The organism is Nonomuraea sp. MTCD27, from assembly GCF_041950495.1.
Classification (GTDB): domain Bacteria; phylum Actinomycetota; class Actinomycetes; order Streptosporangiales; family Streptosporangiaceae; genus Nonomuraea.
On record NZ_JBGNUW010000023.1, the window covers coordinates 1 to 55,943 of the forward strand.

Annotated in this window: 55 protein-coding genes and 1 pseudogene (1 of these 56 running past the window's edge); 38 read left to right on the forward strand and 18 right to left on the reverse strand. The window is 70.9% G+C overall.

The features are described 5' to 3' along the window. A partial coding sequence (locus ACBJ59_RS48080; RefSeq protein WP_375116729.1) for a tetratricopeptide repeat protein occupies positions 1-2,558 on the reverse strand: 2,558 nt, incomplete at its 3' end. Between the two features lie 607 nt (positions 2,559-3,165). Here ACBJ59_RS48080 and ACBJ59_RS48085 point away from each other — a divergent pair. The 7 genes and pseudogenes from ACBJ59_RS48085 to ACBJ59_RS48115 all read left to right on the forward strand — a co-directional run. Then, a pseudogene (locus ACBJ59_RS48085) lies at positions 3,166-3,411 on the forward strand (serine hydrolase domain-containing protein); the annotation flags it as partial. Positions 3,412-3,445: 34 nt separating this feature from the next. Continuing rightward, positions 3,446-3,553 carry a BTAD domain-containing putative transcriptional regulator gene (locus ACBJ59_RS48090; protein WP_375116896.1) on the forward strand — a complete coding sequence of 36 codons (108 nt, stop codon included), beginning with the start codon at positions 3,446-3,448 and terminating at the stop codon, positions 3,551-3,553. Between the two features lie 1,018 nt (positions 3,554-4,571). Next, complete coding sequence (locus ACBJ59_RS48095; RefSeq protein ID WP_375116730.1) at positions 4,572-6,488, forward strand: serine hydrolase domain-containing protein; 1,917 nt, start codon at positions 4,572-4,574, stop codon at positions 6,486-6,488. A 20-nt stretch (positions 6,489-6,508) separates the two neighbouring features. After that, entirely contained in the window at positions 6,509-7,180 is a 672-nt protein-coding gene (locus tag ACBJ59_RS48100) for a response regulator transcription factor (protein ID WP_375116731.1), read from the forward strand. Next, the gene (locus tag ACBJ59_RS48105; protein ID WP_375116732.1) at positions 7,177-8,235 is read left to right on the forward strand and encodes an ATP-binding protein; all 1,059 of its coding nucleotides are present in this window, start codon (positions 7,177-7,179) and stop codon (positions 8,233-8,235) included. The genes ACBJ59_RS48100 and ACBJ59_RS48105 overlap by 4 nt, the downstream gene beginning before the upstream one ends. A gap of 17 nt (positions 8,236-8,252) precedes the next feature. Further along, positions 8,253-8,663, forward strand: a complete 411-nt coding sequence (locus ACBJ59_RS48110; RefSeq protein WP_375116733.1) for a nuclear transport factor 2 family protein — start codon at positions 8,253-8,255, stop codon at positions 8,661-8,663. Positions 8,664-8,773: 110 nt separating this feature from the next. After that, positions 8,774-9,022: a hypothetical protein gene (locus ACBJ59_RS48115; RefSeq protein ID WP_375116734.1), complete on the forward strand. Its 249-nt coding sequence runs from the start codon at positions 8,774-8,776 to the stop codon at positions 9,020-9,022. A gap of 111 nt (positions 9,023-9,133) precedes the next feature. On the opposite strand, the gene ACBJ59_RS48120 is transcribed toward ACBJ59_RS48115, so the two are convergent. Together ACBJ59_RS48120 and ACBJ59_RS48125 are read right to left on the reverse strand one after the other, a co-directional pair. Continuing rightward, entirely contained in the window at positions 9,134-9,589 is a 456-nt protein-coding gene (locus ACBJ59_RS48120) for a lamin tail domain-containing protein (RefSeq protein ID WP_375116735.1), read from the reverse strand. A 191-nt stretch (positions 9,590-9,780) separates the two neighbouring features. Next, on the reverse strand, positions 9,781-11,028 hold the full coding sequence (locus tag ACBJ59_RS48125) for an esterase/lipase family protein (protein ID WP_375116736.1): 1,248 nt from the start codon (positions 11,026-11,028) through the stop codon (positions 9,781-9,783). Between the two features lie 450 nt (positions 11,029-11,478). Between ACBJ59_RS48125 and ACBJ59_RS48130 the strand changes: the two genes are divergently transcribed. Together ACBJ59_RS48130 and ACBJ59_RS48135 are read left to right on the forward strand one after the other, a co-directional pair. Next, the gene (locus ACBJ59_RS48130; protein ID WP_375116737.1) at positions 11,479-12,219 is read left to right on the forward strand and encodes a VOC family protein; all 741 of its coding nucleotides are present in this window, start codon (positions 11,479-11,481) and stop codon (positions 12,217-12,219) included. Between the two features lie 190 nt (positions 12,220-12,409). Beyond that, on the forward strand, positions 12,410-14,089 hold the full coding sequence (locus ACBJ59_RS48135; protein WP_375116738.1) for a serine/threonine-protein kinase: 1,680 nt from the start codon (positions 12,410-12,412) through the stop codon (positions 14,087-14,089). Between the two features lie 140 nt (positions 14,090-14,229). On the opposite strand, the gene ACBJ59_RS48140 is transcribed toward ACBJ59_RS48135, so the two are convergent. After that, positions 14,230-14,433: a hypothetical protein gene (locus ACBJ59_RS48140; protein WP_375116739.1), complete on the reverse strand. Its 204-nt coding sequence runs from the start codon at positions 14,431-14,433 to the stop codon at positions 14,230-14,232. A gap of 191 nt (positions 14,434-14,624) precedes the next feature. On the opposite strand from ACBJ59_RS48140, the gene ACBJ59_RS48145 reads away from it, so the two are divergent. The 7 genes from ACBJ59_RS48145 (at position 14,625) to ACBJ59_RS48175 (ending at position 20,830) form a co-directional block, all read left to right on the forward strand. After that, entirely contained in the window at positions 14,625-15,785 is a 1,161-nt protein-coding gene (locus ACBJ59_RS48145; protein ID WP_375116740.1) for an RNA ligase RtcB family protein, read from the forward strand. Further along, positions 15,782-16,447, forward strand: coding sequence for a peptide chain release factor H (gene prfH / locus ACBJ59_RS48150; protein WP_375116741.1), 666 nt, complete (start codon positions 15,782-15,784; stop codon positions 16,445-16,447). Before ACBJ59_RS48145 ends, prfH begins: the two co-directional genes overlap by 4 nt. Positions 16,448-16,619: 172 nt before the next feature. Continuing rightward, on the forward strand, positions 16,620-17,639 hold the full coding sequence (locus ACBJ59_RS48155; protein WP_375116742.1) for a MerR family transcriptional regulator: 1,020 nt from the start codon (positions 16,620-16,622) through the stop codon (positions 17,637-17,639). 168 nt (positions 17,640-17,807) lie between these two features. Continuing rightward, positions 17,808-18,212, forward strand: coding sequence for a hypothetical protein (locus tag ACBJ59_RS48160; protein ID WP_375116743.1), 405 nt, complete (start codon positions 17,808-17,810; stop codon positions 18,210-18,212). A 137-nt stretch (positions 18,213-18,349) separates the two neighbouring features. Then, positions 18,350-19,141 carry an SDR family NAD(P)-dependent oxidoreductase gene (locus ACBJ59_RS48165; protein ID WP_375116744.1) on the forward strand — a complete coding sequence of 264 codons (792 nt, stop codon included), beginning with the start codon at positions 18,350-18,352 and terminating at the stop codon, positions 19,139-19,141. A gap of 142 nt (positions 19,142-19,283) precedes the next feature. Beyond that, on the forward strand, positions 19,284-19,661 hold the full coding sequence (locus ACBJ59_RS48170; RefSeq protein ID WP_375116745.1) for a VOC family protein: 378 nt from the start codon (positions 19,284-19,286) through the stop codon (positions 19,659-19,661). Between the two features lie 134 nt (positions 19,662-19,795). Then, positions 19,796-20,830, forward strand: a complete 1,035-nt coding sequence (locus ACBJ59_RS48175; protein WP_375116897.1) for a sigma-70 family RNA polymerase sigma factor — start codon at positions 19,796-19,798, stop codon at positions 20,828-20,830. A gap of 80 nt (positions 20,831-20,910) precedes the next feature. Here the strand turns inward: ACBJ59_RS48175 and ACBJ59_RS48180 are convergent, their stop codons facing one another. Next, the gene (locus ACBJ59_RS48180) at positions 20,911-21,870 is read right to left on the reverse strand and encodes an ERCC4 domain-containing protein (protein ID WP_375116746.1); all 960 of its coding nucleotides are present in this window, start codon (positions 21,868-21,870) and stop codon (positions 20,911-20,913) included. 220 nt (positions 21,871-22,090) lie between these two features. On the opposite strand from ACBJ59_RS48180, the gene ACBJ59_RS48185 reads away from it, so the two are divergent. After that, a complete protein-coding gene (locus ACBJ59_RS48185; protein WP_375116747.1) occupies positions 22,091-22,585 on the forward strand; it encodes a hypothetical protein in 495 nt (164 codons plus the stop codon). Positions 22,586-22,591: 6 nt separating this feature from the next. Here the strand turns inward: ACBJ59_RS48185 and ACBJ59_RS48190 are convergent, their stop codons facing one another. The 3 genes from ACBJ59_RS48190 to ACBJ59_RS48200 form a co-directional block, all read right to left on the reverse strand. Continuing rightward, the gene (locus ACBJ59_RS48190; RefSeq protein ID WP_375116748.1) at positions 22,592-22,885 is read right to left on the reverse strand and encodes a hypothetical protein; all 294 of its coding nucleotides are present in this window, start codon (positions 22,883-22,885) and stop codon (positions 22,592-22,594) included. Positions 22,886-22,887: 2 nt separating this feature from the next. Further along, the gene (locus ACBJ59_RS48195; RefSeq protein ID WP_375116749.1) at positions 22,888-24,696 is read right to left on the reverse strand and encodes a hypothetical protein; all 1,809 of its coding nucleotides are present in this window, start codon (positions 24,694-24,696) and stop codon (positions 22,888-22,890) included. Between the two features lie 292 nt (positions 24,697-24,988). Beyond that, positions 24,989-25,936: a helix-turn-helix domain-containing protein gene (locus ACBJ59_RS48200; protein WP_375116750.1), complete on the reverse strand. Its 948-nt coding sequence runs from the start codon at positions 25,934-25,936 to the stop codon at positions 24,989-24,991. A gap of 103 nt (positions 25,937-26,039) precedes the next feature. Between ACBJ59_RS48200 and ACBJ59_RS48205 the strand changes: the two genes are divergently transcribed. Further along, a complete protein-coding gene (locus ACBJ59_RS48205; RefSeq protein ID WP_375116751.1) occupies positions 26,040-27,083 on the forward strand; it encodes a saccharopine dehydrogenase family protein in 1,044 nt (347 codons plus the stop codon). An 85-nt stretch (positions 27,084-27,168) separates the two neighbouring features. Here ACBJ59_RS48205 and ACBJ59_RS48210 read toward each other — a convergent pair whose 3' ends face one another. The 6 genes from ACBJ59_RS48210 to ACBJ59_RS48235 form a co-directional block, all read right to left on the reverse strand. Further along, entirely contained in the window at positions 27,169-28,233 is a 1,065-nt protein-coding gene (locus ACBJ59_RS48210; protein ID WP_375116752.1) for a VWA domain-containing protein, read from the reverse strand. Next, positions 28,234-29,184: a VWA domain-containing protein gene (locus tag ACBJ59_RS48215; RefSeq protein ID WP_375116753.1), complete on the reverse strand. Its 951-nt coding sequence runs from the start codon at positions 29,182-29,184 to the stop codon at positions 28,234-28,236. Positions 29,185-29,203: 19 nt separating this feature from the next. Next, complete coding sequence (locus tag ACBJ59_RS48220) at positions 29,204-30,088, reverse strand: DUF58 domain-containing protein (protein ID WP_375116754.1); 885 nt, start codon at positions 30,086-30,088, stop codon at positions 29,204-29,206. Positions 30,089-30,093: 5 nt separating this feature from the next. After that, positions 30,094-31,089: an AAA family ATPase gene (locus tag ACBJ59_RS48225; protein ID WP_375116755.1), complete on the reverse strand. Its 996-nt coding sequence runs from the start codon at positions 31,087-31,089 to the stop codon at positions 30,094-30,096. 20 nt (positions 31,090-31,109) lie between these two features. Continuing rightward, positions 31,110-31,907, reverse strand: coding sequence for a S1C family serine protease (locus ACBJ59_RS48230; protein WP_375116756.1), 798 nt, complete (start codon positions 31,905-31,907; stop codon positions 31,110-31,112). A 141-nt stretch (positions 31,908-32,048) separates the two neighbouring features. Continuing rightward, a complete protein-coding gene (locus ACBJ59_RS48235) occupies positions 32,049-32,954 on the reverse strand; it encodes a LysR family transcriptional regulator (protein ID WP_375116757.1) in 906 nt (301 codons plus the stop codon). Positions 32,955-33,069: 115 nt separating this feature from the next. Between ACBJ59_RS48235 and ACBJ59_RS48240 the strand changes: the two genes are divergently transcribed. Next, positions 33,070-33,918: an oxidoreductase gene (locus ACBJ59_RS48240; RefSeq protein WP_375116758.1), complete on the forward strand. Its 849-nt coding sequence runs from the start codon at positions 33,070-33,072 to the stop codon at positions 33,916-33,918. A gap of 109 nt (positions 33,919-34,027) precedes the next feature. Next, positions 34,028-34,441: an RNA-binding S4 domain-containing protein gene (locus tag ACBJ59_RS48245; RefSeq protein WP_375116759.1), complete on the forward strand. Its 414-nt coding sequence runs from the start codon at positions 34,028-34,030 to the stop codon at positions 34,439-34,441. Positions 34,442-34,472: 31 nt separating this feature from the next. Here the strand turns inward: ACBJ59_RS48245 and ACBJ59_RS48250 are convergent, their stop codons facing one another. Then, a complete protein-coding gene (locus ACBJ59_RS48250; protein WP_375116760.1) occupies positions 34,473-35,258 on the reverse strand; it encodes an SDR family NAD(P)-dependent oxidoreductase in 786 nt (261 codons plus the stop codon). Positions 35,259-35,395: 137 nt separating this feature from the next. Continuing rightward, complete coding sequence (locus ACBJ59_RS48255) at positions 35,396-35,800, reverse strand: hypothetical protein (RefSeq protein WP_375116761.1); 405 nt, start codon at positions 35,798-35,800, stop codon at positions 35,396-35,398. A gap of 219 nt (positions 35,801-36,019) precedes the next feature. Here ACBJ59_RS48255 and ACBJ59_RS48260 point away from each other — a divergent pair, with 219 nt between their 5' ends. From ACBJ59_RS48260 to ACBJ59_RS48340, 17 genes are all read left to right on the forward strand, one after another. Continuing rightward, positions 36,020-37,354 carry an MBL fold metallo-hydrolase gene (locus ACBJ59_RS48260; RefSeq protein ID WP_375116762.1) on the forward strand — a complete coding sequence of 445 codons (1,335 nt, stop codon included), beginning with the start codon at positions 36,020-36,022 and terminating at the stop codon, positions 37,352-37,354. A gap of 201 nt (positions 37,355-37,555) precedes the next feature. After that, positions 37,556-38,413: a fumarylacetoacetate hydrolase family protein gene (locus ACBJ59_RS48265; RefSeq protein ID WP_375116763.1), complete on the forward strand. Its 858-nt coding sequence runs from the start codon at positions 37,556-37,558 to the stop codon at positions 38,411-38,413. Between the two features lie 2 nt (positions 38,414-38,415). Further along, positions 38,416-39,327 carry a VOC family protein gene (locus ACBJ59_RS48270; RefSeq protein ID WP_375116764.1) on the forward strand — a complete coding sequence of 304 codons (912 nt, stop codon included), beginning with the start codon at positions 38,416-38,418 and terminating at the stop codon, positions 39,325-39,327. 213 nt (positions 39,328-39,540) lie between these two features. Then, positions 39,541-40,473: a TauD/TfdA family dioxygenase gene (locus tag ACBJ59_RS48275; protein ID WP_375116765.1), complete on the forward strand. Its 933-nt coding sequence runs from the start codon at positions 39,541-39,543 to the stop codon at positions 40,471-40,473. Between the two features lie 2 nt (positions 40,474-40,475). Beyond that, positions 40,476-41,525: a diaminopimelate epimerase gene (locus ACBJ59_RS48280; protein ID WP_375116766.1), complete on the forward strand. Its 1,050-nt coding sequence runs from the start codon at positions 40,476-40,478 to the stop codon at positions 41,523-41,525. 11 nt (positions 41,526-41,536) lie between these two features. Beyond that, positions 41,537-42,544 (forward strand): cupin-like domain-containing protein, encoded by a 1,008-nt coding sequence (locus ACBJ59_RS48285; protein WP_375116767.1) that lies wholly within the window; start codon positions 41,537-41,539, stop codon positions 42,542-42,544. Beyond that, positions 42,541-43,620, forward strand: coding sequence for a methyltransferase domain-containing protein (locus tag ACBJ59_RS48290; protein WP_375116768.1), 1,080 nt, complete (start codon positions 42,541-42,543; stop codon positions 43,618-43,620). Before ACBJ59_RS48285 ends, ACBJ59_RS48290 begins: the two co-directional genes overlap by 4 nt. A gap of 9 nt (positions 43,621-43,629) precedes the next feature. Further along, positions 43,630-44,787: a hypothetical protein gene (locus ACBJ59_RS48295; protein WP_375116769.1), complete on the forward strand. Its 1,158-nt coding sequence runs from the start codon at positions 43,630-43,632 to the stop codon at positions 44,785-44,787. After that, the gene (locus tag ACBJ59_RS48300) at positions 44,772-45,482 is read left to right on the forward strand and encodes a M15 family metallopeptidase (protein WP_375116770.1); all 711 of its coding nucleotides are present in this window, start codon (positions 44,772-44,774) and stop codon (positions 45,480-45,482) included. Before ACBJ59_RS48295 ends, ACBJ59_RS48300 begins: the two co-directional genes overlap by 16 nt. Then, the gene (locus ACBJ59_RS48305) at positions 45,479-46,459 is read left to right on the forward strand and encodes a GNAT family N-acetyltransferase (RefSeq protein WP_375116771.1); all 981 of its coding nucleotides are present in this window, start codon (positions 45,479-45,481) and stop codon (positions 46,457-46,459) included. The genes ACBJ59_RS48300 and ACBJ59_RS48305 overlap by 4 nt, the downstream gene beginning before the upstream one ends. Further along, on the forward strand, positions 46,459-47,718 hold the full coding sequence (locus ACBJ59_RS48310) for an MFS transporter (RefSeq protein ID WP_375116772.1): 1,260 nt from the start codon (positions 46,459-46,461) through the stop codon (positions 47,716-47,718). Before ACBJ59_RS48305 ends, ACBJ59_RS48310 begins: the two co-directional genes overlap by 1 nt. After that, positions 47,703-48,779 (forward strand): GNAT family N-acetyltransferase, encoded by a 1,077-nt coding sequence (locus ACBJ59_RS48315; RefSeq protein WP_375116773.1) that lies wholly within the window; start codon positions 47,703-47,705, stop codon positions 48,777-48,779. The genes ACBJ59_RS48310 and ACBJ59_RS48315 overlap by 16 nt, the downstream gene beginning before the upstream one ends. Then, positions 48,763-49,509 (forward strand): SDR family NAD(P)-dependent oxidoreductase, encoded by a 747-nt coding sequence (locus ACBJ59_RS48320; protein ID WP_375116774.1) that lies wholly within the window; start codon positions 48,763-48,765, stop codon positions 49,507-49,509. Before ACBJ59_RS48315 ends, ACBJ59_RS48320 begins: the two co-directional genes overlap by 17 nt. Before the next feature lie 45 nt (positions 49,510-49,554). Beyond that, positions 49,555-50,652 (forward strand): hypothetical protein, encoded by a 1,098-nt coding sequence (locus ACBJ59_RS48325; RefSeq protein WP_375116775.1) that lies wholly within the window; start codon positions 49,555-49,557, stop codon positions 50,650-50,652. After that, complete coding sequence (locus tag ACBJ59_RS48330; protein WP_375116776.1) at positions 50,649-51,674, forward strand: zinc-binding dehydrogenase; 1,026 nt, start codon at positions 50,649-50,651, stop codon at positions 51,672-51,674. Before ACBJ59_RS48325 ends, ACBJ59_RS48330 begins: the two co-directional genes overlap by 4 nt. Before the next feature lie 4 nt (positions 51,675-51,678). After that, positions 51,679-53,169, forward strand: a complete 1,491-nt coding sequence (locus ACBJ59_RS48335) for a hypothetical protein (protein ID WP_375116777.1) — start codon at positions 51,679-51,681, stop codon at positions 53,167-53,169. Next, a complete protein-coding gene (locus ACBJ59_RS48340; RefSeq protein WP_364116724.1) occupies positions 53,166-53,423 on the forward strand; it encodes a hypothetical protein in 258 nt (85 codons plus the stop codon). Before ACBJ59_RS48335 ends, ACBJ59_RS48340 begins: the two co-directional genes overlap by 4 nt. 13 nt (positions 53,424-53,436) lie before the next feature. On the opposite strand, the gene ACBJ59_RS48345 is transcribed toward ACBJ59_RS48340, so the two are convergent. Together ACBJ59_RS48345 and ACBJ59_RS48350 are read right to left on the reverse strand one after the other, a co-directional pair. Then, the gene (locus ACBJ59_RS48345) at positions 53,437-54,213 is read right to left on the reverse strand and encodes a BTAD domain-containing putative transcriptional regulator (RefSeq protein ID WP_375116778.1); all 777 of its coding nucleotides are present in this window, start codon (positions 54,211-54,213) and stop codon (positions 53,437-53,439) included. Between the two features lie 26 nt (positions 54,214-54,239). Continuing rightward, positions 54,240-55,460, reverse strand: a complete 1,221-nt coding sequence (locus ACBJ59_RS48350; RefSeq protein ID WP_375116779.1) for a hypothetical protein — start codon at positions 55,458-55,460, stop codon at positions 54,240-54,242. 198 nt (positions 55,461-55,658) lie between these two features. Here ACBJ59_RS48350 and ACBJ59_RS48355 point away from each other — a divergent pair, with 198 nt between their 5' ends. After that, positions 55,659-55,943, forward strand: partial view of a UbiA family prenyltransferase gene (locus ACBJ59_RS48355; protein ID WP_375116780.1) — the beginning only. Its footprint extends 597 nt past the window's final position; the window shows 285 of its 882 coding nt (coding positions 1-285); it begins with the start codon at positions 55,659-55,661; its stop codon lies off the right edge, out of view.

Here is a 55,943-nt window from a genome sequence, read left to right on the forward strand (position 1 = left end):
CCTCGCCTAAATACGGTCCGCCGGAGGGTCGGGGGGGCCGCCGTCGCCCGGGCCGCCGCGACGCCTGCCTGCCAATTGAGCGACCATCCCGCAGCAAGGCCCGTGCCAACGGCGATGGCGCTCCACATCAGCAGCCGACGGACGCGGATAGCCAAGATGATCAACATCGGCGATCCTATACCGTCGTGGTTGTCCAACTTTCGGAAGACGGCGTAGGCGTCGCTACAGGCAGAGATCGCATCGTCGAAGCGTCGCATCCGGTACTGGGCCGCTCCGAGCTGTGTCAGCGCCATGGCCTCGTCGTAGGGGTCACCGACCTCCTGGAAGATGGCGACGGCTTCCCGGTGGGCTGTGATGGCTTCTTCGAAACGCCGTACCTCGGCGAGAGCAGAGCCAAGAATAGCCAATGCCCTCCCTTCTTCAAGACGGTCGCCAGTTTCGCGGAAGATGGCGGCGGCGGCTTCGCAAGCGGCGATGGCCTTGCCCAACTTCCGTACCTCATACAGTGCGGACCCAAGGCTGGCCAAGCCTGCGCCTTCGTCATGACGGCTGCCGGTCTCGCGGTAGATCGCGACGGCCTCTTCGTAAACGGTTATGCCTTCGTCGACACGTCCCGCCTCTTGCAGTGCTGATCCCTGGCCGCTCAATGCGATGCCTTCACGATAGCGATCACCAGTTTCGCGGAAAATGGCGAGGGCAGCTTTGTGGGCGATGATCGCCTCGTCGAAACGCCGTGCCTCACGCAGGGAGTTGCCTAGATTGTCCAGGGCTGTTGCTTCGCCGTGGCGGTCGCCGAGGTCATGGAAAATGGCTGCGACGTCGGCGTACGCGGCGATCGCCTCGTCGGAGAGGCCCATCAGGTACAGGGTGGATGCGCGATTGCCCAGCGCCGTTGCTTCGCCGTGCCGGTCGCCAACGGCATGGAGGAGGGCGATGGCCTTGTCATGGGCGGCGAGGGCTTCGTCAAAACGCGTCATACGGCCAAGAGCCGCTCCGAGCTGACTCAGCGCGCTACCTTCGCTTTCGCGGTAGCCAAGGGCCCGGGCTGCGTGTACGGCATGGTCGGCAAGGATGACGGACTCAGCGAACGATCGGCGCAATTCCAGATACGGGGCCAGAGCCAAGGCCAGAGCGCACGCTTTGCCGACATGGAGAACATCGCCATCAGCGGCGGCGGCCTCCACGGCCGCCACCAGATTGGGAAATTCTGCATCCAGCCACGGAAGTGCCTGCTCCGGGCTGTCGAAGCCGCCATCGAGGCGGGCAGGCGACAGATGGTTGGCCGCGGCGGTCGCGGTGTCCAGGTAGTAGTCCAGCAGTACGGTGAACGCCCGTAGCCGGCCGTCGGACTCGGCAAGGATGTGGCCCTGCTGGTCGGCGAACAGACGGACGAGGTCGTGCATCCGCCAGCGGCCGTAGCTCATGCCGTGCTCGATCAGATGTGCCCTGGCCAGGGCTTCCAGTTGCCGCCGGACGTCAGGCAGATCCTGCTCGACGAGTGCGGCCGTGGCGGCGGTGGAGATGTCTCGGCCCGGGTTGACGGCCATCAGACGGAACAGCCGTGCCTGCTCAGGAGCGAGATGCCGGTATGACAGCTCAAATGTGGCGCGAACCGTCGCATCCCCGTACCGCAGCTCTGTCAGCCGCGACCCTGCGGCGGCCAGGTCGGCCGCCATATCCCTCAGCGGCCGGTGTGGATCGTCGGCGAGCAGGGCGGCCGCGATCCGCAGCGCGAGCGGCAGGCACCCGCACAGCCGGGCTACCTCCGCGGCGTCGGTCTCGTGCTCGATGACGCGCCGATCGCCGGGATGGGCGAGGTCTATCGCCCGTCCGAGAAGAGAGATCGCCTCCTGAGGTGTCAGGACGTTCAGATCCAGCAGGCGGGCGTCCAACATGCCCATGGTGTGGCGAGAGGTCACGATGGCCCGGCAGCCGGAGTCGCCCGGCAGCAGCGGTCGTACCTGTTCGAGGTCGGCGGCGTTGTCGACCACCACCAGAATCGGCCGTTCGGCCCGGGCATAGGCGGACAGCACTGAGGCGTACAGCCGTGCTCGATCCTGCGTCTCGAATGGTATGTGTTCACCCGGGATGCCTAGGGCACGCAACAGCCCATCCAGAGCATGGCCGGGGTCGAGGCGCCGGCCGGGGTCATAGCCGAAGAGATCGACGAACAGCACGCCGCCGGGAAACCAGCCTCGTGCCAGCACCGCTCGGGCCGCCTGGATCGCCAGCTCGGTCTTACCGACCCCACCCATACCGCCGACCGCCGTCACCACCACAGCCGACGCCCCGCCGATTGATGGGCCGGGCTCCAGGGCCGTCAGCAGATCACGCAGGGAGTCGGCGCGGCCGGTGAACGCCGGTGAGCCCGCGGGGAGGCCGAACAGCGCCGGAGTCACCTGTGGCGGCAGTTGTACGGTGATGTCACGTCCTTGGATCACTGCCGAGAAGAAGATTCCGCCACTGATCTGGTTGTGCATTTCGGCGGCCGTCACCTCATCCGGCGGGTCGTGATTGGGACGGTGACGCGGAAAGCCCGAGATTGATCTGGTGAACATCACGACTCTGCACGACGGGGCCGTCGAAGACACCCCCGCTGATCTCGTTGTGCACCGCTGCCGGATTATCGGGACCGGCGCACGTCCCAGGGATCGGCGCTGCCGCGTTCGCGCGGCGAGTGGTCAGCGTGTCGTATAGCGCAAGAGCCAGACCCGCCACTCCCACGAACGCGCCGACCACGCTGGCTGTCTGATCGGCCTTCGCCAATCCGACGTGGAGAAAGTACGCGCCCATTCCTACTGCGGCCACTGCGAACAAGGCGCCACCGGTCCATTTCGCAACGCGTCCTGCCATTCTTCCATCATGCCGCACCTGAAGATCGCGCGAAGATAGTTGTGAGTCATCTTGCTCTCCCATGATGCGAAGTACTCGGCAAGAGCAGCGGTCGCCACGAAAGGCCCAGCCGGCCACGTCCGACACATGCCCTGAATAAGAACGGGTCCCCTCCCAGCACACCAGGCGGCTACTGCTGGTCGAGCGCGACGGCCTGCCGGATGTAGTCGCGCAGGGCGTCGCGGTTCACCGTGTCCGGGCTTTTGAGCTTGACGTGCCTGGTGGTCTTTCCCACCCCCTCCAGCAGGCCGTGGTCGTCACGGAACCGACCCGGTGACCGGGCGGCCGGTCACCTCGGACACGCCGTTCCAGGTCACCTCGACCGGCAAGGGGGTGGCCTCCACCGTCGTGCACGTGCTCGTGGAACGGGGCGATCTCGCGTACGACACTTCCGTGGCCGAGATCTGGCCGGAATTCGGCGCGTACGGCAAGGGCCGCGCCACCTTGGGCCACGTGCTCAACCACTCGGTCGGCGTGCCGGGCCTGCCCCGGGGCACGACGCCCGAGGACCTGACCGACTGGGACAAGATGTGCGCGGCCACGCGCGCTGCACATGCTCGCCCTCTACCGGGACGGGCGGCAGGGCGAGGCCTTGAGCAGCTACGAGGAGTCCCGTGCCCACCTGGCCGAGGAGCTCGGCCTGGACCGGGGCCTACCCTGACCGGGCTGCACCTGTCGATCCTGGCCCACGATCCGGGGCTCAACGCGCCGCGCGCGCCGGCCCCGGCGACCAACCTGCCCAACGTCCTCACCGACCTGATCGGCCGCGACGGCGCGGTCGCCGAGGTGCGCGCGCTGCTGGAACACCATCGGCTGGTGACGCTCACCGGCTCGGGCAGGGTGGGCAAGACCCGGCTCTCCATGGACGTCGCCGCCCCGATGGCCGAGACCATGACCGACGGTGCCTGGCTTGTCGAGCTGGGCGCGTTGCGGCCAGACATGCCGAGGAAGCGGGAATCGCTCACCGACCTGCTGATGGCGGTCCTCGACATCCACGACGGCGGCGCCCGGCCCCAGGACGCGCCGACCGACCGGCTCGTCCGCGCCCTGCGCGCCCGGCGGCTGCTGCTGGTGCTGGACAACTGCGAGCACGTGATCGAGCCGGTCGCGGAGCTCGTCGGCCTCCTGCTGCGCGCCGTGCCAGGGCTGCGCGTTCTCGCCACCAGCCGGGAGCCGCTCGGCCTGGCGGGCGAGGTGGTGTGGCCCGTGCCGCCGCTGGAGGTGCCCGGCCTCGGCGACGCCGACCCCGCGACGCTGGAGCGCTTCAGCGCGGTACGGCTGTTCGTGGCGCGTGCCTCCGCCGCGGCGCACGGTTTCGCCCTCACCCCGGACAACGCGGAGGCCGTCGCGGTGCTGTGCCGCAGGCTCGACGACATCCCACTGGCGCTGGAACTGGCCGCCACCCGCGTGCGCACGCTGGGGACGCACGGCCTGCTCGCCAGGCTCGACGACCGGTTCCGGCTGCTGCCGACGGGACACCGGGGCGTGTCGGCAGCGTCACGATGGGCGCCCGCGCGTGATCCGCCGGCGACAACAATCGGCGCAAAGCCCACACATGGGTCTTGAGATCGGCCTTCGCCGAATGTATCGGCCGGTCCGGCTACAATGCGTCGACAAGCGCGTCCCGTGACACGGTCTTATTGGCGCTGATCAATAATATTGCGAGCAGGAGGCGCCGTTTGGCGCGACCGACAACGATTTCCTCGCCCGTGCAGGCCGTCACGGACAACGGCCCGAGTACGTGGAACCGCATCGCCACCTCCCTCATCACAATCATCCGGCAGCGCTGTCCAGAGAGGCTGCCGCATCTTCGGCATATTGGCAACCCCCAGGTCGGAAGCCATTCCGCGGGGTGCGGGGCTCGTTTACATCTCGTTCACAACCGTGCTTCTAAATTTGCCCCCATGAAGAAGCTTGTCGCCGTTCTGGCCGTAGGCATGCTCCTCAGTAGTGCCGCATGCACCGAGGATTATCCTGGGCCGGAAAGTCAATCTATTTCCGCCGGCCCGCCCCCGTTGTGCGCACGGGAAATGGACGCGGCGTTCAACTCCTGGGCGAAGGCCGGGTTCAGTGGTTCCGTCGCCATCTCGACCGGCGATGGATTCGACTGCCTGGCCGCGTACGGATCGGCGAACGACGCCACGGCCACACCCAACACGGTCGACACGGTGTTCAGCATCGGTTCGATCACCAAGGCGTTCACCGCGGCCGCGGTCTTCCACCTGGTCGACGACGGGAAGCTGGCCCTGGACGACCGCGCGGGCAAGCTCCTGCCGGAGCTCGACGGCCCCGTCGCGAACGCCACCGTCGAGCAGCTGCTGCTGCATACGAGCGGCCTGAACGGCACCCACGCGAATGACACCGAGCCGATGGGCCGGGAAGCCGCCCTGAAGGCGATCGACGGGCTGGAACTCGCCGCCAGGCCCGGTTCCCGCTACCTGTACTCGAACGCCGGCTATACGCTGTTGGCACTGATCATCGACAAGGTGTCGGGTTCGAGCTACCGGGACTACCTGGCCTCGCACATCCTCCCGCTGCCCGATGGCCGGGTCGCCGGTGGCTACTGGAACGGCAAGCCGGCTGCTCCGGCACCGCGCGCGCTCGGCTACCTCGAAAGCGGCGAGGCCGGCGAGTCCGGCGATTTCGCGGGGCCCTTCTGGGCCGTCGAGGGCAACGGCGGCCTGGCCATGACCATGAAAGACCTGGTGACCTGGACGCGCGCGCTGTTCACCGGAAAGGTGGTGTCCCCGCAGTCTGCCAGGGCGATCGCCACCCCCGGGCGGGAGATCAGCGAGGGCCGCGCCGAAGCGTGGGGCTGGGTCGCGTACGACGCGTCGGTGTACGGCAAACCGTTCCTGGCCACCGCCGGCGGCGGAGGTGACATCGGCCACAACGCGGTCCTGGTGTGGGTGCCGGAAGACCAAATGGTCATCGCGATGGCCGCCAACAAGCCGAAGATCTCCGCCGAGAAGCTGCTCGAGACGGTCGGCCCGGCACTGGCCCTCGGAAAGCCGCTGCCCGTACCCACGGTCGAGGCCGGCAGGGGTGACCTGGCGGCGGCGGCCGGCACGTACGAGCTGGGAACCGGCGGGTCGTTCGAAGTCGCCGTCCGCGACGACCACCTGGCCGTCACCGCGACCGGCGCCGACGCGGTGACCGCGCTGTTCCCGCCACCGGCCGGCATCTCCCCCAGTGACCTGCGCAAACACGAGGAGCAGGTGGCCGCGCTGCTCGCCGGGAAGACCCAGGAAGGCCGCAAGGAACGCGCCGCTTTCGAGCGCCAGTACGGCCCCATGGGCGACATCACCCTTACCGGCACCATCGCGCACGGCGACGAGATGCGTACCTACGTCACCATCGCCAGCGGCAGTAAGTTGATTCCGGGCTGGTTCTCGCTCAATGCGGCAGGCGGCGTCAAAGCGGCAGAGATACCCACGAAGGGGGCAGCGACCTTGCACTTCCTCCCGTCCGGCGACGACCGGTACCACCCGGACGACCCCAGCGGGGTCCGCCCGGACGTGACCGTGGCCTTCGCCGACGGCCGCATGACCGTGACCGGACCCGCCGGATCGACCGCCGCCACGCGGGCCGGCTGACGGCATCGGCGGGCGGCGGCGTGCGCATCCTCCTGGTGGAAGACGATCCCGATCTGGCGCAGGTCGTCGCTCTTGGCCTGCGGAACGAGTCGTACGCGGTGGACGTCGCCGCCACCGGCGACGACGCCGAGGAACACCTTCGGACGACCGTGTACGACGTCGCGTGCCTCGACCTCGGCCTGCCCGACGGGGACGGGATGGACCTCGTCCGTCGCCTCGGCCACGATCCCGACCTGCACCGCCCCCGGCGACTGCTGGTGGTGACCGCACGCGACGCGGTCGCCGACCGGGTCGCCGGCCTCGACGCCGGCGCGGACGACTATCTGGTCAAACCGTTCCACTTCGCCGAACTCACCGCCCGCCTTCGCGCTCTCGAACGTCGCGCCGACGAGCACGGCACCACGTTGGCGGTCGGCGACCTGCTGCTCGACCTCGCCGCGCACCGCGCGTGGCGGTCCGGCGCCCCGTTGGACCTGACCGCGCGCGAGTACGCGCTCCTGAGGTACTTCATGCACCACCCCGGCGAGGTCCTCTCCGCCGAGCACCTGCTCGAACACGTGTGGGACGCCAACGCCAACCCGTTCACCTCCTCCGTACGGGTCATCCTCAGCCGCCTGCGCAAGAAGCTCGGCGACCCCGCGCTGATCGACACCATCGCCAACGTCGGCTACCGACTCAGGGCTCGGCCATGAACCAGCGCTGGCGGTCGCTGCGGATCCGCCTGGCGGCTCTCGGCTTCCTCGCCATCTACGTGCCGGCGCTGCTGTTGTTCGGCGTCATCCTCGCCACGGACACCGAGACCGTGTCCACCGTACGGGCCGGCGCGACGGACACCGAGACGACGACCCGGCACCTGTCCGGATGGGCTTTCGGGACCCTCATCGCCCTGGGCCCGGTCGCCGCCGCGCTGGCCTGGTGGTGGGCCGGCCGCGCGGTGCGGCCGCTCCACCAGGTGCGCGCGGTCGCCGAGGACATCGAGGCCACGGACCTCAGCCGCCGCACCGGCCTCGACAACGGCCCGATCGAGGTCACCGCCCTGGCCGCCAGCTTCGACGCCATGCTCGACCGGCTGGAGGCGGCCGCGGAGACGCAGCGCCGACTCATCGAGGAGGCCAGCCACGAGTTACGCCTGCCGCTGTCAGTGCTGATGACGAACGCGGAGGTCATCCTCGCTCACCCCGCCCCCACCGCCGACATCTACCGGCAAGCCCTGGAACGCTCACGGAAGGCCGCCGATCGACTCCAGCGAACGATCGAGGAGCTTCTCGTCGATGCGCGCGGCCGGGCCCGCACCATCAGCCGCCGGCCCACCGACCTGATGGTCACCCTTCGCGAGATCGCCGGCGACGCCGCCGTCCTGGCCGCGGTGCGGCAGGTCACCCTGTCCGTCACCGGGCCGCCATCCGCCGTGTGCCGGGTGGACGAGCCCACGGTACGGCGCGCGATCTCCAACCTCGTCGACAACGCCATCCGGTACGCGCCGGCGGGTTCGACCGTCGGCGTCCACATCGAGACGACACCGGCGCAGGTCGCCGTCGTCGTCACCGACCACGGCCCCGGCATCCCACCCGACCAGCAGGAACGCATCCTCGAACGCTTCTGGCGCGGTGGGGACAGCGGACCCGGCGCCGGGCTCGGCCTGCCGATCGCCGGCCAGATCGCCCAGGCCCACGGCGGCACCGTCACCGTGACCTCACCAGGCCCATCAGGCGACGGCTCCGTGTTCCGGCTCACCCTTCGCCCCTGACCACTGTGGAGAGGCAGATGAACATCGATCAATGGCTGACCCGATACGGCCAGGCCTGGCGGGACAAGGACGCGTACGCCGCCGCCGGACTGTTCACCGAGGACGGCGTCTACCTGTCGTCGCCGACCGCGCCGGCGCATGTCGGCAGCGACGCCATCGCCGCGTACTGGCGCCGGGCTACGGCGACGCAGCAGGAGGTGGACCTGAGGTTCGGGCGGCCGGTGATCAACGGCCGCCGGGTTGCGGTGGAGTGGTGGGCGGTCATGCGCGATGCCGACTGGCAGCCCGACGCGACCGGCGACCGGGTCACCCTGCCCGGCTGCCTGATCCTCCGGTTCACCGAGGACGGGCTGTGCGAGGAACTGCGCGAGTACTACAACCCCGTTTTCGGCGAGGCACTGCAGCCACCGACCGGCTGGGGCCGGTAGCCACACGTTGACCGGGTGTGTACCGGGGCCGGCCATCGTTGTCGGCACCAGCGTGCGTGCCCCGGGAGGCCAAGATGCCCGTACAACAGATCGCAGTAGTGTCCGTCCCCGTGTCCGATGCGGTCCGGTCGCGGGACTTCTACGTCGACGCGCTCGGCCTCGCTGTGATCCGTGACGACAGCTCGACACCGGGCATGCACTGGGTCGAGGTCGCGCCCAAGGGAGCGACCACCTGCGGCGTGGTGTTCGACCAGGAGCCGGAGACGCGGCCGTACGGCATCGAAGCCGTGCTGCGCGACCCCGACGGCAACCGGCTCGTCCTGCTCCAGCGCACCGGGCAGCCAGGGCCCGCGGCCTAGTTTGTACTGAGGGGAACGACGCGGACGACGCCTGAGCCGCGTTAGGCGGGCGGCGTGATCCGCGGCGACGAGGCCGTCCCCAGGGCTGAAGGGAATCTCTGCCGGGTGTCCCTACGCGCAGTTCTTCCAGTCGCCCGCGCTCCCCCACGAGCAGGTGTCGATCTTCTTGAGGTCGCTGCCCCGGTAGATGCCCGCCGCGTCCCCGTCGTTGTTCCACACGTACCACTTGCGCTGCCAGTACAGGGTGGTCGAGGAGTCCTGGCCCTGGCCCGAGCGGACGGTGACGCTCTTGCCCGGCTTCAACGTGAAGCGCGGGAACCTGAACCTGTATCCCGTCTCGTCGCGCAGGACCCAGCGCTCCATCTGGATCGCCTTGCGAGTGGTGTTCTTGAGGACCACGTACTCGCCGTTCAGGCTGGTGTTGCCGCCCCTGTCGCTGCCGGGAGAGTCGAAGTACGCCTTCGTGAACATGACCGCGGGGTTCGCGGCCTCGGCCGGCGCGGCGACGAGCGTCGAGGCGAGCAGGGCTGTCCCGACGGCGGTGGCGGGAACGAGACGACGAAGCATCCGGACTCCTGAGCATCAAGAAATGGAACGTGACAGGAGTTGGACGTGGGAGCACCGGATCAGGTGGTCGCGTACCGCTGTCCGGATGCGGACACGGAACGGAAGCCCCGGGAGCGCCACCCTGGCTCCTACGGGGCAGATCGGCCCGGAATCCGGAACCAGGGCGGCGACAAGGGGGACATGCGAGACGGTCAGCCGAGCCAGGTCGTGATCTGGGACATGGCGGTCGCCGACCAGCCGAGCTTGAGGTGGTTGAGCGGGAGCGTCACCGTGGCGGCCCGGTTCGCGAGGCCGTCGGGCGCGGTGCAACTCGCCACGAAGACGGCCCCGTCGGACGGTCCTGTGTGCTCGTTGTGCAGCAGGGCCATGTCCGGCATGTTGCCGCACAGCTGGTAGACCGGAACGCTCGCAGGCGTCCCCGCGTTGATGAGGGACTGCACGAGCGAGCCTCTGTCGATGGCCCACTGGATGCCGCGGCCGGAGGTGTAGAAGCCGGTGCCGCCGTAATAGGTGGTGTACCAGTCCTGCTCGGCGGTGGACAGGGGGTAGACGTTGTCCCATCGGTAGAGCATGTCGTCGGAGCCCGGGTAGGCGGCGCCCTCGTAGCTCAGCTCGGGGTGGTTGCGCCACAGGCCGTAACAGACCATCTGGGTGTGGGGCGCGGGCGCGTTCAGCGAACCCCCGCATTCCGGAAATATCGCGAAATCGTGGGTCCAGCCGTGCCGGTAACCCCAGTCGAAGCCCTTGTTCGGCCCGCCGACGAGGATCAGCTTCCGGACGTCGCCCGCGTAGGCCGTGCCCCAGGACTTGCGCATCGACGAGACGTACATGCGCGCGTTGAACGCGCCCTTCGACCAGCCGATCACGTCCACCTGCGCGGCACCGGTCTTCGCCCGGATCCTGGCGACGGCGTCGTGGATCTGCTCAGCCCAGTAGTGGCCGTCCCCGGTGATATGCGGGAAGCCGATCGCGAAGACCTTGTAGCCCCGGCCGCTGAGGTGCTGCATGAGTCCGGTGGTGGGGCAACTGGCCTGGCCGCAGCCGTACGAGCCGCTGGCGTTGGGGTTGGCCCAGGCCAGATCGGCGGTTTGGTTGGCGCCGTGCACCAGCAGCACGGGAGTGTTCTTGGTGCCCGTCTGCCAGCCCGGCGCGTGGTACAGCAGGAACCGCGAGGAGTGCGGGCGGGCGACGTCACCGAACAGGCGCCTGGTCTGTCCCGTCTGATCGCCGCGACCGTCGGGCGGGTAGGTCTCGGCCAGGAACCCGGTGGAGTTGTCCTTGTAGCGCTCGACGAGCGCCCAGCCGTTCTCCAGGCCCGAGGTGTAGGCGGCCTCCAGCGTCACCGACCCCGTCGCGGTCGCCGCGGCCGGTGTCGTGAGCAGCGCACCGGCTGCTAATACGAGGGCCGCGGCTATTCGTATCCACGAACGTCGTCCCATCAGACCTCCCACGAAGCTGAGATGAGTCAAGTTCGCCCGATCTGGAGGCGCCGGTCAATGTGAGCCGCACCCATAGTTCCGTGTCGGCCAGTACCTCGAAAACGGAGCGACGCAAGGAGCCGAGACCGCACCACGCTGAAGGCCGTGACACCCGATCTCGCCGACGCACGGGACCGCCTGGTCCCTCCCCGTCGGCTTCGCCTGACTGTGGCTCGTGGATTCGCATCCCTCCAGCTCATGATCGATAGCCGGGGGACGCCCATGGACGGTTCCGGGCGTATCGCCTGAGGGCGGCGGCAACCCGGCCAGTGCCGTCTTCGGCCCGCAGGGGCCGGCGGTGTGGCCTGCCCTCCAGTGCCCGGAGAGGAGGCACACCGTACGGACGGAAGTGGCGTAGCGCCTGCTAGCGGGGCTCATAACGCTCGTCTACCTGGGCATATGATCGGCGGCATGGCGCTGCGACTGGTACAGGTGAATTTCAAGGCCCGGGACGACTCGGCGCTCGGTCGGTTCTGGGCGGAGGCGCTCGGCTGGGGTGTTTCCAGCGAGGCCCCCGGCGTGACCAACCTCGAACCCGAGGGCTTCGTCTGGCCGGACCCCGCCGGCTTCTACCTCGATTTCGTCACCGTCCCTGACCCCGAAACGGTGAAGTACCGCGTGCACCTCGATCTCGCCACCACCTCTGCGGCCCACCAGGCGGAGTTGGTCGCGCGCCTGAAGGAGCTCGGTGCGACGCCCGCCGATGTGGGGCAGGGCGACGTCCCGTGGACGGTTCTGGCCGACCCGGAGGGCAACGTGTTCTGCGTGCTGGAGCCTCGGGAGATCTACCGGGATACCGGGCCGATCGCCGCGATGGTGGTCGACTGCGCGGATCCGCGGGCCATGGCCCGGTTCTGGGGCGAGGCGGGGGACCTGACCGTGCACGAGGTGAGCGACGATCATGCGCGGCTGCGCTCCGCCAAGGGTGCCGGGCCGTATCTGGAGTTCCTCCGCGCGTCGCCGGGCGGGAAGACCGTGTGGAACCGCGTCCATCTCGACCTGCTGCCGGACCCCGTTGACGGTCAAGAGGCGGAGGTGGCCCGGCTACGGGCTCTGGGCGCCACCGCCGCCGACGTCGGACAGGGCGATGTTTCGTGGAAGGTCCTGGCCGACCCGGAGGGCAACGAGTTCTGCGTCCTCGGACGGGGCTGACGCAGGGCTGCATCGCCTGCGGAGACCGTCTTCCGACATGGGAGGGCTCGGACGGCACACGACACCGGCTGAGGCCGCCGGGCCGCAGCCTGGGAAGGTCGCCTGCGAGTCCGCGTTCGCGGCCGGTGGGTAGGCCATGCGGGATAGCCTGGGCGTGGCGTGAGATCGCTACGAATGGCGGGGGGAGCCGGTGACGGACTCTCGGGTGGTGGGCATGGGCGGCCCGGGACGTATCGGTGAGCATCAGGTCGTGCGGCTCCTCGGTGAAGGCGGGCAAGGGGCGGTCTACCTGGCGCAGTCGCCCGACGAGGGACGGGTGGCGGTCAAGGTGCTGCACCGGCGGCTCGCCGCCGATCCGGAGGTCCGGCGCCGGTTCCTGCGCGAGGCGGAGGTCGCCGCCAGCGTCGCGCCGTTCTGCACGGCGCGGGTGATCGGCACCGGGATGCTGGGCGAGCAGCCGTACATCGTCAGCGAGTACGTCCCCGGCCCGTCGCTCGACGAGCTGGTCAAGCGGGACGGGCCCCGCGCCGGCGGCGGGCTGGACCGGCTGGCGATCAGCACGCTGACCGCCCTCGCCTCCATCCACCGCGCCGGGATCGTGCACCGCGACTTCAAGCCGGGCAACGTGATCCTCGGTCCCGAGGGGCCGGTCGTGATCGACTTCGGCATCGCCCGCGCCCTCGACGCCATGGCCACCACCAGCCAAGTTGCCGGCACTCCGGCGTACATGTCGCCGGAGCAGCTCAGCGACCAGCCGCTCACGCTCGCCTCGGACATGTTCTCCTGGGCGGCCACGATGGTGTTCGCGGCGACCGGGCGAAGGGCCTTCACCGGCTCCCAAGTGCCGGCGATCATGCATGCCATCCTGCACTACCCGCCTGACCTGTCCGGGGTGCCCGAGCCGCTGCGCGCGATGGTGGCGTCCTGTCTGGCCAAGGACGCCACCGACAGGCCGACCGCCGAGCGCCTGCTGCGCGACCTCACCTCCGGCGACGGCCGCGGCGCCGTACGACCCGGCCGCGCCGCCGAGCAGACGCTCGAGGACAAGCCGCGGTCCGCTCCGCCGGCGGTGCCCACCGCGCCCTCGGCCCTGGACGGAGCGAAGGGGCGGCCCAGGCGCTCGCGCGGGTCGCTGGTCGCGGCCGGGGCCGTGCTGGTGGCGCTGGCCGTGACCGCGGGCGTACTGCTCGTGCCCTCCTGGCTGGCCGGGAACGAGGGCGGCGGCGAGAAGGCTGCGGCCACCGCATCCGCCGTCGCCCCGCCGGTGATCGACCGCAGGGCGTACCCGGCGGTCGACGTGGCTGACGGCTTCGACGCCGCCGCGGCTGGCCACGACGGCTACCAGCCCTACAGCGAGGAGGTGATGCCGGTGGTCAAGGTCGATGGCGGCAGGCTCACCGGCGAGGGTCAGAGCCCGTTCTTCGGCTGGTTCGCCCTGCCCGGGGCACCGTCCTCCGGTGACACAGTCAGCGTGATCACCCTGGGCGCGTTCGCGAGCACCGGTGAGGCGGAGGACAGCGTGTTCGTCGGCCGGGTCAAGGACGCCGGCAACTACATCGGCGCCTGGTACAACAACACCCGCAAGGAGATCGGCATCGACGTGCGGGTCGACGGCGAATTCCGCCACGAACCCAACAGCGCCAGTCTGTCGCTCGCGCCCGGCGACCGCCTCGCCCTGGTGCTGTCAGGCGGCACCACGATCACCTCGTACGCCGAGACAGGCGGCACCTGGCGGCGCCTGACCACCGCCCGCATCGACCTGCTGACCACGCCACAGGAGCGGGCACGGTGGCGCCACGGGTTCGGCATGCGCGGCACGACCGGCACGATCGCCCTGGACGCCGCCACGGGGCACAGCGCAGCAGGGTGAACACCGGAGGTTCACCGTGGTGATCGGCATGAATCCACGCGACTCCCCCCAGCCTCGGGATGGAAGGCGAACAGGTGAGCCGGCGAGTCGTCGGCCCGGATGCTGCGGCGCAGTCCCTGCCGCCGGCCGAGGTGCCGGAATCAGCCGCCGATGCCGGCTCGCGCGTCGGCTTCGGTTGCCGAGCTCATCGAGTACCACTTCTGGGACACCTCGGTGTCCGCCGACCCGAACGACAGGCCGGCCAGGATCTTCGCCCGGCAATGGCCGGGTGAGACGTGGCGGGTGAGCGGCAGCATGGAGCTCGCGGGTGTGCGCGACGGCGACGCGAGGGAGATCTCATGCACAAGCGACGACGGGACTTGCGGGCATACCGGCCCGTACGGTCGAAAACCACTTGCCTCGTACGGCGGGCCTCGGGGAACGTTGTTTCCATGATGCGCTGACGGATTGCACCCGCTGTTTCGAGATTGCCACGGCGCCGACTCGCGCGCCGTGATGCCGCCCGCCCATGCCCCGTTCAGCAAAGAGAGCGTCCTTGTCTCAGCAACATCCCCGGCCACCGGCCACCACGGCCACGGTCACCGTGTTCGCCTCCCCCACGAGCTGGATCGAGTCCGATGCCGTCGCGCAGTGCCACCAGGTGGCCGCACTCGACGGCATGACGCACGTCGCCGCCATGCCGGACCTGCACCCCGGCAAGGGCGCCCCCATCGGCGCCGCCATGGCGTCGACCGTCTTGTACCCGTTCCTGGTGGGCTCCGACATCGGGTGCGGCATCGCCGTGTTCCCCGTCAAGCTCAAGCGCGCCGTACCCGAGAAACTCGCCGCCCGGTTCCCCGACCTCGATCGCGCGCTGCACCCTGAGCAGGATGCCGGCGATCCCGCCTGGGCCGTGGTGAAGGGCGACATTCCCGCAGGTCACGTCGAAGGGCTCGGCACGGTCGGCCGGGGCAACCACTTCGTCGAGCTGGCGCGGATCGGGACCGTCTTCGAGCCGGACCACGCCGGCCGTCTCGGGCTGGCCGCCAGCGACCTGGTGCTCATCGTGCACAGCGGTTCCCGAGGGCTGGGCGAACGGATCCTGCGGGCGCACACCGAGGTCCACGGCGCGGGCCCGGCTGCCGATCCCGAGGCCTACCTGGCGATGCATGACGACGCCGTACGCTGGGGGTCGCTCAACCGGCGGCTGCTGGCCGCCCGGGTCGCCCATGCGCTGGGGGCCGAGCCCACCGAGCCGATCGTCGACCAGTGCCACAACCTGGTCGAGCTCCGCGACGGGAGCTACCTGCACCGCAAGGGGGCGGCGCCGGGTGACGGCCGCGACGTGCTCATCGCCGGTACGCGAGGCACCCCTTCCTACCTCGTGGCCGCCCACGCCGGGCCGGACGCCGGGCATTCCGTGGCGCACGGCGCGGGCCGCAAGATGTCGCGTGCGGACGCCCTGCGCCGGGGGCGGGCCAAGCACACGGTCGAGGAGCTGCGCCGTACGCCGGTGGGGTCGCTGGTGGTGTGCGGCGACCGGCAACTGCTGTTCGAGGAGGCGCCTACGGCGTACAAGCGGATCGAGCAGGTGATCGCCGACCTCGTCGAGCACCGGCTGGCCACGCCCGTGGCCACCACGATCCCGCTGGTCACCTACAAGACGCCCGACCTGGGGTCCGCGCCCCGTGGCCGCCGTAAGCGCGGCCGGCCGTGAGCGTTCACCTGCTCCTGTCGGCCGGGCGGGGCCCGCAGGAGTGTGCCTGGGCCCTGGCCGAGCTGCTGCACCGCCTGGAAGCCGACGCCGCCCGGCAGGAGCTGGAGACCCATCGGGCCCAGACTGTTCCCGGGGACCGGCCGGGCACCTACCGATCGGTCCTCGTCCGGATCGCAGGAGACGACGCCGAGACGTTCGCCGCCTCGTGGACCGGAACCCTGTGCTGGCAGGCCCCCAGCCCGTACCGGGCCGGCACCGGCCGAAAGAACTGGTACGTCATCGCCCGGCCGTGCCGGCTCGACACCCCGCGCACGGCGTTCGCGGAAGCAGACGTCGACATCGTCGCCTGCCGCACCGGCGGCCCCGGCGGCCAGCACCGGAACAAGGCGAGCACGGCCGTACGGGCGACCCACCGGCCCACCGGCATCGTCGTCGTGGTCGACACCGAGCGGCAGCTCAGCCTCAACCGCCGCATCGCCATGCGGCTGCTGCGGCAGCGCATCGAACGCGGCGACGAGGCGGCGGAGCACGCCGTCACCACCGCCCGCTGGCGCATCCACGACGAGCTCGTACGCGGCAACCCCACCCGCACCGAACGCCCGGAACCGTCGAACCAGGACCCGGCCCCACAGGTGCGGACGCGCCGGCGACGGCGGCAGTGACTCTGTCGATGAGCCGCGACGCCGGAGGCCGATTCGGTGCCGGGATTCTCCGGCAGACCGGCCGACCCAGCGCCGGAGCCGGGACGTCAACGGGCCGGGCGAGCCGATCCGGCCATGGGCGACCGCGTCCGGAGGTTGCATCTCAAGTCGCTCGAGGTCCCATAGTGGCGGCATGGACGACAACGGGCTCTACTCGATCGGGGACGCCGCGCGCCGGACCGGTCTGAGCGTCAGTGCCATCCGGTTCTACGCCGACGCCGCGGTGGTCGCGCCCACCCGCCTGACCGGTGCGGGCGCCCGGCTGTACGACGTTCGCGCGATCGCCCGGCTCGAAGTCGTCCGTACCCTCCGCGACCTGGGCACCGGCCTGGACGACATCCGCCGGCTGCTCGACGGTGAGACGTCACTGCGCGATCTCTTCGCGATGCACCTGGAACTCGTCGAGCGGCAGGAGCGCGACCTCCGGGCCCGGCGGGCCGTGCTGCGGACCCTGGTCAAGCAGGGTGGCACCGTCGCGCAGGCGGCTTTGATGCACAGGCTCGTCTCGATGCCGGATGAGGAGCGCGAGCGGCTCATCGACGATTTCTGGAGCGAGGTCGGCGAAGACCTCGACGTGTCCCCCGGTTTCGTCGACCGGTTGCGGACGATCCGGCCCCGGCTACCGGACGATCCCACCGCCGCCCAGCTCGAAGCCTGGATCGAGCTGGCCGACCTGGTGCGGGACGCGGAGTTCCGCGGCGCCGTCCGCTCCTACCTGCGGGAGACCTACTCCACCCCGCAGGGACGGCTCATGACCGCCACACCGGTGCAGGACTTCATCTACACGACCGGGACGAAGATCATGGAGGAGATCGTCGCCGCGTATCGCTCCGGGCTGGCAGCGGACTCGCCACGGGCGCGGGAGGTCAGCGTACGTCTGGCGCACGCGACCGCCGAACTCGCCGGCAAGCGCGCCACCGCCGAGTTCCTGAACCACCTGGCCACCAGGTTCGTCCTGGTCGAGGAGATCGAGCGTGCGGAGCTCCCGAAGGAGACGGACGCCGAGTCGCGGTTCGACAGCACTCATGGCAGGTACCTGTCCCTGGTGGCCGTGATCAACGGGACGCCGGCCGGTGAGGGCGGGGAAGGTCCGGTGCCCTTCGGGTGGATCGCAGCGGCTCTCCGCGCTTCGGCATCCGAAGCCACCTCCTGACCGGCGTGGTGTCAGCGGCGGCGTCAGGGCGGCGACGGCCCGGTGTCAGAGCGGTCGGCGATGGTTGAGCCCATGAACGGAACAGCGAACGCGGCGCCCACAGGCCGCACTCCACCAGCCGTCCGTTCACCCGAACCTCTCGTCGCAGATCTGAAGGAGCACCCCATCATGTCCATCACCCTTTCCGGCCAGGACACGCTCACCCTGCGGACCGCCGCCTGGGGCGCCGTCTCGCTGATGTCCGCCGCCGGTGCCGCCGGCTCGGCCCACAAGGCCGCCACCGAAGGCAGCATCGCCCTGACCTCCGCGACCGGCCCCGTCGGGCACGTGCTCACCAAGGCACCCAAGGGCGTGAAGTACGGCAAGACCGTCGCCGCACTAGCCGACCAGGTGCTCCCGGCCTTGACGGCAGCCATGAGCCTGCTCAAGCAGCAGGACCCCACCGAGGCCGGCAACTTCCGCCGCACCGTCATCGTCGCCGTCGAAGCGGCCACCCGCCCCCACAAGGGCGAGCCCAGCCCCACCATGACGGAGATGGCCCGCAAGATCACCGAAGCCCTCGACGCCGCTTGATGACAGGCCGACCCGCGCAGCCGCCCACGAGACGGGCACCACCGCGGCATGGACGACCCCCCATCGACCGATTCCTTTCGGCGGGCCCCCGAGTCGACAGGTGTGACGGAACTCCGCAGTCCACACCAGGAGAAACGGTGCTGCTCGAAAAGAAGAACGCGATTGTTTACGGAGCGGGCGGAGCGATCGGGAGCGCGGTCGCTCACGCCTTCGCCACGGAAGGTGCACGGGTCTTCCTCGCCGGGCGCACCGGCGCCGCACTGGAGGCGGTGGCGGAGCGGATCCGGGCCTCGAACGGCGTCGCAGAGGTCGCCACGATGAACGTGCTGGATGCGGAGGCCGTCGAGGCGCACGCCGATGCGGTGGTGCGGCAGGCGGGGTCCATCGACATCTCTCTCAACGCCATCAGCCTCCCGCAGACCGGCATCCAGGGCACCCGCATCGTCGACCTGTCTCCGGACGGATTCGACCTGCCCATGGCCACCTACCCCAAGGCCAACTTCCTGACCGCGAGAGCCGCCGCACGGCGTATGACCGGCCAGGGGTCGGGTGTGATTCTGACGATCACGGCGAGCCCGTCGCGGACGGCGGTCCCGCTCATGGGAGGCATGGCACCGGCATGGGCGGCGATCGAAGCGCTGTCGCGGGGGCTGGCCGCCGAGCTCGGACCGCACGGTGTGCGAGTCGTCTGCCTGAACGCGGCGGGCATGCCGGAGACGCCGCAGCTCTCCGAGGTGTACGGCCTGCACGCCGATGCCTACGGCATCAGCCGCGACGCGTTCCTGGCCCGCATGGAGGACCGGACACTGCGCAAAAGGCTTCCCACGGTCGCTGAGATCGCCAACGTGGCCGCCTTCGTCGCCTCGGACCGCGCGTCCGCGATCACCGGGGCGGTCGCCAACCTCACCGGTGGCCTGATCGCCGACTGACCACCGTCAGACCTTGGACGAACCGTCCTGACGCGTGCCACCCATGGTGCGGAGCCTCCAGCCGCCCGGACCGATTCCTTTCGGCGGGCCGCCGAGTCGATAGAGGTGACGGGATCCCGATGGCGACCGAGAGGACACGATCATGACGACAACGACGGGGATCCGGCTGGGCGGCCTGGTGCTGGGCAGCGACGATCCGGAACGGCTCAGCGACTGGTACCGCGCGGCCTTCGCGCCGGCGGCCGGGCCGGGCACCGTGCTGATGGTGGGCGACGGACGGCTGGTGTTCGACCGCCGCGACGATCTCGAGCAGGGCACCCGGGAACCGGGCAGGATTTTGATCAACTTCTACGTCGAGGACATCGACGCGGTCGTGACCCATCTGAAGGCGCTGGGCGTCACGCAGTGGATCCGCCCGGTGGAGCACTTCGGCCCGGGCCGCATCGCGACAGTGGAGGATCCGGTCGGAAACTACGTGCAGCTCGTCGAACTCGCCGACCGGCCCGGCGCCGGACGGTGACGCGGATGGGCCGCACGTACGTCGGCGATCCAGTGGACGATGAGCCACATGCAGCGGAACACCCGGCACCCCGCCTCAACGCCACCTTCGGGACGTTCGACCCGGCGGACGGCGGGCGGGCCCGGCCGACGGTGATGCCGGACAACGACCTCTTCGCCCGGCTGACCTCCCCGTACCGGCCCGAGCTCCTGGCCTACTGCTACCGCATGCTCGGTTCGGTCCACGACGCCGAGGACCTCGTGCAGGAGACCTACCTGCGCGCGTGGCGCTCGTACGAGGCGTTCGAAGGCCGGGCGTCACTGCGCACCTGGCTCTACCGGATCGCGACCAACGTCTGCCTCACCGCACTCGAGCACCGCAAGCGCCGGCCACTGCCGTCCGGCCTCGGCGGTCCCGCCGACGACCCCGAAGGCCCCCTCGCACCGCCGGCGGAGGTGACGTGGCTGCAGCCCTTCCCCGACCGGCTGCTCCCCGCCGGTTCCGGCGATCCCGCCACCATCGTCGCCGCGCGCGCAAGCGTGCGCCTCGCCCTGATGGCCGCCCTGCAGCACCTGCCCCCGCGCCAGCGCGCCGTCCTCATCCTGCGCGACGTACTGGCGCTGCGCGCGGCGGAGGTCGCCGAGATGCTCGGCATCTCCGTCCCCGCGGTCAAAAGCGTCCTGCAGCGCGCTCGAGCACAGCTCGGCCAGGCGGCACCCGCCGAGGACGACACGCCCGAGATCTCCGGCACGCGCCGGCGGGAACTGCTGGACCGCTATGTCGCCGCCTTCGAGAACGCCGACATCGCCGCCCTCATGGAATTGCTGACCGAGGACGCTGTGCTGGAGATGCCGCCCACTCCGACCTGGTTCGCCGGGCGAGAGCCCGTCGGCCGGTTCTTCAGGACCAGGGTTCTCACCGTGCCAGGCGCCTGCCGCATGGTGCCCACCGCGGCCAACGGGCAGCCCGCGGTCGCCATGTACCAGCGCGGCCCGGACGGCGTTCACCACGTACACGCCGTGATGGTCCTCTCGGCCTCCGACGCGGGGATCACGCAGATCGTCGCGTTCCGCGACCCGGACCTGTTCGAGCTCTTCGAACTCCCCCGGACACTCGGCCCCGCTCAGTCCGGCGAATCGGCCGACGCCCCGGACCCCGGTTCGACCACGCCCTACGACCCGACGCCATGACACTCCGGCCAAGGCGCACTATCGTCGGGTACGGGTCGAGAACATCCGGGCCTGGCTCCGATGCGGCCCCCGCCGGTGGCCTACGAATGGGCGCGCCGGTACGCCTGCCACACCTCCGGACGAAGCCGCCCTTTGGCCGGCACGTCCAGACCGTGGTCACGAGCCCAGGCACGAACCTCGGCCGTGCTGGGTTCCGGCATCGTCACGGGCTCGTCCGTCGCCGGTACGGCCGGCGCCGCCTCGGCTGGGTGATCCGCGGCGGCGTAGGCGGCGGCCAGGAACCGGTAGGTCCACTCCTCGGCCAGCTGCCGGCTCTCGCAGAACACGATCGGCACGCTGGGGAAGGCCACCTGCAACTCGGCCATCCCGTCGGCGACCACCGCCGGGCGTACGTATTCCAGCTTGAACACCTGGCTGTAACGGTCCTCCACCACCACCGCGGCGTGCGGAAGGGCGGCCAGCTCGGTCAGCTGGTACTTCAGCCGGCTGTTGAGCAGGGACCCCACCAGGTCGGCCAGGCTCTTGCGCTCCACTGCCGCGTGCAGCGTCCCGGCGATCTCGACGCCGTAGTCGCCGCACGGCATCCGCCGTCGGACGAGCTCGACCTGCTGGCGGGGGAACTTGTAGGCGTACCGCTCGCCACTGTCCACGACGATCGGCAGGGCCGCGACTCCGGAGGCGCGCGCGGTGGGGGTGGTCACGTTCGGGCGGGCTTGCCTGCGCACCCGGGCCGTCTGCCAGAAGATCGCGTCCCGGCCGCGGGCCTTGGTGAAGACGATCTGCGACCGGTTCTCCCGGGCCCGGTCCAGCACCAGATCGATCGCCGCGCCCCGCCGTACACACGAGCGGACCGGAACCCGCTCGACCACCTCCGGCTCGTCCGGCCACTCCTCCGGCCCGACCGGGTAGCAGTAGATCGCCTTCTCCCGCGGCCAGGTGCCGCCCGCGCGCAGGAACAGCCCCTCCCCGAGCGGCAGCCGGATCAGGTAGGGCAGGCGGGACTGCTGATCCGGGTTCCGGACGACGACCAGCTCACGCATCCTGTCATTGTCTCTGAGGGCCACGGGCGTGACGCCATTCCAGGCACGACGCCGCCGCGGCCGGCGGAACCCTACGACAATAGGAAATTCGGGCGATTCGGCCCCGTTGGTTCCAGGAAATAGCGCTCGCAGCGGTAAAGGATGTGTCCCCTCATCGCAGCTCGCTATGGCTGGGGCAGATCCGATGTACGAGCGGAGCCTGCTCGGATAAGGTCCGACCGTGCGCCTTGGTGCGTCTTCGAGGGTAGTTGCCGCGGCACTTGTCTGTTTCGCGGTCCTGACGGGCTGTTCTGGCGAGCCGGAACCACCGCCGCTGGCGGATGCTGTCAAGAAGCTCGTGAGCGATGGGGATGCGGCGACCTCCTGGGTCGAGGCGCGCGTGACAGGGCTGACAAAGGAACGGGCGGACGGTCCGGACCGGAACTCGTCCTGCACGCCCGATGAGCAGCGACGTTTCTACATCGCCAAAGGCAGCTTCGCGGATCCGTCCAAGGAAAGCCCGGTCAACCTTATCGGGCTACTCAAGACGCAATTCTTCAGCAGGGGTTACCAGAACGAGGTCGTCGACAATCTGGACCTTTGGGAAGACGACACGAGCGTTGCCGTACTGGTCAATCCTGAGGCCGGATTGACCTTCATACTTTTCGCCCGTCTGGATTCCACGCCCAACATCGCGATCATCGGCAAGACCGAATGCTACCCTCGCGCCGGCTGAAGCCGGTCACGCCGGATCGGGCACCTGCGCCGCCTCCTTGCGGAGCTGTTCGGCTCGGCGGCGTAGGGCCTCGGCGGTCGCCAAGCACGAGCTTTCGAGATCGGCCATCTCACGCCTGAGACGGACGGCATCCGCAAGGTACCGATCCGCAGCCGCCCCTTTCCAGAAGGGATCGCTATCGCTTGGCCGCGCTGGAATCCCGTCGAACGTCTCGGCAAGGCTCCTGGCGCAGCCGGCGAACGTCGAAGCAAGTGACTCCTTCTCGGCCGCCTCGCGGAGCAGCTGATCCCTGGTAGGCATGATCAACCGCCCCTTATCCTCAGAGCGTTGGTCACAGCGCCCAACATGCCGCCCATCACGGCTTTCCGCAACGTGTTCTGGTCGAGATTCGTGGGCAAGCCATGCCCATTTGCCCTCAGCGAGTCAATCATCGCGTCCACCTGCGCGGCCGCGAGCCTTCGGGCGACATCCTCGGCAGAACCCGGCGTTTTCCCGTCCAAGTAATCCGTGATCATCTTCTTCAGGCTGTCCTTGACGCCATCGAGTATCTTGGCTTTTCCAGTGCCCGGGATCTTGCCTGCCACCGGCAGGAACTGATCTATATAGTCGACCGGCAGCAGCATGTTTCCGGCGAGCCATTCCGCGTACTGGTCGTCGCTCCACTCGGCGTAGGTCGACCCGGACAGCAGCAGGCTCGCCAGTGCCCCCGCCCGCTCGGCGTAGTTGTAGAACGCCGACGCGCTGTAGTTGTCCGAGCCGAAGGGTTGGAAGCGACCCATGTCCATTTCCTGGACATACTCTTGGCCGGCCTTCATCAAGGTATCGGCCGCGACAGGGTCTTGCGCGAGCGCACCGAAGAACCGGGCGGTCACCGCAGGATCGAGCGTGTTCCACGGAGCCCGCGGCGCCAGATAGGGAAGCGGTAGCGGTGGGTATTTCGCTCCCCCGGCCTTCGCCTTCTCGTAGGCCTCACGAGCCGCTCGGTCAGCCTGGCCTCGCGCGAGCTTGTCGAGGACTGGCCCGATGTTCTCGGCCAGCACCCGGCTGATCGGCGAATCGGGAAAGGTGCCGAGACTGCCGCCGATCCAGAGAGAGTGAACGGACCCGATGCTGTTGATGACGACGATCCAGGCACGCTCCTGCACCTCGAACGACCCGAATTTCGGCTGCAACGCCCCGTCCAACGCCTGTGCCAGCGCTGCCTCATAGGCAGGGACGCCGCTTGACCTGATGGTGTAGGCGTCGAGCAGGACTCCCGCCTCTTTCGGGTGTTCGGCCAGGAATCGCTGGAACGCCTCCGGATTCGCCGCGAATGCCGTGGCCAGGTTGTACAGGTTCCAGTTGGGATCGGTGGGAAACGCGTCAGAGTTCGGTGGGCGATTCAGCAGATTGGCCGCCACCCGATTGAGGAACGTGCCCGACTGCGGGGCAAGTCTAACGAGGGCGGTGAGGATGTCGGATGGGGCGCTCTCCACCATCTTCTGCCATTCCGGCCCGAGCCGCCCAGAGCTCTCCGCACTGGCGAAGGCCCTGGCAAGCAGGCCCGGTGAGCCGGTGCCGGCCCGCTTGCCCGCCTCCGGGGTCAGCCCTCGGCGATCCCCGCCGGCTTGCGTGGTCATCCAGTCGCGGAACAACTTCTGAAAGGCCTCGGGGCCGAGTGCGGCCAGCAGCGCCGTGGCGTAGGCAGGGTCGTCGACCCGGCCCCTGAGCGCCGCCATCGCCTTGTCCACCTCGCTCCAGCTCTGCTGAGAGAGGTGCTCATCGTGGAGCTTGAGCGCCCCGGTGATCGCCGCGGCGTCCTCCTCGGCCGCCTGCGCCGCCTCCGTCCGGCTGGTGAAGGGCAGGGTGGCGGTCAGCATGCCCTTCTGCTGCGCCGGCACCATGCGCTTGAGGATGTCGATGCGCCATCTGAGGTCCTGCTGGGACTCGTGGAAGAACGCCCAGGTGCGATGCATGGTGGCGACACCCATGCGGCCGGCCCAGTCCGGACCCGCCTCGGCGATCGCTGCTTCGAGTCCCGGTCGTGTCCGGCCGAGGACGTCCTTGCCCGCCTCCATCCGGCGGATCAGCTTGTCTGCGCCGAGGGGATCGATCCCGGCCAACTCCCCCATGGGCCCTCCCAGAGGGTGTGGCTTACAAGGCGGAAGTAAAGCACGTCTGATACTGCGGGTAAACGCGTTATGCATTTGCGACGGGCTGCGGCGGCGGATATGGCATATGCAGGGGAGGGGACGCATACGTAAAATCGGCAAACGGGAGTTTCTGCCAGTCAGCTTCTGCAGCCGGCCTTGTACGCATAAGATTTCGAATTGCGCTGTATTGCGTAATCCGCGTGCTGAGCCGCCGGGATCGGCTCCGCAAGCGGAACTCGCGCAGGTGCGATCCGGCGTGTGCGCGTCCGTCTCATGCACGGAACGTGCGCCGGTAGGCGTCCGGTGGGACGCCTACCGTGCGGTGGAAGTGGCGGCGCAGTGTTGTCGCCGTGCCCATGCCCGCGGCCGAGGCGATGGTGTCGACGCTGTCGTCCGTGGTCTCCAGCAGTTCCTGCGCGCGCCGGATCCGCTGGGTCAGCAGCCATTGCAGCGGGGTGGTGCCGGTGAGCGAGCGGAAGTGGCGGGCCAGGTGGCGTGAGCTCATGTTCGCCTGGCGGGCCAGGTCCTCCACGGTGAGCGGCTGGTCCAGGCGGCGCATCACCCAGGTGAGCAGCTCGGCCAGGGGGTGGCCGTCCTGGGCGGGCACCGGTGTGGAGACGAACTGGGCCTGGCCGCCGGCCCGGTGGGGTGGCACGACCAGGCGGCGGGCGACCACGTTGGCGACCGCCGAGCCGTGGTCGCGGCGTACCAGGTGCAGGCACAGGTCCATGGCCGCGGCCTTGCCGGCGGAGGTGAGCACGGTGCCGTTGTCGACGTAGAGGACGTCGGGGTCGACCTCCACCTGGGGGTAGCGGGCGGCCAGTTGGCCGGTGTGGGCCCAGTGCGTGGTCGCGCGCAGCCCGTTCAGCAGGCCGGCGGCGGCGAGTACGAACACGCCCGTGCACAGGGAGACCACCCGCGCGCCCGACTCGTGGGCCACGCGCACCGCCTCGACCAGGTCGGCCGGCGGGTCCTCGTCGACGTCCGCCAGGGCCGGGACGATCACCGTGTCGGCGTGCGCCAGCCAGTCGAGCCCGCAGTCCGGCTCCAGGTGGAACCGGCCGACCCGGACGGCCTGCGTGCCGCACACCCTGACGTCGTACCAGGGGCCCGGCAGGGCGTCGGGAGCGGAGCCGAAGACCTCGTAGGCCAGGGCCAGCTCGAAGTGCAGCATCCCGTCGGTGGCGGCGACAGCGACGGAGCGCGGGAACGAGTTCATGTCGGAAATTGTATGGGTCGTGTCGTTTCGGACACTAGGCACAGGTGTGCCAGCAGGGACAGGATTTGCGTACTGAATCACTTCGAAGAACGCGGGAGCAGGCATGGGATCGGGTCAGAACGTGGCGGTGTTCGGCGCCTACGGGCACACCGGGCGGTTCGTGGTCGCGGAGCTGATTGAGCGCGGGTACGTCCCGCTGCTCCTCGGTCGCGACCAGGACAAGCTGGTGGCGCTGGTGGCGGCCCACCCGGGGTTGGCGGCGCGGCAGGCTTCGGTCGATGACCCGGCCTCGCTCGACTGGGCGCTGGACGGCGCGGCAGCCGTGATCAACTGTGCCGGGCCCTTCGCCACGACCGCCGGCCCGCTGGTCGAGGCGGCGCTGCGGGCCGGCATCCCGTATGTCGACGTGGCGGCCGAGATCGAGGCGAACGTCGACACGTTCGCGCACTTCGCCGACCGCGCCCGGGCCGCGGGCACCGTGGTGGTCCCGGCGATGGCCTTCTACGGCGGCCTCGGCGACCTGCTGGTCACCACCGCGATGGGCGACTGGACGGCCGCGGACGACGTGCACGTCGCCTACGGTCTGAGCAGTTGGCACCCCACCACCGGCACGCTCGCTTCGGGCGTGGTCTCGGGGCAGCGACGGGGTGGCCGCCGGGTCCGCTTCACCGGCGGACGACTGGAGTACCACGACGACGCGCTGCCGACCCTGGAGTGGCCCTTCCCGGCTCCGCTCGGCCCGCAGAGCGTCATCGGTGAGTTCACCATGGCCGACGTCGTCACCGTTCCCAGCCACCTGGACGTCCGGGAGGTGCGTACCTACATGACCGCCAAGGCGGCCGCGGACCTGGGCGCTCCTGACCCCTCGGCACCGGCCGCCGTCGACGACCGTGGCCGCTCCGCGCAGACCTTCGTCGTCGACGTCCTCGTCCGCTCCGGCGGCGCGGAACGCCGCGTGGCCGCCACCGGTCAGGACATCTACGCCGTCAGCGCGCCGCTCGCGGTGGAGGCGGTCGACCGCATCCTCACCGGGCGGACCAGGACCACCGGCGTCGCCTCCGCGGGTGCGGTCTTCGACGCCCCTGACTTCCTCCGCGCCCTGTCCACGCACCTGTCGCTGCACGTCCCGGCCGGCACCCGCGGCTGACCTGCGGTCCCGTGCCACGTCCTCCGGGGTCCGGTGCGGCCGAGGGGGTAGCCCCCGGTGGCGCACGCTCCCCCCGGCCGGACCGTCAGCGGGTCGGGGTGCGGGGGCGGTTCCACCAGAGGGAGAGGGACAGGGCCGCGGTGATGAGGACGGCACCGCCGGCGGCGAAGGCGGCGGCCGTGTCGACCTGCCGGCGGACGACGGTGAAGCTGCCGGGGAGGGTGTCGAGGGCGCTCTGGAGCTGGTCGGCGTTCTCGGCGCGGTGGTAGGAGCCGCCGGTGGTCCGGGCTATCTGCTTGAGCGCGGGCTCGTCGATCATGCGGATGTTGCGGCCGCTGTCGAACCTGCCGCGCCCGCCGAAGCCACCGCCCCAGCCGCCGAAGCCGCGGCCGTCGAACTGGGAGTTCTCGCAGACCATCGGGGCCGGGTTCGTGGTGCCGAAGCCGATGGTGAAGACGCGGAGGCGGCGCGAAGCCGCTTCCTGGGCGGCGGTCTGCGGGTCGACGCCCTGGGTGTTCGCGCCGTCGGTGAGCACGACGATCGCGGCGCCGGCGTAGCCATCACCGGAGCCGCCGGTGCCGGGGTCCGCGCCGGTGGGGGCGACCGACGGGTCGACCTCCGCGATCGCGTCGATCGAGGCGAGCATGGCCTGGCCGATCGCGGTGCCGCGGGCCACGGTGAGGTTGTCCAGCGCCTCGACCAACGAGTCGGTGTCGTCGGTGGGCGGGACGACCAGGCCGGCGGTGCCGTTGAAGGTGACCAGGCCGATGCGCGGCCCGCCCCGCTGCGACTCGATGAACTCCGCGGCGGCCTTCCGCGCGGCGGTGAGGCGGTTGGGGTCGACGTCCGTGGAGCACATGGAGCCGGAGGTGTCGAGCGCGAGCAGGATCGTCGCCGACGTCTGCGGCACCGGCACCGACGCCTGCGGTCGCGCGGCTCCGACCGCGAGCAGCGCGAGTCCGGTGATGAACAGTGCCGGGGGGATCTTGCGCGTCCAGCGCGTACGGCCGGGCAGCGCGGTGCGTACGAGCGAGATCGAGGTGACGCGGACGGCGGCCCGCCGGCGGCGGCGTAGCGCCCACCAGCGGATGGCGAGGATCAGCGGGATGATCAGGACGGTCAGCAGCGCCCACGGCCATGAGAACGTCATTCAGATCACCCGTCCGGACCGGAGCACGGTGAGCGCCGCTCCTGCGGTGAGCAGCGCGAGGGCGAGCCCGATCAGCCCGCCGGCGAGGGGCAGCGGCTCGTCGGAGACGGTGAGCCGCAGGTCGATCGTGTCGGCGATCCCGTCGAGGCGCGCGGCGTCGGAGGCGGGGTGGTAGGCGCCGCCGGTGGTCTGCGCGATCAAGGTGAGGGTGTCCTCTTCCAGCGAGGTCTGCAGGTGGTAGCCGTCCACCTTCACCGTGGCCCCGGCCGCGGTGCCGACGCCGACGGTGTGGATGTGTACGCCTGCCTGCTGGGCGAGGGTGGCGGCGCGTTCGACGTCCCGGCCCAGGTTCTGGCCGTCGGAGAACAGCACGATCGTCGCCGACGGCCAGTAGCCGAGGTCGGGCGCGGCGCCCTCGCTGTCGACGGCCACCTCCTTGCCGGTGATCGCCATCAGCGAGGCCGTGATGGCCGTCTCCAGCGAGGTGCCGCCGGCGATCTTCAGCCGGTCGATGGCCTTGAGCGCGATGGAGTGGTCGGCGTCGGGCCGGGCGGTGGTGTGCGCCCCCCGTTCGAACGCGACGACCCCGATGTCGACGCTGTCGGGCTGCGCCGCCACGAACGCGCGGGCCGCCCGCTGCGCCGCCGCCAGCCGGGTGGGCTCGACGTCGTCGGCGCCCATGCTGTTGGAGACGTCCATGGCGAGGATGACGGTGCCCGAGGTCCGCGGGACCGGCACCATGGCCGCCGGTCCGGAGGTGGCGATCGCGAGCACCCCGACGCCGGCGACCGTCAGGCCGATCCCGAGGTACGCCCGGCGGCCGTCCGGCGCGGCGACCCCGGCCGCGGCGAGGGCGGCCGTCCGGCGGCGCGCCGAGACGACGGCAGCCCAGGCCAGCGCCACCGTGAGCAGCAGTCCGACGGCCAGGAGCAGCGGTGAGGACAGGGTCATGAGGCCTCCTTCGCCGACCTCATGACGACCGGTCCCGGGTACGGGCGACGACCTCGACGAGCGCCTCGGCCAGGTCGCGGTCGGTGTCGACGCGGTGCACGGGCACCCCGGCCCGGCGCATGCCCGCCGTGAGCCGGGCGTCGCGGGCGTCGACGGCGGCGTGGAAGCGTACCCGGAGCAGCGGGTCGGCGGAGTCGACGACGAGTTGCTCGCCGGTCTCGGCGTCCTCGACCACGATCAGCCCGGCTTCGGGCAGCACGTCGTCGGCCGTGTCCACGATCCGCAGGGCGACCACCTCGTGCCGCCTGGCCAGGCGCTGGAGCGAGCGTTCCCAGTCGCCTTCGCCGATGAAGTCCGACAGCACGACGATGAGCGCGCGGCGGCGCGCGAGCCGTCCGGCCGCGTCGAGCATCTCGGCCAGGTCGGTGGTGGCGCCGCCGTGCGCCGTGGAGGTGCGGTCCAGCTCGGCACCGATCCGCAGCGCGTGCCGCCGGGAGGTGCCGGGCGGCACGACGCGCAGCATCCCGGTGTCGAACAGCAGCGCGCCGACGCGGTTGCCGCCTCGTCCGAACAGCCGGGCGAGGACGAGCGCCAGCTCGGCGAGTACGTCGTGCTTGCCGCGCCCCGGCCGCCCGGCCGTCATCGACGCCGACCGGTCGAGCACGAGCCACACCGTGAGCTCGCGGTCCTCGGTGAACACGCGCAGGTGCGGCTCGTCCAGGCGTGCGGTCACGTTCCAGTCGATGTGGCGGGCGTCGTCGCCCTCGCTGTACGCGCGCAGCCCGGTGAAGTCGATCCCGGAGCCGCGGTACGTGGTGCGGTGGGCGCCCTGGAGCCGGCCGTCGAGCCTGCGGACGACCTTCCACTCCAGGCGGAGCAGGAGTTTCTCGGGGGCGGTGGCCATCGCGCTCAACGGCTCTGCAGGACGACGTCGGGCGCCCGGACGGCCCCGAGCACCCTGGAGACGATCGTGTCGGCGTCGACGTCGTCCGCGAGGGCCTCGTACGACAGCACGAGGCGGTGACGGAGCACGTCGAGCGCGAGCTCGGACAGGTCGTGCGGCAGCACGTAGTCGCGTCCGCGCAGGAACGCCAGCGCCCGGGCGCCCGTGACGAGCGCGATGGACGCCCGCGGGCTCGCCCCGTACGTGACGTACCGTTCCAGCTCGCCGAGCCCGCCCGTCGCCGGGGAGCGCGTCACGGAGACCAGCCGTACGGCGTAGTCGACGACCGCCGGATCGACGTACACCTCCTGAGCGCGGACCCGCATCGCCATCAGGTCCTCGGCCGTCACCATCGGCTGCGGCGGCTCCGGCGGCCGCAGCGCCCGGTCGACGATCGCCCGCTCCTCGGCCTGCGTCGGATAGTCGACGACCACCTTCATCATGAACCGGTCGACCTGCGCCTCGGGCAGCGGGTACGTGCCCTCCGACTCGATCGGGTTCTCCGTCGCCATGACCAGGAACGGCTCCGGCACCCGGAACGTCTCACGGCCGATCGTCACCTGATGTTCCTGCATCACTTCCAGCAGGGCGCTCTGCACCTTGGCGGGGGCGCGGTTGATCTCGTCGGCCAGCAGCAGGTTCGCGAACACCGGGCCGAGCTCCGTCCTGAACTCGCCGGAATGCTGGTGGTAGACCCGCGTGCCCACGAGGTCGGCGGGCACCAGGTCGGGGGTGAACTGGACGCGCTGGAAGCTCCCGGCCATCGCGGCGGCCAGCGACCGCACCGCGAGCGTCTTGGCCAGGCCGGGCACGCCCTCCACCAGCAGGTGGCCGTCGGCGATCAGCGCGACGGCCATGCGCTCCAGCAGGATGTCCTGGCCGACGATCGTTCGCTTGACCTCGAACAGCACCTGTTCGAGTGGATGGGCCTGGGCCGACTCGGGGGACTTGGTCGAGGTCATATGGCGTTCCTTCTCGTCGGTCAGATCAGGGGTCCCTCGCCCGGCGGGCCGTCGCCGTCGGAACCGCCCAGGGCCACGCCGATCGGCACCGCGAACGCGATGCCGGCGAACGCCTCGTCGCCTCCCGGGTCGGCGATCGAGACGACGATCCCGATGACCAGGCCGCGAGCGTCCAGGAGGGGACCGCCGGAGCTGCCCGGGTTCACGGAGGCGTCGAACTGGATGAGCCCGCTCAGGTCCTTCTCGGCGGTCCGGTTCAGGCCCGACACGACTCCGGTGGAGACGCTGTACGTCAGGCCCAGCGGATTGCCGATCGCCACGACCGGCGCGCCCACGGCCACGCCGCCACCGATCGTCGCCGGGACGACGATCTCCGGCAGCTCCGCGGGCTTGAGGATCGCGACGTCGCGCTTGGGATTCGACGAGGCGACGACGGCCTTCGCCTTGGTGCCGTCCGCGAACGTCAGGTTGACGTCCTTGGTGCCTTTGACGACGTGGTGCGCCGTCAGGATCGTCCCGTCCTCGGCCGCGATCACCCCGGTTCCGAGCGACTCCCCTGCCTGGATGACCACCACCGACGGCCCGACCCTCTTGAAGACGTCGGGCACCGCGAGCGTCGCACTGGGCGACGGCGTCGCACTCGGCCTGGGCGCGGCCCCTTCGCCGTTCCCACCACTGCTTCCCAGCCAGTACGCCAGCACCGCCACGACGACAACCACGCCGCCCGCGACGGCGAACCGCCGAGCCCTCCTCCCGGCCACGGCCCCCTGGGCTAGCTGAGCCTCGGCCGCACCGGCCTCCGGCGGCACGCGGTCCATTGCCCCATAGTCATAAATTTCAGTTGAAAGTGCCACAAATTCGCCTGAGAACTTCATGAGAACCGCTCCCCATAGCTCAACGGCGCAGCACGGGAACGGGTCAGGCCCGGGCAGAACGGTCCACCGTCACGGCCGCCTCGATCATCCGCTTCGAGTGAGATCGCAGGTTGCCGCGAGGTTGGTGACGATCTCGAGCAGACGCACGAGCGCGGGGTTGTCGTTACCCGGTCGCCAGATGACGTCGGTGGGGGCGTAGGCGCCGGTGATGGGAACGAAAACCACGCCGGTACGGCGAAGGCTCCGGGAAGAGCGGGCCAGGCGGGTAACGCCGACGCCGGCGGCTACCAGTCCGAGGAGGTTCTGGGGGTTGGCGTCGGTGTGGACGACGTCGGGGATGAAGCCCGCCTCGTGAAAGTGGTCGTTGTAGGCCCGGTGCCAGGGCTCCCATGAGCTCGGCGGGGTGAGGATCCAGCGTTCCTCCGCCAGGTCCCGCAGATCCAGTTCGGTGCGGTCGGCCAGGACGTGACCTTCGGGCAGGACTGCGCAGACGGGCTCGCTGGTCAGCGTTCGGGACGCGAGGCCGTCGGCCAGCGGCGGGCGGGTGAACGCGGCGTCGTAGCGCCCGCTGGTGACGCCCGCCACGAGGGTGGCGATGGCCGTCGACTCGGTAGTGACGCGCACGTCCGTCAACTGCTCGCGCAGGGCTCGGACGATCGGGGGCAGCAGATGGTTGGCGACGGTGGTCAGGAAGGCCAGGCGCAGATCGCCGACCTCGCCCCGCCGCGCCCGCTGAAGGACGGCGAGGGCCTGGTCCGTGCGTTCCAGGACGGCGCGGGCCTCGGAGACGAACGTACCTCCGACAGCCGTCAGCCGGGTGCCACGGCTGTCTCGGTCGAGCAGCCGCACCCCCAGCCGGCGCTCCAGAGCGGTGATCTGCTGGGAGAGTGACTGCTGGGCGATCCTCAGGCGTTCCGCTGCCCGGGTGAAGCTCAGCTCCTCGGCCACCGTGACGAAATACCGCAGTTGCCGCAGCTCAGGATGGGTCACAGCTTCTGACTGTAGCGCGGCAGAAAGCGAGTGTTGGATCTGGATCACGGTCCCCGGACAGGCTGGTGGACAGCGGGAAGCACGTGGCGACCCCGACACCTAAGGAGATTCACACATGCCTGACATCGCCGGCGGCCAGGCCCGGGTCTGGCTGATCACTGGTTGTTCCACCGGGTTCGGTCGCGAGCTCGTGCGTGCCGCGGTTGCTGCGGGCGACCGGGTGATGGCCACCGCCCGCCGCCCTGAGGCCCTGGCCGATCTGGTGGAGCTCGGCCAGGGCCAGGTCAGCGTCACCACGCTGGACGTGACCGACTCAGGCTCCATCAAGGATGCGGTCGAGGCGACACTGGCCGTCCACGGCCGGATCGACGTCGTGGTCAACAATGCCGGAAACCTGCTCTTCGGCGCGGTCGAGGGCCTCGACATGGACCAGCTGCGCAGTCAGATGGACACGCTGTTCTTCGGCGCCGCCGAGGTCACCAAGGCGGTCCTGCCGCACCTGCGCGAGCAGGGCAGCGGCACGATCGTGCAGATGAGCTCCATGGGCGGGCAAGTCACCTTCCTCGGATTCGGCGCCTACCACGCGGGCAAGTTCGCCCTGGAAGGCCTGTCGCAGACGCTCGCCCAGGAGCTCTCCCCGCTCGGCGTCCGCGTAATGATCGTCGAACCCGGGGCGTTCCGTACCCAGATCAACGCGAGCAAGATCGTCACCGCGGTGCCGGAGGCATATCACGGCAGTGTCGGCGCCTTCCGGACGACCATCGACTCGATGCGGGGCCAGGAGCCAGGCGACCCCGCCAAGGCCGCAGGCGCCATCGTCACCGCCGTCCACAGCGGCAACCCACCCCTGCGGCTGGTGCTGGGCAGTGACGCGATCGACGGCATTCGCGCCGAGCTCGCATCCCGGCTGCAGGACATGGCCGGCTGGGAGGAGCTCAGCCGCTCCACCGACGCCGCCGTCTGACCCACCCCGCGGGCAGGGGATCGGATCGGCCGCATCCGGCACGCGCATGTCAGCACACCCGGCTCCTGCGCGATCGACGGGGTGTCACGGCACTCAGTAGGGTGTCGGAGTGGCAGGTGAGCAGGTGAGTGCGCGGGTGGACAGCTGGATCTGGTCGGTCCGGCTCACCAGGACTCGGTCGATCGCGTCCGACGCCTGCCGGGGCGGCCACGTCCGGGTCAACGGGGTACGCGTCAAGCCCGCGCACGTCGTCCGGGTCGGCGACGAGATCCGGCTGCGGCACGAGGGGCGCGAGCGCATCGTCGTCGTCTCCCGGGTCATCACCAAGCGCGTCGGCGCCGCCGTGGCCGCCGAGTGCTACGTCGACAAGAGCCCTCCGCCGCCTCCCCGCGAGGAGACCGTGACGGTGGCCGTCCGGGCCCGGGGCGCGGGGCGGCCCACCAAACGCGAGCGCCGCAACATCGACAAGCTGCTCGGACGCCCGGCGGGGGAAGGGCGCGAGCGCCGTACGCGGCCGGAGTGATGGGGCCGGCAGCCCGCGGGCGACCCCGGCCTCAGCCCTTCTGGAGTTCGGTCAGCAAGTCCTGCGAGTACGCGATGCGGCCGGTGAGCTCCGCGACCGGGCGGTGGCACAGGGCCAGGGCGGCGTCGGCCATGACGGTGGGAGGCTCGGCGTTCGGGTCGTCGTCGGTGGTGAGGCGGTGGAAGAGGGTGCCCGGGGTGGGGACGACCTGGTTCGGCGACAGCGCGTTCACGGCGATGTTGTCGGCGTAGAGCTCGGCGGCGAGGCCGGTGGTGAAGCGTTCGAGGGCGGCCTTGCACATGCCGTACACCGTGCCGCCGAAACCGGCGTGCGGACCGGGCGGGAACGTCGGGTGGCGGGCGGCGATGGAGGAGATGTTGAGGATCCAGCCCTCACCGCGTTCCCGCATCCCGGGCATCACCAGTTGGGCGAGGTGGAAGGGCGCGTTGACCTGCACCTCGAACATCAGGTGGTAGCGACGGTCGGTGAAGTCCGACACCGGCGTGAAGTAGGTGACCGCGGCGTTGTTGACCAGGATGTCGACCGTGCCGTACCGCTGTTCGGCCGCCTCGACGAGCGCCCGCCTGTCCTGCTCCCGCGACAGGTCGGTGGCCTGGGCGAAGGCGGTGCCACCGGCCGCCTCGATCCGGGCGACGGTGTCGCCGATCGTCCCTTCGAGGCGGCTCTGCGACGCGTCGACGGTACGGGCGGCGGCGACGACCTTCGCACCCTCAGCGGCCAGCCTTACCGCTATCGCGGCGCCGATGCCCCTGCTCGCTCCGGTGACGACCGCGACCTTGCCTTCCAGTACGCCCATGGCTGTCCTCTCCTTGCCGACTGAGGAACCCTCCCTTCCGATACTAGAACGATATTTTAGAATCTGGCGAGATCCAGCGACGGGGAAGCGGCACGCCCAGCCCGTAGCCGATGTCCGGGGACGGCATGCACATCTCGTCAGGAGGCGTCGAGGGCTTCGGTGATCTTGCGGGCCATCTCCGTCATGGTGGGGCTGGGCTCGCCCTTGTGGGGCCGGGTGGCCGCTTCGACGGCGACGATGACGGTGCGGCGGAAGTTGCCGGCCTCGGCGGGGTCCTGCTGCTTGAGCAGGCTCATGGCTGCCGTCAAGGCGGGCAGCACCTGGTCGGCGAGTGCGGCGACGGTCTTGCCGTACTTCACGCCCTTGGGCGCCTTGGTGAGCACGTGCCCGACGGGGCCGGTCGCGGAGGTCAGGGCGATGCTGCCTTCGGTGGCGGCCTTGTGGGCCGAGCCGGCGGCACCGGCGGCGGACATCAGCGAGACGGCGCCCCAGGCGGCGGTCCGCAGGGTGAGCGTGTCCTGGCCGGAAAGGGTGATGGACATGATGGGGTGCTCCTTCAGATCTGCGACGAGAGGTTCGGTTGAACGGACGGCTGGTGGAGTGCGGCCGGTGGGCGCCGCGTTCGCTGTTCCGTTCATGGGCTCAACCATCGCCGACCGCTCTGACACCGGGCCGTCGCCGCCCTGACGCCGCCACTGACACGACACGGGCTTCCTTGGGCAGTTGACTGGTCGGCCTTGTTCGATTTGAGGAGAAGAACGATGGACGTCATGTCGTTCCGGACGCCCGGCCTGGGCGACCAGACCTACCTGCTGACCCATGAGGGCATGGGCGTCCTCGTCGATCCCCAGCGCGACATCGACCGCTTCCTGCGGGCCGCCGCCGAGTGTGCCGCCGAGGTTCGATTCGTGCTGGAGACCCATCTGCACAACGACTACGTCTCCGGCGCCGAGCAGGCCGCGCTGCGTACCGGCGCCGAGCTGGTGCTGCCCGCGGCCGCCGCGCCCGCGTACCGGCACACGCCCGCCTTCCACCTGGAGGACATCGACGGCGGTGGCGGCCTGACCCTCCGGCCCGTTCACACACCCGGCCACACCCCCGAGCACACGAGCTACCTCGTGCTCATCGGCGGCGAACCGGTCGCGCTGTTCTCCGGCGGCAGCCTGCTGGTCGCCTCGGCCGGGCGGCCAGATCTGCTCGGTCCCGACCGGGCCCGCTCGCTGGCCCGGCTCCAGTACGTCTCGCTACGCCGGCTGGCCGCGCTACCGCCCGATGTCGGCCTGTACCCGACCCACGGGAAGGGCTCGTTCTGCACCGCCACCGGCTCCGGCAAGCTGACCTCCACCATCGGGGCCGAACGGCAGGACAACCCGCTGCTGGCGATCGAGGACCCGGAGGAGTTCGCCGATGCGCTGCTGGCCGCGCCCATGCCCATCCCCGGCTTCTACCGGCACATGGGCCCGGCCAACACGCTCGGCGTGCCGCCCATGCCGCCCATGAGCGTGCCCGAGCTCGGGCGACCGGCGGCGGGCACGTACGTCGTCGACGTCCGGCCGCGCGAGGCTCAGACCCGTGGCATGCTCCCCGGCTCCCTGGGCATCGAGCTGGACGACGACTTCGGCAGCTGGGCAGGTTGGCTGCTCCCCTATCGGCACCCGATCACCCTGGTCGCCGAGCCCGGTCAGGACGTCACCGAGGCCGTCACCCAGCTGGCCCAGGTAGGGGTCGACACCGTGCGGGGCGTCGTCCGCGACCTCGGAAAGGACGCCACGCAGGCGTACGAGCTGCTGGACCTGGACGCCTTCGTCCACCGCCTGACCGAGACCGACGCCCAGTTCCTGGACGTGCGGATGCCCAGCGAGCGGGAGCGGACGCGACTGGCGGGCGCCGTCGAGCGCTTCCTGCCCGACCTGTTCACCCAGGGCGTTCCGGCCGAGCTCGACCCGGAGCGGCCCGTGCTCGTCGCCTGTGCCTCCGGCCGCCGCGCGAGCATCGCCGGCGGGCTCCTGGCCCGCGAGGGCTACCGGCCGCTCGTACTCACCGACGCAGGCGTCGCCGAGGTGGTCGCTGCACTCCACCAGCGCGACGACGCCTGACCTCCTCGGCTCCCACCATCCGGCCGAGCGGGGAGCGAACCTTCGAGGCCGGAGCAGGCGGCCCTTTGGTGCCGGCGCCGCATCCCGTCGGGGCGCTGAGCGCGGGCGGGGTCACCGCCGGGACCAATCGGCGGCGAGACTTTGGGCTGGGCGCGCAAGCGGCCGCGGGCCCGGCCTTCGTTGAATCGGGGTGACAAGCCGATGGACGAAGGGAAGCTCATGCGGGTTGCCAACCTTGCCGGCCGGGCGGTGCTGCTGGCCGACGGCGGCGCGATCGACATCGAGAAGGCCGGCGGTGGGCGGTTTCCGGCCGACCCGCAGGCGCTGTTCGAGCGCTGGGACGAGCTGCGGGCCTGGAGCCCGGACGCCGCCGAACCCGTGCCGATCGCCGAGGCGGAGCTGGGGGCTCCGGCGCCCGCGCCGCGCCAGGTGTTCGCGATCGGGGTGAACTACCGCGACCACGCCGAGGAGTCGCGGATCGAGCCCGGGGCCCGGCCGCCGGTGTTCACCAAGTTCGTCTCCTGCCTGACCGGTCAGGACGCCGTCGTCGTGCTGCCGGAGGGCGGGCTGACCGACTGGGAGGTGGAGCTGGTGGTGGTGATCGGCCGGCCCGCCCACCGGGTGGCCGCGGGGGACGCCTGGTCGTACGTGGCGGGGCTGACGGTGGGGCAGGACCTGTCGGAACGCATCACGCAACTGTCGCCGCCGCAGCCGCAGCAGTTCTCCCTCGGCAAGTCCTTCCCCGGGTTCGGGCCGATGGGGCCGTGGCTGGTGACCCCGGACGAGTTCGCCGATCCCGACGATCTGGAGATCGCCTGCTACCTGGACGGCGAGCGCATGCAGCACGCCCGTACCAGCCAGATGATCTTCTCGGTGCCCGAGCTGGTCGAGCGGCTGTCGTCGGTGACCCCGCTGCTGCCGGGAGACGTGATCTTCACCGGTACGCCGGGCGGCATCGGCGGCACCCGTACCCCGGCCCGCTTCCTGACCCCCGGCGAGCACCTGCACAGCACGATCGAGGGCATCGGCACCCTCCGCACCACGTTCACGGGAGCCTGACCATGACACTGCACCGCCTGACCCGGATCACCATCGGCGTCCCGAACGTCGCCGAGACCGTCGCCTACTACGCCGACTTCGGGCTGCTCGCCACCGGCGAGCACACCTTCGCCACCGCCGACGGCGGCGAGCAGCTCCACCTGGTGCACGCGCCCACCCGGCGGCTGGTCGAGCTGGGCATCGGCGTGGACGACGCCGACGACCTCGGCCGCGTCGGGGCCGGCCTGGCCCGGCTGGACCTGGCGCTCGATGCTGACGGCCGGGTGACCGACCCCGGCACGAAGGTCCGCGTCCAGGTGTCGGTCGCCGAACGGATCGCCCGCCCGGCCGAGCCCGCCCCCGTCTACAACGGGCCCGGCCGCGCCGACCGGGTCGACGCCCGCGCGCCCGGCGTGCTGCGCGAGCAGCCGGTACGGCCGCGCAAGCTCGGCCACGTGGTCCTCGGCTCCACCGACCAGGAGGCCAGCCGGCGCTTCTTCACCGAGGGCCTCGGGTTCAAGGTCAGCGACGAGGTGCCGGGCATCGCCGCGTTCCTGCGCTGCTCGACCGACCACCACAACCTGCTGGTCCAGCCGGCGCCGATCCCGTACCTGCACCACACCTCCTGGGAGGTCGAGGACGTCGACGAGATCGGCCGCGGCGCCCACCGGATGCTGGAAGGGCACCCGGAACGGCATGTGTGGGGGCTGGGCCGCCACCACATCGGCTCGAACTTCTTCTGGTACCTCAAGGACCCGGCGGGCAACTTCTCCGAGTACTACTCCGACCTGGACTGCATCGTGGACGAGGCGATCTGGGAGCCGGAGGTGTTCCAGGACATGCGCATCCTCTACAGCTGGGGGCCGCCGGTGCCGCCGTCGTTCATCGAGCCGGAGGACCTGGCCGCGCTGATGGCGGGAGCGCACGGATCATGAGCCACCACGCGGAGGGTGAGCGGCCGCTGGTCCTGGTTCCCGAGGATCTGCCGCCGGTGGAGGCGGTAGGAACGACCGTCATGTGACGCTCCTCCGCGCCGGGAACGGCTCACCACGTGTTTCAGCGGCGCATCAACGGGGTTGGACAGCCAATATAGCCAGACGGGTGATTCTGGGCGGTGATGGACGGCCGGAACATCCGGAAGGTGTGGCATGAAGATTCTCTCGAAGACCATTGGCTGCGAAATCGCCGCCGGTCCCGGTGAGCGGCTCGCGGACATCGACCCCGCGATCGTCGTACCGCTCCTGAAGAAGGACGGCTACGTGCACTTCACGGGATACCAGCCGACCCTGGCGGAGTTCGAGGCCTTCACCGGGCGGTTCGGTACGTGTGCCGGGGCCCGCCACGTGCACTACCCGGAGGGTGGGGAGGCGCTGGGCTTCCATGCCGAGGACTCCTACAACCCCTACAGGCCGGATGCCATCTGGTTCCTGTGCCTGTTCGAGGGCAGTGACGGCGGCGCGCCCACGGGGGCGGTCGACGGGGTGCGGCTGCTCAACGAGCTCAGCCCGCGCTGGCGGGAGTTCTGCCGGGCGAACACGCTCCGCTTCGAGCGTCACTGGGGCGAGGAGACCTGGCGGACGGCGGCCGGCGGGGCGACGGCCGGGGAGGTCGGGCAGGTGCTGGACTCGCTGCCCGGCTTCAGCCACCAGTTCCTCCCCGACGGCACGCTGTACACGTGCTGCGAGACACCGATCGTGATCAGGACGCCCAACGGCGACGACAGCTTCAGCAACACGATGCTGCAGGCGATGACGGAGCAGACGTTCTACGGCATGACGCTGGGCGACGGCACTCCGGTGCCGCGGGAGCTGCTGGAGATCGTGGAGCGCTGGGCGTTCGAGCACGAGATCGAGATCGGCTGGTCGGCCGGCGAGGTCGCGGTGATCGACAACTACCGCATGATGCACCGGCGGGCCGAATATCACGGCAAGGACCGTGACCTGCGGGCCAGGCACTGCGAGAACCTCTTCGGTACGCGCCTGCCCGACGACTCCACCGAGCTGGCGGCCGGCGTCAAGTCGCTCATCCAGAGCGACGTGGGGCTGCCGGTGGCCACCGGTCCCATCCCCACAACGGTGTGACCATGGACATCCGGTTCAGCAAGTACACCTCGTTCGGCAACACGTTCATCATCGTCGACGAGACCCGCACGCCGCTGGCCGGCGACGAGCAGCGGGCCGGCTTCGCGCGCTGGGCGCTCAACGGCGACTTCGGCATCGGGGGGACGGACAACGTCCTGTACCTCTCCGAGGCCACCGGCCCGGCCGACTACGTCTTCCGGATCTTCGAGGTGGACGGGTCCGAGACGCTGTCCTGCGGGAACGGGCTGCTGTGCACCGCCGCCGTGCTGAGGCGGGAGCACGGCGGCGATCAGTGGCGGGTGCTCACCGAGCTCCCCACCGGACGGCCCCGGCCGGTGCAGATCGGCGCGGAGGGGGACGGTCGCCGCACCTGGGTCGACATGGGCGAGACGCGCCCGGTCCCGGCAGAGCTGATCAACCGGAACGGGCCGCCCCCGGCCGACGGGATCGACCGGATCAGCGGCCTCGACGTGCCGGGCGTGGGCGAGCTGGGCGGCTACCTGACCTTCAGCGGCGAGCCCCATCTGGCGCTGTTCCGCGGGCACGGGCTGCCGGACGAGCTGGCGGAGAAGCTGTTCATCGACGCGCGGGGCGCCATCGGCAGGCCGGACGGTGACGACATCACGGAGTCGGTCGCCCTCGCCCACCACATCGGCACCCACGTCAACCGGGCCTACCGGGACCTCTTTCCCCAGGGCGTGCACCTCAACTTCGCCCGGGTCGAGGGGCGGCGGGTCGAGTACCGCACGTGGGAGCGCGCGATCAACTGCGAGACGCTGGCCTGCGGCTCGGGCACGGTGGCCATGGCGCACGTCGGGAGGGAGCTCGGGCTCCTGCCCGAGGGCGAGATCGAGTTCTGGCCGCACCGGTGCCGCTGGTACCAGCCCGGCGCCGCCCTCACCGTCACCAGCACCGAATCCGGATATGTCGTGACCGGCCAGCCGCGCCTGGTCTGTGTCGGCGTCGTACCCGAGACGTCGGTCGTACCCGAGACGTCGGTCCCCCCGGACCTCGCCCGCGTCCCAGAACCCCGGCAACCGTCGATCCGCTAAGGACCCCATTCATGTGCTCGCTGCACCAGCAGGTTGACCCTGCCGACACGCTGCGCGAGGCCGGTCTCGACGTGCGGCCGCTGCCCCGCCACGGCAACCCCACGCCCGCCGCGGTACGGCAGGCCATCGCCGACCGTTCGGGCCCCATGGTGTTCCCCGGGCTGTCCGACTCGTGGCCGGCCAGGACTCGCTGGACGCCCGAGAACCTGGCCGGCACGCACGGCCGGCGCCCCGTCACCGCACTGATGGGGCTGCCGGCCAACGGCGTGCTGTTCCCCCAGGACCAGAAGAACTACGAGCGCACGCTGCCGTTCGCCGAGTTCGTCCACACCATGTTGACCACCCCGGCGGACTCGCCCTGCTACCTGGCCTACACCCGGGCCGCCGAGCTGTTCCCGGCCTGCGACTACGACTTCGAGCCGCTCAGCGGCGGCCTGCCGGACGGCACGGACACCCGGGTGTGGATCGGCTCGGCCGGCACCAGGTCGATGCTGCACTCGGATCTGAAGGACAACTTCTTCTGCCAGATCTGGGGCGAGAAGCACGTGGTGCTGGTGCCGTGGGAGCACGCCCGTGACGTCTACCCGTTCCCCGGCAACCTGGTCAACAGCCAGGTCGACCTGATGGACCCGGACCTGGACCGGTTCCCGCGGCTGCGCCGGGCGGTGTTCTACGCGGGCACCGTGGGGCCGGGCGACGTGCTGTTCATGCCGCGCGGGTGCTGGCACGACATCAGGGCGCGTACGCCGTCCGTCTCCGTCAACCACTGGTTCGGCCGCCCGATGACCGCGGCCGACTACGCCTCGCTGCTGCTCAGGAGCGGTCCCCGGTACTGGGCCGCGACGGCACGGGACTTCGTCGCGCACGGGCTGCTGCGCCGCCGGGAGCAGACCACGTTCTTCTTCAGCCCGCCATCGACCGGCAAGCGGCTGTTCGACCTGCTGCGCTGGGGCGACTTCTCGCGCGAGAACGATCCGGCCACCGGGCCGGCCGACGACCGATCCGGGAGGACGCCGTGACCACCACCACGACCCTGGCCAGCCCGCTCAGGACGACCGTGGACCCGTCGTTCGAGCTGCGGCTCGTCGAGGCGATCCGGCCCATCACCGAGCACTTCCTCGCGGTGGGCATCCACCACCTCTTCGACACCGGCATCTACGACGCCCTGGCCGACCGGCCGCCGGTCCCGATCCCGGCCCTCGCCGACGAGCTGACCATGGACGTCGACCGGCTGCGCGGCTTCCTGCTCTACCTGGCCAACGAGGACATCGTGCAGCTGGCGGACGACCGCGTCGCGCTGACGGGACGGGCGCGCGGGCTCGACGAGTTCCGTGCCTGGTACACCTTCCTCATCGGCGGGTACGCCACCACGATCCAGCAGATCGGGGGCGCCCTGGCCCGCGGCGCCCCCGACTGCACCCGCAACGGCGCGTACGTGGGCGTGGGCAGCTGCGAGATCAGCCGCTACGACGGCATGCCGATGACCCTCGACCTGCTGGAGCAGGGCGGCGTGACCGCTCAGGAGCTGCTCGACCTCGGCTGCGGCAACGCGCTGTACCTCACGGAGTTCGCCAAGGCCGTCCCCGGCCTGCGGGCGGTCGGGGTGGAGCCGGACCCGGACGGCTACCGGGCGGCGGTCGGCCTGGTGGAGCGGACGGGCATGGCCGAGCGGGTCCGCCTGGTGAACGCCTCGGCCACCGACTTCCTGCGCGACCCGCCCCCGGAGTGCCGGCCCGACCTGATCGTCCTGGGCTACGTGCTGCAGGAGATCCTGGCCCAAGAGGGCGAGGAGGCGGTGCTCGACCTGCTGCGCGACGTCGTCGCCCGGTTCCCGCGGATCAACGTCGTCGTCATCGAGGTCAGCGACGAGATCGGCAACCCGGCCGTCATGCGGCACGGCGTGGCCAGGAACTTCTGGAACCCGTACTTCCTCATCCACTACTTCACCCGCCAGCGCCTGGCCAGGAAGGCCTACTGGGACGAGCTGTTCCGGCGGGCCGGGCTGACCGTGGCCGGCTTCACCTCCACCGACCCGCACATCGACTCCAGCGGTATCGAACTCGGCTACCTGCTGCGTGGTCCGGACTACCACTGAGGAGCCGTCATGCTTTCCCAGCAGCTCGTCGACCAGGTGGCCGACTGGGCGGAGAAGGAGCGGGTCGAGACGCCGGCGTTCCTGTTCGCCCCGGCCACGCTGCGCGCCGGGGTGGCCGAACTGCGGACCCGGCTCGGCGCCCGCATCTCGTACGCGACCAAGGCCAACGCCCACCCGCTGGTGCTGCGGGCACTGGACCCGCTGGTGGAGGAGTTCAACGTCACCAATCCCGGGCACCTCGCCACCCTGCTCGACCTGGGGGTCTCGCCGCACCGCATCGCCTATCTCAACCCGGTCATCACGCCGGGAAACCTGGAGAGGATCCTCGCGTCCGGAGTGACCCGGTTCGTGGTGGACGACACCAGGGGCCTGGAGATGTTGCCGGACACGGCCAGGATCACCCTGCGGCTGCGGCCGCCCGACGCCGGGGAGTCCACCCGCTCGATCGTGCGCTTCGGCAACACCCCTGACGTGCTCGCCGGCCTGGCCGGGCGGGCCGTCGAACGCGGCATCGAGGTCGAGGCGCTGTCGTTCTTCGTCGGCACCGCGGGGGCCGAGATGGAGCAGGCGCAGCCGTACCTGCGCGGTCTCGACGTGCTGCTGGGCCTGCGGGAGCGGCTGGCCGAGGCGGGTGTCGCCGTGCCGACGATCAACATCGGCGGCGGGTTCCCCGGCTCCCGCGACCGGTTCCACCACGATCACCCGGGCTTCTTCCAGCGGATCGCCCAGGCCCTGCCGCCGGACGTGGACGTGCTGTGCGAGCCCGGCCGCTATCTCTGCCAGCCGGCCATGGCGATGCTGAGCCGGGTCGTGGCCGATCGCGTCGTGGCCGGGCGGCGGCTGGTCCATCTCGATACCAGCGCGTACGCCGGCCTGTTCGAGACCACCTTCATCGAGCCCGAGGCCGGCGTGGAGATCGCCGCCGCCGCGCGGTCCGGCGACCCGGTGCCCGCGGCCGTGCTCGGCCCGGTCATGGACTCCTTCGACGTGATCGCCAGGCACGCCACGCTGCCCCCGATGGCCGAGGGAGACCTGGTCGTCCTGCCCAACTCCGGCGCCTACGCGTGGGGCTACACCGCCCCCGTGGAGGGCCTTTCCCCGGCCGAGCCCGTCGAGCTGCCACCCGATCTGTCCGAGGGGTTCGCCAAGGCATGGTTCGGGAGCTGACGATGATCACCACATTGGACGGGCCCATCGTCATCGAGCCAACGGTGTCGCCGCCGCCGGGCATTGGGGTGCGCGAGTGCGGCGAGCCGCTGGTGGAGGTGGCCGGCGTGCCGGACGTGCACGCCGGCCCCGCCTACCACCGGCGCGGCATCGCCGCCGCCGACAGCCGCGTCTTCGTTCGGCGCCGGGTGCTGGCGGGGCTGCGGAGCGCCTCGGCCGCGCTGCCCGACGGCATCGGCATCCTGGTCTGGGACGGCCTGCGCACGCTGGAGACCCAGGCCGAGATCGTCGAGCAGTTCCGCCGGACGCTGCCCGATCCGGGCGACGACGCCACGGTCGAGATGTATCTGGCGCTGCCGCCCACCGACCAGGAGGAGTTCCTGACCTCGCCGCCGCCGCACACCACCGGGGGCGCGGTGGACGTCACGCTGTGCGATTCCGAGGGTCGTGAGCTGGATCTCGGCGCGGAGTTCGACGAGTTCAACGAGCGGTCCTGGCTCACGCATTACGAGAATGACCCCCGGTCCGAATACCGGCGGCTGCGCCGAATGCTCTACTGGGCGATGCTCGGCGCAGGTTTCGCGCCGTACTCATGGGAATTCTGGCATTACGAGTTGGGCACCATGGTGAGCGCCGCTTTTCACGGCGAACGGTTTGCCGAATACGGCGCCGCCGTACCGTGGAGGAAACCATGACAATGCCACACATCACGCATTATCCACGCACCGTATTCGACACCGAGGAATGGCTCACCGCGTGGAGCGGCAACACCGTCGAGCGGCTGCGGCAGACCGACCGGCCCCTCCTCCAGCGCCTCGAATACTCACCCTTCTGGCACGGCTACGAGCTCGACACGGAGCTGGGCCGGATCTGGGACCGGCCGATCCTCACCCTCGGCTCGCTCTACGCCGGGTACGGCCCCGCGTACCTGGCCGAACAGCCGGACGAGGTGGCCGGCCTGATGGACTACGCGACGGGGCAGATGCCCGGCACCTGCGGCCTGCTCGTGCTCAACCTGCCGCTGGAGGCGGCCCTGGAGTGGGCCACCGTCCGGCAGCCCGACGGCATGGTGCGGCTGGACCACGCCTACCACCGGACGATCGGCGGCGGCCCCGAGCCGGACCTCGGCGACGTGGACAAGCGCCGGGAGTGGCGCAGGCGGTGGCGGCGCTCGACCGAGAAGGGGATGCGGCTGATCATGGAGGAGGATCCCGCGCCCGAGCGCATCGACGAGGTCGTCGAGCTGGCCAACGGCTCGGCCGTGCGGCACGACTGGCCCGTCCTGTACGACCGGGCCGGCTTCCAGGCAGTGGCGAGCACCCCCCACGGCCGGCTGCTGCGGGCCGACTGGGAAGGCCGCACGGTCGCCGCCTTCGTCGGGATGGAGCACGACCGCCGGTTCTACCTGTGGTCCGGCGGCATGGACCACACGGTGGTCAAGGAGGTCAGCCCGTACCTGTTCACGCTGTACGAGCTGCTGCGGATGGGGCTGGAGCGCGGGTGGGAGCGCCTGGAGCTCGGCAAGGGCAACGACGACTTCAAGCGCCGCTACGGCTTCACCGGCGTGGAGCTGTGGTCGCTGTGGTACGCGGCCGACCCGGCCGACGCCCCCCGGTACCGCCCCAAGCTGGCGACCCTGCACCAGAGGCTCGGCGCGGCTCAGGTGGCGTGATGGCCGGCCTCTGGCGTCACGGCGACTTCCTCAAGCTGTGGGGCGGCGAGACGATCTCGCAGTTCGGCGCGCAGATCACCGTGCTGGCCCTGCCGCTGACCGCGATCCTCACCCTGCAGGCCACCGCCGGGGAGCTGGGCGTCCTGACCGCCATGCAGTTCGCGCCGGTGCTGCTGATCACCCTGTTCGCCGGGGTGTGGCTGGACGGGAACCGCAAGCGCCCCGCCCTGACCGTCGCCAACCTGGGCCGGGCGGCCCTGCTCGGCCTGGTCCCCGTGCTCTACGTGGCCGACCTGCTGTCCATGCCCGTCCTGTACGCCATCGCCTTCCTGACCGGCCTGCTCACCGCCGTCTTCGACGTGGCCTACGTCGTCTACCTGCCGTCCCTGGTGTCCAAGGACCAGCTCGTCCAGGCCAACTCCCGACTGGAGGCGACGTACTCGATCGCGTCCATCGGCGGCCCGGGCGTGGGCGGCCTGCTCGTCCAGTGGCTGACCGCGCCCGTCTCGATCGTGGCCAACGCCGTCACCTACCTGGCCGCCGCGGTCAGCGTGGCGGCCATCCGGCACCGCGAGCCGCCCCCCGACCGGCCGGCGGACCGGGCCTCCACCTGGACGGAGATCAAAGAAGGCCTGGCCACCACGCTGCGCGACCCCCTGCTGCGCCCGCTCACCGTGGGCTCGGCCTGGTTCAACCTGTTCGAGCAGGTCATCCTCACCCTGTACCTGCTGTACGGCGTGCGCGAGCTGCACCTGTCCACCAGCCTCCTGGGCGCCGTCCTGGCCGTCGGGAGCGTGGGCGCGCTGGCCGGCTCGTTCGTGGCCGACCGCGCCGGCCAGGTCCTCGGGGTCGGCCGCACCATGGTCTGGACGATGATCCTCGGCTGTGCCGCGCTCGGCCTGGTGCCCGCGGCCTCGGGGTCCCCGCTCGTGGCCGGCTCGGTCCTGGCCGCCGGCCTGTTCGTGTACGGCCTCGCGCTGGCCGTGTTCAACGTGCACAGCCTGAGCCTGCGCGGGGCCCTCGTGCCGCCGGAGCTGCTCGGCAGGGTGACGGCGACCTACCGGTTCTTCGTCTTCGGCACGATCCCGCTGGGCGGGCTGCTCGGCGGGCTGCTGGGTGAGCGGCTCGGCGTGCGGACGGCGATGGTGATCGCCGTGGCCGCCCTGCTGGCCGGGGCCGTGGTCTTCGCGGTCACCCGCATCCGGTCGGTCGGCGACGAGATCTTCGGCCCGAAGGAGACGCTGTGCTCGCTGGACTGACCCCGGCCGCCTGGGACGAGCTGGCCGGACCGCATTTCTACTCGACCAGTGCCTGGTTGCGCTTCTGCGCGGCGGAATACGGCGGGGCGGGCGACGCCGTGGTGCGCGACGGGGCCGCCGTGCCGTACGTGGAGCTGACCGAGCCGCCGGCGCTGCCGCTGTACCGGTGGACCGAGCAGCTGGCGGCGCGCGGCCTGCCGGCGCCCCCGCCCGCCGGGCTGATGGTCGGGCCCCGCGAGGGTTACCAGACCCACTTCCTGGGCGCGCCGGAGGGTGTGCCCGCGCTCATCGAGGAGCTGCGGGCGCGGGCGGCCGGCCGGCCCTGCGTGGCGATGTACCTGCCCACGTCCGAGCTGGAGCTGGCCCGCCGCGCCGGGGTCACCGCGCCCGCCGTGGTGATGGACGCCGACGCGTGGACCGCGGTCGACGGCTGGCCCGGCTACCTGTCGTCCAAGAAGCGCTACCGCATCCGCACCGGCCGCCGGGCCTTCGAGGACGCCGGGTACAAGATCAGGCACCTGCCGCTGGCCGACTGCGTCGACCTGCTGGCGGTGCCGGCGTCCAAGACCCTGGCGAAATACGGCATCGACAGCGAGCCCGAGGTGGAACGGGTGGCGCTGAACAGCCACGCGGTGCACATGGGCGCGGCCGCCCGGGTGGCGCTCTGCTGCCGCGACGGCGGCGACCCCGTCGGGTTCTGCCTGTACTACGTGGGCACCGACGCGATCTTCCTGCGCTGGGCCGGCTTCGACTACGACCGGCTGTCCGGCGCGGCCGAGTACGGCAACGTCGTGCTGGCCGCCCAGCTCGACCTGGCGGCCGAGCTCGGGCTGCGCTGGGTCCACGCGGGCCTCAAGTCGTACGAGGCCAAGGCCCTGTACGGCGCCAAGCTGCGGCCGGTGTGGCTGCTGGACCTCTCCCCCGACAGCGTGCTGAACGCCGCCGCCGACCAGGTGCGGCAGCACAACGCGAGCTTCTACCGGCGGCTGAGCGAGGACCCGCGGACGGCGAGCGCCCTCGACCCCGAGACCTGGCGGAGCATCCATGAAGACACCGGCTGAGCGCAGAGTGATCGTCACCGGCGGGGCCTCCGGCATCGGCGCCGCCATCGCCCGCCGCTTCGTCGACGACGGCGCCCGGGTGGCCGTCATGGACCGCGACAAGGCGGCCATGGACCGGCTCGACGACCGCGTACCGGGAGCCGACCTGGGGCTCGTCACCAACGTGGCGGAACCGGCGGCGGTGGACGAGGCGTTCGAGGAGATCGGCCGCCGCTGGGGCGGGGTGGACGTCGCCGTCAACAACGCCGGCATCAGCAGCCCGGGCGCCTTCCTCGACGTGCCGCTGGCCGACTGGGACCGCATCCTGCGGGTGAACCTGACCGGCGTGTTCCTGGTCTCCCAGCGGGCCGCCCGGCGCATGCGCGACCGCGGCGGGGCCATCGTCAACATCGCCTCGGTCAGCGGGATGGTCGGCATGCCGGACTACAGCGCCTACAACGTGAGCAAGGCGGGGGTGATCGAGCTGACCAAGACGATGGCCCTGGAGCTGGCGCCGCAGATCCGGGTCAACGCCGTCTGCCCGGGCTACGTGCTCACGCCGATGCAGGAGGCGGAGTACTCCCCCGCCGCCCTGGCGGAATGCGCGCGCAAGATACCGCTCGGCCGGCTGGGCCGGCCGGCGGAGATCGCCGCGCTCGTCGCCTACCTCGCCGGCGACGAGGCGGGATTCGTGACCGGGCAGAGCTTCGTCATCGACGGCGGCGAGACGGCCGGCGGGCTGGCGAGCTGATCCCGGATCAACGCTGTTACCCGAGAACAGAAAGGCGTATTTCCCATGACCGTGTCCTCGCTTGCTCCGGCCCGCCAGGACCGCCGCGCACCGGCCAAGGTGGTGAGCTCCTACAACGAGTGGGATCCGCTGGAAGAGGTGATCGTCGGGCGGCTGTCCGGCGGCGTCTTCCCGACCTGGCAGGAGTCCATGCGCGCCACGATGCCGCCCAGCTCGTGGCGGCTCTTCCAGGAGCGGGGCGGGCAGCCGTTCCCGCAGGACCTGGTGGACGCCGCGGACGAGGAGCTCGACGGGCTGGCCCGCACCCTGGCGGCCGAGGGCGTCAAGGTGGTCCGGCCGGAGCCCGCCGACCACGGCGCCGAGCTCGCCACGCCGCACTGGGCGACCTCCGGCGGGCTCTACTCGGCCATGCCGCGCGACCACCTCATCGTCGTCGGGGAGACCATCATCGAGTCCCCGATGTCGTGGCGCTGCCGCCAGTTCGACGGTGACCCGTTCCGGCCGCTGCTCAAGTCGTACTTCAACCAGGACGCCCGGTGGCTGCAGGCCCCCCGCCCCCAGCTCACCGAGGAGCTGTTCCGCACCGGCGAGCACGACGGGTGGGCGATCACCGAGTTCGAGCCGGTCTTCGACGCGGCCGACTTCATGCGGTTCGGCCGCGACCTCGTGGTGCAGCGCAGCCACGTCACCAACGCGTTCGGCATCCGGTGGGTGCAGCGGGCGCTGGGCAGCGCGTTCCGCGTACGCACCATCGAGGTGAACGACCCGCACGCCATGCACATCGACGCCACGCTGCTGCCGCTGGCGCCCGGGAAGCTGCTGGTCAACCAGGAGCGCTACGTGCCCACCGACCTGTTCCGCGGCTGGGAGATCCGCCAGGCGCCGCGACCGGCGCTGCCGCGCGACTGGCCGATGTACTTCTGCAGCCCGTGGGTGAGCATGAACATGCTCTCCCTGGACGAGCGGACCGTCGTGGTGGAGCGCCAGGAGGAGCCGATGATGGAGCTGCTCACCGACTGGGGCTTCCGCTGCGTCCCGGTGGACTTCCGGCACGTGTACACCTTCGGCGGCTCCTTCCACTGCGTCACCGTGGACGTGCGCCGGCGCGGCAGCATCGGCCAGTATCTGGCGCCGGGCCGATGAAGACCGTACGGATCACCGGCCCGCGCGCCTGCGCGGTCGTCGACAAGCCGGATCCGGCCATCGGCCGTGACTACGTGCTGCTCAAGGTCGAGGCCGCGCCCATGTGCAACGAGTACCTGGCCTACCGCGACCAGGTCTACCTGGAGCGCAACCGGCCCGACTCGCTGGGCCACGAGATGGCCGGCGTCGTGGCCGACGCGCCCGAGGGCACCCGGCTGCGGCCCGGCGACCGGGTCGTGGCGCTGTGCGGCTATCCCTGCGGCACCTGCGAGCTGTGCCGGCGCGGCTACTACTCGCACTGCGCCGGCACCGAGGACCCGCTGGAGGTGTGCAAGAGCGAGTCGGGCGAGTGCGGGTTCGCCCAGTACGCCGTCAAGCCCGCCTGGCTCTGCGTACCGGTGCCCGACGCGATGCCGCTGGATCACGCCGCCATGGCCTGCTGCGGCCTCGGGCCGACGTTCGGGGTGATGCAGCGCATGGGCGTCGGCTCCTTCGACACCGTGCTCATCACCGGGCTGGGCGCGGTCGGCCTGGGCGGGGTGATCAACGCCCGGTACCGCGGCGCGACCGTGATCGGCGTGGCCCGCAGCCCCTACCGGGCCCGGCTGGCCCGCGAGCTGGGCTGCGCCACGGTCCTGGACCCCCGCGACGGCGACCCGCTCGAACAGGTCAGGTCGCTCACCGGCGGCGTGGACTTCGCGATCGACTGCTCCGGGCAGCCGGAGTACCAGCGGCTGTGCGTCGACGCGGTCAGGCGCCTGGGCACGGTCGGCTTCCTGGCCGAGCCCGGCGAGCTGACCGTGCGCGTGGACGACGACCTGGTGCAGAAGGGGGTGACGCTGATGGGCAGCCTGGACATCAACCTGAACGACGCCGGCCGGCTGCTCCACCTGATCGGCGAGGTGCCCGACCAGATCGAGAGGTTCATCACCCACCGCTACCCGCTGGACCGGATCGGCGAGGCGTTCGACCGGCAGTCCCGCCACGAGTGCGGCAAGATCGTCCTCTATCCGTGGAGCTGAAGCCATGACGTTGGGTGCTCACGTCCTCGACCTGGCGGCGCGGCACTCGCCGCTGGTCCGCGACACGCTGCGGCGCCTCGGCGACGCCCCGCTGGCCGACCTGCTGGCCGGGCTCCGCCCCGGCCGGTCCGAGCCGTGGCAGAGCAGGGAGGACCTGTACCAGGTCGTCGCTGACCAGACGGCGGCCTGGTACGGCCCCGCCGTGGCCGCCGAGGCGGTGGCCGGCCTGCGCGCGCAGCCGATCGTGCCCACCTCCAACCACTTCGGGGTGGACACCTTCGCCGACTCCGTGCAGGGCACGCTGCTCTTCGCGCTGCGGCCGGGCGCCCCGCGCGACGTCGTCGTGCTCGGCTTCGGCTCGGTCAGCATGAACAACCTGACCTACCCCATGGGGCTGCGGCTCTACGACCCCCGGCACGGCGAGGTCGGGTCGTTGCCGCAGCGGCTGCCCATCCAGCCGAACCGCGACAAGCACCGGACCGTGCTGGCCGCGCGGCCGTACGACGCCGGGATGATCGACCGGGCGCGCGGCCGGCTGGCGCGGATGCGGCGGGACGGGGAGGTCTCCGCGTTCTGCGCGCGCAGCGCGGACGACGTCCTGCACCAGGTGTACGCCTCCCCCGCCACGCTGTCGCTGCCCTCGCACGCCCTCCAGGCCACCCGCGTCAACACCGCCCTGTGGGACGGCTTGTTCCAGGCCGATCCGCCCGCCCGGCTGGTGCAGCTGGCGATCGAGCCGATCAGCGCCGCCCTGCTGAGCCGGGATCTCCACGACCCCGGCAGCCTGGTCCACCAGCTGTTCTTCGTGCCCCAGGTGCGCGACGCGCTGCTCGGCGGGCTGGACGGGGTGCGGGCCTGCTGGCAGCGGGACCCGTCGCGGGGCACGGTCTTCTTCTGGGGCCTCAGCGCCGCGGGCCGGCGGGTGCCGCTGACACTCGACGGCGAGCTGCTCACCGGGATCGACGAGCGCGGCCACCGGCTGGAGTGGAAGTTCGGTCCTGAGGACCTGGTGCCGGCGCTGCTCGGCGGGCAGCTGCTGCCCTCGCTGTTCACCTGTTTCGCGACCCTGGCGTTCGCCCGCGGGCTGAGCTGCGTCGGCGGCTACTTCCAGGCCACGTACCTGCCCGTGATGCAGCGGGGAGTGGTGGACGCCCTGAGCGTGGGCGCGGAGTTCCGCGCGGCGGCCGAGCGGGTCGCCCAGGTGCCCGCCGGCCTCCACCTGGCCAGCCTGCAGGCCGTCGCCCGGGCCCTGCCCGGCGGCGCGCTCATCCCGGCGGGACCCGTGGAGATAGCCGGCGCGGGCGGGCTTTCGCCGGCCGACGTGGACGCTCTCACCCGCGTCCCGGTACGTGAGGCGCACCTGGTCGCCTTCCCCGAAGTGCTGGACCACCTGGTGCCGCCCGAGGAGCTGCCGACCGGCTGGGCCGCCGCGCTCGCCGCGGAGAGCGGCGGCCGGGACGGCGGCCGGGTCATACGACTGGAGGAGACATCATGAGCACGGACATAGGCGAGGTGCTGGACCTGCTCGAGACCGCCCGGGACCGGGTGGCCGACCTGGACGGCTGCGAGGAGCTGATGGTGCAGGCCACGCAGGAGCTCATCTCCTGCGCGGCCGGGGCGGTCGCCGCCTTCCCCCAGGGCAGCGTGGACGGTGCCCGCGAGGCGCTGAGCTGCGCCAGGGGAGCGGCGGCGACGGCGGCTTTCGCCGTACGGCACCTGAACGACGCGGCCAAGACCCGCGCCCGCTAGGGTGCGATCGCGTTCATGACGCCATCCTCTTCAGCATGCCGGCGGACAGCAGCTCGCGTTGCAGCTCCTGGATCTGCGGCGAGGGGGCCAGGCCCAGCTCCTCGTCGAGGAGGTGGCGCAGGTTCTGGTAGGCGTGCAGGGCCTCGTTGCGCCGGTTGCACCGGCCCAGGGCACTGATCAACTGGCCGTGGAGCCCCTCGTTGTACGGGTACGTCTCGACGAGCAGGCGCAGCTCGGGAAGGACGTCACGGTGCCGGCCCAGCTCCAGGTCGGCCTCGATGCGCATCTCCAGGGCGCAGACCCGCTGCTCGTCGAGCGCGACCGTGTGCCCGTGCAGCACCGGCCCCGGCACCACGTCGGCCACCGCCCGCCCCGACCACATGTCCAGCCCGCGGCGCAGCAGCGCGGCGGCCCCCGCCACGTCGCCGTCGCGGAGCAGCCGCCGCCCCTCCCGGACGAGCCGGTCGAACCGGAAGACGTCGATGTCGTCGTCGCCGGCCCGCAGCAGGTAGCCGGCGGTCCGGGTCTCCACCAGCTCCTCGCCGTGCCGGCACAGCCCGTCCTGCTCGAAGGTCTTGCGGAGCTGGTAGACGTAGGTGTGCAGGATGGTCCGCGCGTTCTTGGGCTGGCGCTCGTCCCACAGCTCCTGGATCAGCAGGTCGGTGTCCACGATCTGGTTGGCCCGCAGTGCCAGCACGGCCAGCACCTGGCGCAGCTTGTGCTGGCCGAGCGTGCGCGCGTGGCCGTCGACGACGATCTCTACGGGGCCGAGCAGGTTGAAGTTCGCCATGGTGATCTTCCTTGTGGTGAGCGGCGTCAGTCCGCTGCGAGAGCGGTCAGTTCGCGGTCGGTGAGCACGCGGGTCGCGCTGCGCGCGGCGGTCAGGATCCGGTCGATGACCGGCGGGTCCGAGGGCAGGCCCTTGCGCCGCAGCCAGCTGTGGACGTTCCAGCGCCCGCTCGTCGGGCCCACGCCGATCTCCTGCCGGCGCCCGAACCGCGAGGCGGGGACGCCGGAATAGACCAGGTCCGCCAGCCGCCTGTCCCCGGCCCGCTCCGCCTTGGCCACGGCCGCGGCGTGCACGCCGGTGGCGGTGAAGAAGGCGTCCCTGCCGAACACCGGATACTCGGGCGGGATGGGGCGGCCGACGACCTCGGACGCCGTACGGCAGTACTCGTCCAGCATGTCCAGGTCGCGCCCGTCGCCCAGCAGGCCCAGGTTGACCAGGAGCTGGTCCATCGCCGTGTTGCCGCACCGCTCGCCGATGCCGAGCGCGGTGGCGTGCACGCGCGAGGCACCCGCGTCGATGGCCGCCAGCGCGTTGGCCAGCGCCAGGCCGCGATCGTTGTGGCCGTGCCAGTCGATCGGCACGTGGTCGTGGCCGGCGGGGTCCAGGATCTTCTCGCGTACGTGGCGGATCAGCGCCGCGGCCCCGGCGGGCTCGGCGTGTCCGGCGGTGTCGCACAGGCAGATCCGGACGGCCCCCTCGTCCAGAGCCGCGAGGTAGAGGCGGCGCAGCAGCCTGGGCCTGGCCCTCGTGCTGTCCTCGGTGACCAGGCAGGTCGGCAGCCCTTCCGCGACGGCGAACCGGACGGCCTCGCGGACCGCCTGCTCGACCTGCGCGGCCGTCCAGCCCTCCGCGTCCATCCGCACGTGGCTGGAGCCGATGAAGGCCATCACGTCGAGCGGGCGGCCGAGCTGCTGGCTGACGTCGGCGACGGCCTGGATGTCACCTGTCACGGTCCGGGCGGCGCAGTGCAGCCGCAGCCGCGGCGTCGCCTCGGCGCCGAACGCGGCCAGCTCCGTGACGGTGCGCTTGGCGGCCGCCCCGGAGGCCGGCATGCCGATGCTCGCCGCCTCTATCCCGAGCCGGTCCATGAGCCGGAGCAGGCGCATGCGCTCGGCCAATGTGGGCTGGCGCGCGGAAGGGCTCTGCAGGCCGTCGCGTAAGGTTTCGTCGTTGAGCTCGACTCGCCGTTCACCGGTGCCTGCGGCCAAATTCCAGTCATAAAACCGGCTCGCCGAAGAGGAGGGCATCACCGAAAATCTCTCTCTAGTGGGAGTAAGTCAGGTCGGGTCGACTCCCTTGCAGCTTCACCTGGCTGACGTGCTTAAACAAGCCGACTCCCCCGCAAGCGCCATCCGGCTGACTCGAAATAATCGCGCACGACTCCTAAAGTGGTAACACCGAGTTGTACCCCTTGTCAGATTCGTTTGGCGACGCATCATACGGCTATGAGAGCCGACCGATCAGTGGCGCCGTGGCGCGTGCCCGTCCTGTGTCTGCGTGAGTCCCGGCCGTCCGTGCTCGTGGTCTTCGCGTTGCGGTTCGGCGCCGGCGCCGCGCTGGGAGCGGCGGGGTCGTGGCCCTCCGGTGCGCTGCTCGGGATCTGCTCGTGGACACTCGCGGTGTTCTTCGTCTACCTCTTCAACGGGGTGACCGACGTGGTCGAGGACCGGGCCAACGGCTCCTCGCGGCCCATCGCCGGCGGGCTGCTCCCCCCCGGCACTGCGGCCAGG

What these genes read in the sequence shown, in the direction of transcription:
- ACBJ59_RS48090 (WP_375116896.1), top strand. Translation starts at nt 3,446, where the DNA reads ATGCTCGCCCTCTACCGGGACGGGCGGCAGGGCGAGGCCTTGAGCAGC.
- ACBJ59_RS48105 (WP_375116732.1), top strand. Translation starts at nt 7,177, where the DNA reads ATGAACCAGCGCTGGCGGTCGCTGCGGATCCGCCTGGCGGCTCTCGGC.
- ACBJ59_RS48110 (WP_375116733.1), top strand. Translation starts at nt 8,253, where the DNA reads ATGAACATCGATCAATGGCTGACCCGATACGGCCAGGCCTGGCGGGAC.
- ACBJ59_RS48120 (WP_375116735.1), bottom strand. Translation starts at nt 9,589, where the DNA reads ATGCTTCGTCGTCTCGTTCCCGCCACCGCCGTCGGGACAGCCCTGCTC.
- ACBJ59_RS48125 (WP_375116736.1), bottom strand. Translation starts at nt 11,028, where the DNA reads ATGGGACGACGTTCGTGGATACGAATAGCCGCGGCCCTCGTATTAGCA.
- ACBJ59_RS48130 (WP_375116737.1), top strand. Translation starts at nt 11,479, where the DNA reads ATGGCGCTGCGACTGGTACAGGTGAATTTCAAGGCCCGGGACGACTCG.
- ACBJ59_RS48155 (WP_375116742.1), top strand. Translation starts at nt 16,620, where the DNA reads ATGGACGACAACGGGCTCTACTCGATCGGGGACGCCGCGCGCCGGACC.
- ACBJ59_RS48160 (WP_375116743.1), top strand. Translation starts at nt 17,808, where the DNA reads ATGTCCATCACCCTTTCCGGCCAGGACACGCTCACCCTGCGGACCGCC.
- ACBJ59_RS48170 (WP_375116745.1), top strand. Translation starts at nt 19,284, where the DNA reads ATGACGACAACGACGGGGATCCGGCTGGGCGGCCTGGTGCTGGGCAGC.
- ACBJ59_RS48175 (WP_375116897.1), top strand. Translation starts at nt 19,796, where the DNA reads ATGCCGGACAACGACCTCTTCGCCCGGCTGACCTCCCCGTACCGGCCC.
- ACBJ59_RS48180 (WP_375116746.1), bottom strand. Translation starts at nt 21,870, where the DNA reads ATGCGTGAGCTGGTCGTCGTCCGGAACCCGGATCAGCAGTCCCGCCTG.
- ACBJ59_RS48190 (WP_375116748.1), bottom strand. Translation starts at nt 22,885, where the DNA reads ATGCCTACCAGGGATCAGCTGCTCCGCGAGGCGGCCGAGAAGGAGTCA.
- ACBJ59_RS48195 (WP_375116749.1), bottom strand. Translation starts at nt 24,696, where the DNA reads ATGGGGGAGTTGGCCGGGATCGATCCCCTCGGCGCAGACAAGCTGATC.
- ACBJ59_RS48200 (WP_375116750.1), bottom strand. Translation starts at nt 25,936, where the DNA reads ATGAACTCGTTCCCGCGCTCCGTCGCTGTCGCCGCCACCGACGGGATG.
- ACBJ59_RS48205 (WP_375116751.1), top strand. Translation starts at nt 26,040, where the DNA reads ATGGGATCGGGTCAGAACGTGGCGGTGTTCGGCGCCTACGGGCACACC.
- ACBJ59_RS48210 (WP_375116752.1), bottom strand. Translation starts at nt 28,233, where the DNA reads ATGACGTTCTCATGGCCGTGGGCGCTGCTGACCGTCCTGATCATCCCG.
- ACBJ59_RS48215 (WP_375116753.1), bottom strand. Translation starts at nt 29,184, where the DNA reads ATGACCCTGTCCTCACCGCTGCTCCTGGCCGTCGGACTGCTGCTCACG.
- ACBJ59_RS48220 (WP_375116754.1), bottom strand. Translation starts at nt 30,088, where the DNA reads ATGGCCACCGCCCCCGAGAAACTCCTGCTCCGCCTGGAGTGGAAGGTC.
- ACBJ59_RS48225 (WP_375116755.1), bottom strand. Translation starts at nt 31,089, where the DNA reads ATGACCTCGACCAAGTCCCCCGAGTCGGCCCAGGCCCATCCACTCGAA.
- ACBJ59_RS48230 (WP_375116756.1), bottom strand. Translation starts at nt 31,907, where the DNA reads ATGGACCGCGTGCCGCCGGAGGCCGGTGCGGCCGAGGCTCAGCTAGCC.
- ACBJ59_RS48240 (WP_375116758.1), top strand. Translation starts at nt 33,070, where the DNA reads ATGCCTGACATCGCCGGCGGCCAGGCCCGGGTCTGGCTGATCACTGGT.
- ACBJ59_RS48250 (WP_375116760.1), bottom strand. Translation starts at nt 35,258, where the DNA reads ATGGGCGTACTGGAAGGCAAGGTCGCGGTCGTCACCGGAGCGAGCAGG.
- ACBJ59_RS48255 (WP_375116761.1), bottom strand. Translation starts at nt 35,800, where the DNA reads ATGTCCATCACCCTTTCCGGCCAGGACACGCTCACCCTGCGGACCGCC.
- ACBJ59_RS48260 (WP_375116762.1), top strand. Translation starts at nt 36,020, where the DNA reads ATGGACGTCATGTCGTTCCGGACGCCCGGCCTGGGCGACCAGACCTAC.
- ACBJ59_RS48265 (WP_375116763.1), top strand. Translation starts at nt 37,556, where the DNA reads ATGGACGAAGGGAAGCTCATGCGGGTTGCCAACCTTGCCGGCCGGGCG.
- ACBJ59_RS48270 (WP_375116764.1), top strand. Translation starts at nt 38,416, where the DNA reads ATGACACTGCACCGCCTGACCCGGATCACCATCGGCGTCCCGAACGTC.
- ACBJ59_RS48275 (WP_375116765.1), top strand. Translation starts at nt 39,541, where the DNA reads ATGAAGATTCTCTCGAAGACCATTGGCTGCGAAATCGCCGCCGGTCCC.
- ACBJ59_RS48280 (WP_375116766.1), top strand. Translation starts at nt 40,476, where the DNA reads ATGGACATCCGGTTCAGCAAGTACACCTCGTTCGGCAACACGTTCATC.
- ACBJ59_RS48285 (WP_375116767.1), top strand. Translation starts at nt 41,537, where the DNA reads ATGTGCTCGCTGCACCAGCAGGTTGACCCTGCCGACACGCTGCGCGAG.
- ACBJ59_RS48295 (WP_375116769.1), top strand. Translation starts at nt 43,630, where the DNA reads ATGCTTTCCCAGCAGCTCGTCGACCAGGTGGCCGACTGGGCGGAGAAG.
- ACBJ59_RS48300 (WP_375116770.1), top strand. Translation starts at nt 44,772, where the DNA reads ATGGTTCGGGAGCTGACGATGATCACCACATTGGACGGGCCCATCGTC.
- ACBJ59_RS48305 (WP_375116771.1), top strand. Translation starts at nt 45,479, where the DNA reads ATGACAATGCCACACATCACGCATTATCCACGCACCGTATTCGACACC.
- ACBJ59_RS48310 (WP_375116772.1), top strand. Translation starts at nt 46,459, where the DNA reads ATGGCCGGCCTCTGGCGTCACGGCGACTTCCTCAAGCTGTGGGGCGGC.
- ACBJ59_RS48320 (WP_375116774.1), top strand. Translation starts at nt 48,763, where the DNA reads ATGAAGACACCGGCTGAGCGCAGAGTGATCGTCACCGGCGGGGCCTCC.
- ACBJ59_RS48325 (WP_375116775.1), top strand. Translation starts at nt 49,555, where the DNA reads ATGACCGTGTCCTCGCTTGCTCCGGCCCGCCAGGACCGCCGCGCACCG.
- ACBJ59_RS48330 (WP_375116776.1), top strand. Translation starts at nt 50,649, where the DNA reads ATGAAGACCGTACGGATCACCGGCCCGCGCGCCTGCGCGGTCGTCGAC.
- ACBJ59_RS48335 (WP_375116777.1), top strand. Translation starts at nt 51,679, where the DNA reads ATGACGTTGGGTGCTCACGTCCTCGACCTGGCGGCGCGGCACTCGCCG.
- ACBJ59_RS48340 (WP_364116724.1), top strand. Translation starts at nt 53,166, where the DNA reads ATGAGCACGGACATAGGCGAGGTGCTGGACCTGCTCGAGACCGCCCGG.
- ACBJ59_RS48345 (WP_375116778.1), bottom strand. Translation starts at nt 54,213, where the DNA reads ATGGCGAACTTCAACCTGCTCGGCCCCGTAGAGATCGTCGTCGACGGC.
- ACBJ59_RS48350 (WP_375116779.1), bottom strand. Translation starts at nt 55,460, where the DNA reads ATGCCCTCCTCTTCGGCGAGCCGGTTTTATGACTGGAATTTGGCCGCA.